The organism is bacterium (assembly GCA_021372515.1).
In the GTDB taxonomy this organism is placed as follows: Bacteria; Gemmatimonadota; Glassbacteria; order GWA2-58-10; family GWA2-58-10; genus JAJFUG01.
In genome coordinates this window covers 1-56724 of sequence record JAJFUG010000051.1, presented here as the reverse complement: position 1 = coordinate 56724, position 56724 = coordinate 1, and the positions used below count along the sequence as shown (strand labels likewise).

The window sequence follows — 56724 nt, the reverse complement described above, 5'->3', positions numbered from 1 at the left end:
AATCAAAGCAAATCCGAACTTATGGCAGACTGATTGATTGTACACCCCGCCACGGTTTTTGTCAAGTTCAATCCGGCCGGGGTTCCGCGGGCGGAGGCCACCCTGCAGGGTTCGGGAGCGCCGCGGACCGGGACACGAAAATCTGTTGGCGTGGGGTTGCGCAACAAGATATATTGATTGTGCGTTAATCTGGAAAGGCCAGTGGATGGAACAACATTGCTGTGTGCACTATCTCACGCCGGCGACCGGCGTGTGTGTCGATTGCGGACGGTCCTACTGCGGGCAATGCCTGGACTCGGCCGGGCGGTGCGACTATTGCGCCCGGGCGGCGGAGCGGTTTCTGGACGGGTTCGCCCTGAGCCTGAACCGCTGGGAGGCGGGGCTTCGCAGCTCGCGCCTGGACCAGGCCCCTGTTGTGCGGCCGCCGCTCAGGCGGCGGTTCACCCTGCGTCGGGTGATACTGGGCCTTCTGCTGGGGGCGGTGGTCTGGACCGGGGTGGATTTCCTGCTCAACTACCACCTGATGCTGGGCCAGCTGCTTTTGTCCCGCGGCAAGCTGGACCAGGCCCTGGAGCATTTGGAGAAAGCCGTCGAGAAAGACCCCGCCGACACGGAACTCAGTTTCATGCTCGGCAACCTGTATCTGGAGAAGGGCTATTACGACGACGCGATCCTGGCTTACAGCCAGGTGATCGCCCAGGACTCGACCAACGCCCCGGCCTACAACAACCTGGCCTGGACCTACGCCGAGCTGAACACGAACCTCAACCAGGCGGAGGCGCTCAGCCGCCGCTCCCTGGAACTGGACAAGGACAACCCGGAATACCTCGACACCCTGGCCGAGGTCTATTTCAAGCGCAAGGAATACCTGCGGGCGCTCACTTTCATCCGCAAGGCGGTGGAGCAGAACCCGCCCAACATAGAGTACTACAAGGAAAAGCTGGAAAAAATCCGGAAAATGGCTTATGGTGAGAGCCGGCTTCACGAAATCTGACCCCGCAACGGGGACGGAAAGCATGCAACGGCCGGGCCGCACGGCCCGGACTCCAGGGAGGCTTGAGCGATGAAAGACCAGATCGAGGCGGTAATCAATGGTCTGCGCGTGTACCTGCAGGCCGACGGCGGGGATATCGAGTTTGTGGACCTGACCGAGGACAATATTGTCAAGGTGCGTCTCAAGGGCGCCTGCTCCGGCTGCCCCGGCGCGGCCATGACCCTTCAGATGGGCGTCGAGCGGGTCCTGAAAGAGAAAATCCCGCAGATCAAGGGCGTGGAGGCGGTCTGAGCCCAAGCGCCGCTATGACGTTTCCCGGTGGCGGAATCGTATCACTCTGCGCCGGTATTTCGAATCCTCTTTGACCCGGATGGTGGGACTGCCCCGGATGAAAACGCAATTCGACGAATATACGACGATCAGGGACGCCGCGATGTCGAGCCCAGCCGCGCGCGTGGTGATCGAGAAACATTTCGGCAAGGACTGTTTCCAATGCCCCAGCTTTTCGGGCGAGCCGCTGTTCATGGGCGCCCGGATGCACGCGCTGGACCTGGAATTGCTCTTGAGCGAGCTCAATTCCGCCGCCTCCTGATTCCGCTGTCGCACAAGGGAGCCGCGCCCTGACACGCCTGTCCACATACGGCCGGGGGATTCCCCGGCCGTATGTGTCTGGAACCCGTTCCCGGCCGGTGGCAGAGGCTTACAGGCCGGGAGTTTGCAGGTGCATCGACTATGGCAGATGAGACCAAGGACATCCCCGAGGCCCGGCCGGCGGCCGACCGCAAGCTGGGCAACGAGTGGTCGGACTGGGACGGCGCGGTGGAGAGCCAGTGGGCCCTGAATGAGGACCAGCGGGTCTTCATCGGCTTCGCTTTCCTATCATTGCTGTTCGTGCTGCTCTGCGGCGGGCTGATCTACTACATGATCGCCCCGCGTCTGGAGGGTTGGCACCACCTGCTGGCGAGTGTCGTGCTGGTGGCTCTGCTGGCCGCGGGCGCGGCGGTGGTGCTCTGGTTCTGCGCCCTGGCCCTGCCGCTTCTGACCGGGCGCCGTCTGCACTGGCGCGTGGAGCCGGTGCAGCGCAGTTTCCACCTGCTGCTGCCGCTCGTGTTCCGCCTCGGGCGGCGTTTCGGGATCAGCCGCGACCGGATGGGCAACTCGTTTGTCAACCTGAGCAACGCCCTGGTGCGCGGGGCGCGGATCAACACCGGCTCCGGGCCGCTGCTGGTGCTTCTACCCCACTGTCTGACCGTGGACAGCCGCCGCGGCATCCAGGCCCTGGCCGAGCGCTACGGCGCCCTGGTGCACACCGTGCCCGGGGGCGAGAAAGCGCGCAAGCTGATCCACGACCACCGCCCGAGCCGCATCATCGCCGTGGCCTGCGAGCGCGACCTGGTGGCCGGGCTGCAGGATGTCGCCCCGGTGATCCCCACTTTCGCCGTGCCCAACTGCCGTCCCGAGGGACCCTGCAAGAACACCACCGTGGACCTGCGGCGGATCGAGGAAGCGCTGATCCTGCTCAGCCCGTCCCGTTAGCCTCTCAGGCGGGGCCGCAAACCGCCTCACTACGAACCGGCACGGACGGACAACTTGGACCGCATCACAGTCACGGGCGCACGCCAGAACAACCTGAAGAATATCGACCTGGAGCTGCCGCGCGGCAGCCTGGTCGTGGTGACCGGGGTCTCGGGCTCGGGCAAGAGCTCGCTCGTGTTCGACACCCTGTACCAGGAGAGCCGCCGCCGTTTCCTCGAAACCCTGCCCACCTATGTCCTGCAATTCATGGAACGCATTCCGCGGCCTGATTTCGACCGCATTGAGGGCCTCAGCCCGGCGGTGGCCGTGGAGCAGCGCAACCCGGTCAATACCTCCCGTTCCACGGTCGGCACTATCACCGAGATCCTGGATTATATGCGCCTGCTGTTCTCGCGCGCCGGGATAACTTACTGCCCCGGCTGCGGGAACGCGGTGGTCCCGGACACGCCGGATGCGGTCTCGGACCGCATTCTGGCCGGGCACCCGGGCGGGGCGGCCACGGTGGCGTTCGCCCCGCCGCGCTCGGCGCAGGTGAACCCCGCCGCTCTGCGCGAGAGCCTTCTGGCCCTGGGTTTCATCCACGCCTGGCGCGGGGACGGCCTGGAATATCTGCGCCTGGATGAGCAGTCGGCCCTGGAGGGCCTGGCCCCGGAGGAGCCGCTGCTCGTGGCGGTGGACCGTCTGCGCCTGGAGGCCGCCTCCCGCGGCCGTCTGGACGAGGCCCTGCGCCAGGCGTACCATCACGGCGAGGGACGGGCCGCGGTGATCGTTGAGGGGCAGGCCGAGCCGCTGCGGTTCAGCGCACACTACCACTGCGCCGCCTGCGACCGCAACTTCCCCGAGCCGACCCATAACCTGTTCTCGTTCAACAACCCCTATGGCGCCTGCCCGCTCTGCCGGGGTTTCGGCAACCTGCTGGACTACGACCTCGGCCTGATTGTGCCCGACCGCTCGCGCTCCCTAACCGAGGGCGCGCTCGACCCCTGGGCCAAGCCACGCTACGAGGGCCGCCGCGAGGCCCTGCGCACTTTCTGCCTGGAGAGCGTGATCGACATGCACGCGCGCTGGGACAGCCTGCCCGAGACGCAGAGAAAGGCGCTGCTGGAGGGCGAGGGCTGGTTCGAGGGCGTGCTGCCGTTCCTGCGCAAGCTGGAGGCCAAGAAATACAAGCAGTACATCCGCTTTTTCCTGCGCTCCTACCAGAGCGAGCGGCTCTGCCCCGCCTGCGGCGGCTCGCGGCTGCGCCCGGAGGCCGGCTGCGTGCGCGTGGAGGGCCGCACTTTCGGCGAGCTGCTGGCCGAGGATGTGGACTGCCTGGGACGATTTATCGCAAGCCTTCCCGCCCGGCTGCCGTCCAACCGGCTGGCCGCCGCGGGCGAGCTGGTGCGCGAGATCGTCCAGCGGCTGGATTTCATGCGCCGGGTCGGTCTGGGCTACCTGAGCCTGGGCCGCATGACCCGCACCCTCTCCGGGGGCGAGTACCAGCGGATCATGCTCACGCGCCTGCTGGGCAGCGGCCTGACCGACACCCTGTACGTGCTGGATGAGCCCACTATCGGGCTGCACCCGCGCGACACCGAGAGGCTCATCAGCGTGCTGCGCGAGCTGGTGGCCGCGGGCAACAGCCTTCTGGTGGTGGAGCACGACCGCAGCGTGATCGAGGCCGCCGCTCATTTGGTCGAGCTGGGGCCGGGCGCGGGTGAGCAGGGGGGGACTGTGCTGTACAACGGCCCCGCCGCGGGCCTGGCCGGGGCCGACACCCCCACCGGACGCTGGCTGGCCGCTCCGGAGGCGTCCGCCGTGCGACGGGCGCGGCCCACAAAACGCTTTATCACCCTGCGCGGGGCGCGGCTCAACAACCTGCGCGGCATCGATGTCTCGTTCCCGGTGGGCTGTTTCACCTGTGTGACCGGGGTGAGCGGCAGCGGGAAAAGCTCGCTCGTGACCGGGCTCCTCTACCCGGCCCTGGATGCCGCTCTGGACCGGAGCGCGCAGACTGCCGCCCCTCTGTTCCTGGATTGCCTGGAACAGCCGCACTACCTGTCGGGAGTGACCCTGGTGGACCAGAGTCCCATCGGGCGGACACCGCGCTCCAACCCGGTGACCTATGTGAAGGCCTATGACGAGATCCGCAAGCTGTTCGCCGGCACGAAGCAGGCGCAGAGCCTGGGCCTCACTGCGGGCGACTTTTCGTTCAACACCGCGGGTGGACGCTGCGAAACCTGCGGCGGCGCGGGCTACGAGCGGATCGAGATGCAGTTCATGGCCGACATTTTCGTGCCCTGCGAGACTTGCGGCGGTAAGCGGTTCAGCCCGCGGGTGCTGCGGGTCAAGTACAACGGGGCCACGCTCGACCGGGTGCTCGAAATGACAGTCAACGAGGCGATAGAGTTTTTCGGCGCGGAGACCGGGATAGGAAAGCCGCTCTGGGTGCTGCAATCGGTGGGGCTGGGCTACTTGCGCCTTGGCCAGAGCGCCACCACCCTCTCCGGCGGGGAGAGCCAGCGGCTCAAGATCGCCCGTCAGCTCTGCGAGCCGGCCTCGGCCTCGCGGGGCCGCGGAAGGATGTACATCCTGGATGAGCCCACCACCGGGCTGCACCACCAGGACACCCAGCGCCTTCTGCGCGTGCTCGACCGCCTGGTCGACTCCGGCCACAGCCTGGTGCTGATCGAGCACAACCCCGAGGTCATGCTCCGGGCCGACTGGATCGTCGACCTGGGTCCGGAGGGCGGCGGCGAGGGCGGAGAGCTGCTGGTCCAGGGGAATCCGCGTCAGGTGGCCGCCTGTGAAAGAAGTCGCACCGGCGCGGTGCTGCGGGGTATACTCGGCAGCCGGATTGCGCCGGCATTCGAGCCAGGAGATTAACCTTGACAGAAACAATCTTCCGGTGAACAATATCGAGTGCTTGCTTGGTGAATAAAGGCACTCTTCAAGCCGTCCAACTTACTTGGAATAAAAGTGAACTATACATTCCACGCCGGTCCGCAGCGAGGAGCCGCCATGAAACCCGGTAAACTGAGCACCAGCCTGATCGTCCTGAGTCTGTCTTTTTGCCTGAGCCTGTTTGCCCAGGGCTGGGAGGATGTGCCGGAGGATTATGACGGGGTATTGATCAAGACCGACATCACCACCACCACCCGCACGGATGATCTGGAAGTTTCGGTCACCGTGATGGATGAGAGCATAATCACCTACGCCACGCTCGAGCTGAAAGAATATTTTCGCAACCTGATCAAGGAAAATCCCGGCAACGGGCCGGCGATGGACCCGACCAACTCCAAGGGGCCTATCCCGTTCCTGGTGAATTTCCGCGCCATGGGCCAGGAGGTGCGTTACGAGCCGCACGAGTTGGTGATCTATTGCCACGGCATGGAATACAAGCCTTTGCAGATCATTCCGATCTCTCCCAAGTTCATGGACAAGGTGGCCTACATCCGTCAGCCGCCCGTGTCCGCGATCTACCTGTTCGACCGCAGCATCGATCTGCAGAGCCAGGACCTGATATTCTCCTATTTCGACAGCCTGCGTTTCGGCAACTGGATCAAGGTGATCGAGCGGCTCAACGCCGCCAAGGCGCAGTACCAGCTGGACAGTGGCAGGAAATAGGCAGCGCAATAGATTGATGCGGAATAGATTGACGGCCCGCCGGTGCACGTTGCCGGGGGGCCGTCGCCTTTACGGCTGTCTTGCGCGGCTGGGCCGCGGGGATTAGTTTCAAGCGTCCGAAAAACTTGCACCTTTCAACCCCGGATACCATGAGCGAGAGCCCTGCGCGCTTCGAGCGCGCTTTTATTCTGGAAAACCTGGCCGAGACTGTCCGGCTCGGGACAGTCCTGGCCGCAGCGATGGATTCCCCCGGCGCCCTGGCGCTGTTCGGCGGGCTGGGCAGCGGCAAGACCACGCTGATCCAGGCGGTGGGAAAGGCTCTGGGAGTGGGCGAGCCGATCACCAGCCCCACCTACACGCTGATCAACCGCTACGAGGACGGCTGCCGGCCACTGGTCCACGTGGACTGCTACCGTCTGGACAGCGCCGAGGATCTGGAGGGGATCGGCCTGCCGGAGGTGCTCTCAGGCTCCGAGATAGTCTGCATGGAGTGGTCCGAGCGGGCGCGCGGCATTCTGCCCCGGCGCCGCCTGGAACTGGAGCTCGGCTGGCTGGACCCGACGCGGCGCAGCGTTCGCCTGCGCTGTTTCGGCGAGCTTTGGCCCGGCCTGGAGCGCGGCCTGGATGCCTGGCTGGATGGGAAGGATAAGCAATGAGTGAATCCCCGTTGCTGCTCTGTCTCGACACCTCCACGCCGGTGGGCTCGCTGGCCCTGGCGGGCCCGCAGGGGCTTGTCGCCACCCGGACCAGCTCCAGCCCGGCCTCCCACACCGAACGGCTGTTCTCCCTGATCCAGAACCTGCTGGAGGGGGCGGGCCTGACTCTGCCGCAGGTGGAGGGCCTGGCCCTGGCCGCGGGGCCCGGCTCGTTCACGGGCCTCAGGATCGCGGCGGCCACGGCCAAGACCCTGGCCTGGTCGCTGGGCAAGCCCCTGTACGCCGTGGGGACCTTGGAGTGCCTGGCCTGGGGCGCGCACATGGAGGGCCTGCCGACTCTGGCGCTGCTGGATGCGGGCCAGGGCGAGTTCTACGCCGCGGTCTACCTCTGGGCGGACAGTCCGGCCGAGGGCCGGGATCTGCTCGCCCCCTGCGCCCTGAGCGGCGAGGCGCTGGCCGCGGCCCTGGAGGATCTGGATCTGCCCGGCGGGCGCCTGATCTGCGCCGGGGCCGGAGCGGAGGCGGCCTGGGAGGGCCTCCTGTGTGTCAAGGGCCTCAGCCTTTCCCGTCCCGCCGCCCGCCTGAACCTGCCCGAGGCCGCGTTCCTGGGCGAGCTGGTCCTGGCTGCGCCGCAGCGGCGACGGGTGCAGGACATTTTCACTTTCGAACCGACTTATCTGCGCAGCGGACAGGTTCAGCTCCGGCTCGGAAAATGAACGACACGCCCTCACCGCTCCAAGGCCCCTCGCCGTCACCGTTGCGCCTGGTCAAGATGGCCCGGCGCCACCTGAGCCAGATCCTGGAGATCGAGCAGCTTTGTTTCAGCGAGACCTGGCACGAGGTGGATTTCCTGCGCCTGATCGACCTGCCGGACGCCCTCTGCCTGGTGGCCCTGCAGGGCGGACGGGTGATCGGCTACAGTTGCCTCTGGGTGGTGATCGAGTCCTCCGAGCTGGGCAACCTGGCCGTGCATCCGGAGTTCCAGGGACAGGGCGTGGGGGCGCGCCTTCTTGAGCGTAACCTGGCAGTCTGCCGCAGGCGCGGCGTGATCGCGATGTTCCTGGAGGTGCGCGCCTCCAACGAGCGCGCGATCACCCTGTACGAGCACCACGGCTTCACGCGGATCGGCCTGCGCAAGCGCTACTACTCCAAGCCCACCGAGGACGCCGTGATCATGCGGCGTGACCTCTGATCCAGCCTTTTCCAGGCAGTCCCCGGACTGTGTCTCCGCCCTTGCCGTTTCCGGCCTTCCGGCATTGCACTTGACTAAATCTCTTATCCGGACTTAAATTATTTGTTCATACCTGTGCGCTCCGGCCTTACGTTTCACCGTGCCGGCCGCGCGCAGGGTCTGCACCGACAACAAACCGGAGGTGAGACTGTGGCCTGGTTCAGGAAGGAAAAGAGCGGTCTCAAAGCCCAGCCGAAAAAAGTCATACCCGATGACCTCTGGATCAAATGTGAAAGTTGCGGGGAGATTCTTTACAAGCAGGAACTGGACAAGAACCTGAATGTTTGCCCGCGCTGCGATTTCCATTACGGCCTCGCTCCCGAGGCCTATGTGGCCCTCCTGCTCGACCCCGGCACGTTCCGGGAGTACGACTCCGGGATGAAAAGCCAGGACCCGCTTGGGTTTGTCGACCGCTCCCGGTACAGTGACCGTCTGGAAAAGGCTGTCGCCTCCAGCGGCCACAACGAGGCGGTGCTGACCGGAGAGGGTGAGCTGGAGGGACGGCGTCTGCAGTTGGCCGTGATGGATTTCTCGTTCATCGGCGGGAGCATGGGCTCGGTGGTGGGGGAAAAGATCGCCCGCGCCACGCGCAGAGCGATCGAGCAGCACACGGCTCTGATCGTGGTCTCGCGCAGTGGCGGGGCGCGCATGATGGAGGGCATTTTCTCGCTGATGCAGATGGCCAAAACCAGCGCCTGGCTCGGCCGCCTGCACGAGGAGGGCCTACCGTTCGTCTCCATCCTGGCCAACCCGACCACGGGCGGAGTGACCGCCAGTTTCTCGATGCTCGGGGATGTCAACATCGGTGAGCCGGGAGCGCTGATCGGGTTCGCCGGGCCGCGGGTGATCAAGCAGACCATCCGCCAGGATCTGCCCGAGGGGTTCCAGCGCGCCGAGTTCATTCTCGAGCACGGCATGCTGGACATGGTGGTGCACCGGCGCGAGATGCGCTCCCGGGTGGCCGCCCTGCTGCGCCTGATGCAGAGCTGAAAGGTCCGGGCTCTTTGCCCGGGATACCCGTGACGCTTCGACTCTGTCCGGCCTTTTGCAGGCCGGACATGTTTTTTGACGGAAAAGGAGGGAGGCCCCGCAGTGCTGATCGGTCTGACCTCGCGCAACGCGGCGGGCAAGGATGAACTGGCCCGCTACCTGGTCGAGAGCAAGGGATTTGTCTATTTCAGCCTCTCCGACCTGCTGCGCGCCGAGCTGGCCAGGCGCGGCCTGGAGTTGACCCGTGAGAACCTGACCATGGTGGGCAACGAGCTGCGGCTCGAGCGCGGGCCGGGCGTGCTGGGTGAGCTGGCCCTGCGGGCGCTTGCGGCTGTGCCGGACGCGGTGGTGGTCTCGCTGCGCAACCCCTCCGAGATCGAGGCCCTGCGCAAGCGGCCCGATTTCCTGCTCGTGGGGGTGGACGCCCCGGTGGAGGTCCGCTGGCAGCGCGTGAAGAGCCGGGCGCGGCCGGATGACGCCAGGACCTACGAGCAGTTCCTGCGCCAGGAGCAGGCCGAACTGAGCGGCGACCCGCACCAGCAGCAGTTGGAGGCCTGTTTCAGGATGGCCGACCGGGTGGTGCTGAACGACGGCAGCCTGGAAGAGCTGCACCGCAAGATCGAGGAGCTGCTGGGATGAGCGAGCGCCCGAGCTGGGATGACTATTTCATGAAGATGGCGATGCTGGTGAGCGAGCGCTCCACCTGCCTGCGCCGTCACGTGGGCGCGGTCCTGGTCCGCGACCGCCGCGTGCTGTCCACCGGCTACAACGGGGCCGCGCGCGGCCTGCGTGACTGCCGCGAGCTGGGCTGCCTGCGCGATGAGCAGCAGATCGAGTCCGGCACCCGTCACGAGGTCTGCCGGGCGATCCACGCCGAGCAGAACGCGATCATCCAGGCCGGGCTGCACGGGGTCTCGATCGGGGACTCGACCATGTATTGCACGCATTCGCCCTGTTTTATCTGCGCCAAGATGATAATCAATGCCGGTATACGGCGGGTAGTCTCCTCCACCCAGTATTCGGACCGGAATTTCCCCGGGCTGTTCGAGGAGGCCGGGGTGGATTTTGAGGTGTTGCCTCTGCCTGACCCGCAGATAAATTTCAAGCCCTGACCCGAAGCGTGAGCGGCGCCGCCAAGAGCACCGCACTCCAGGTCGAAAAGCCCGGTCCGCGCAGTCTTGGCGGAGGGGGCATTTTTATTGTGTGGAGAGGATTTTCGAGAGAAAATGGTTAAGCGCATAATTTCGACCGTGTTCGCCGGGTTCAGGGATGAGGAGGACGACCCGTCCGCCGCGCCCTGGCGCCGTCTGCTGCGGATCAGCCTGCCGTTGATCTTCAACCAGGGCTCGGTTCTGGTGATGATGTTCGTGGACCGGATTTTCCTGTCCTGGTACGGGATCAACGAGATCGCGGCGGTCTGGCCGGCGGCCATCCTCTGCTGGACCACGACCACGTTTTTCTATTCCATCTCGACTTTCATCAACCTGTTCGTGGCGCATTACCACGGGGCGGGCAACAAGCGCATGTGCGCCAGCACGGTCTGGCAAGGTATCTATTACGCAATCGGGGCTTACGTTATCCTTATCTGTTGCCTGGCGCCGCTGGGACGGCACGCGTTCGAGTGGTTCGGCCACAACCCCGAGGTGGCGGCCCTGGAGCGGACCTACTACACGGTGCTGATCAGCGCCTCGCTGTTCACGATCCTGAACAACGTGACCGCCTCGTTCTTCACCGGACGGGGCATGAGCCGGATCACTATGACCGCCAACATTATCGGCAACATAGTCAACATCGTGCTCGACTGGGTAATGATCTTCGGCCATTTCGGCTTTCCGCGCCTGGGAATCCTGGGGGCGGCCCTGGCCACGGCCATCGCCTCGGTGATCCCGCCCGTGATCATGTTCTCCCTGTTCCTGGGCAAGCGCTACCAGGAGGGCTTCGAGACCCGCCGCACCTGGTCTTTCAAGCCCGGTTTCGTGCTGCACCTGGTCCGCACCGGTGCGCCCTGCGGGTTGCAGGACCTGGGGTTCCTGCTCTCGGTCAGCCTGTTTTTCATGCTGATGGGCCGCATGCCCACCGAGACCCTGGCCGCCAACAACATCGCCTGGTCGGTCAACGACCTGCTGAACCTCTACGTCCAGGGACTGGCCGCCGGGGCGGTGGTGCTGTTCGCTCAGGAGATCGGGCGGGGACGGTTCAAGGAGGCGGAGCATTTCATCTACCTGGGCCTGAAGATCCTGCTCACGATGGCGTTGGTCAGCGGTACGCTCTACCTGCTGATCCCCGACCAGATGCTGACCGTTTTCCGCCCGCGCCTGGGCCAGGGCCCCAGTGTGCCGTTCGAGACGATCCTGGTGCACGGGCGGGTGGTGCTGCGCTACCTGGCCGTCTGGAATCTATGCATCGCCATGTATTTCCTGTTTCGGCAGGCGCTGCGCGGGGCGGGAGATACGCGCTTTTTCTATTTTACCGCCGTGCTGATCGACGCCGGGGTGTTCATGGGCGGAGTGTTTCTGATCCTGAAAGCTTTCGGCGCCAACGTGACCGCGCTCTGGACTTACCTGTTGTTCTACATGCTCCTGGCCTGCGCTATCTACGTGACCCGTTTCCGCCTGGGCTACTGGCGCACCGCCGACCGCGCCCACCTGGACGAGGGGCACCTGTGGTGAGGGAGATCGGCAACCGAGTGAAATCGGAAACAGAAAGCCGAAGGGCCGCCCCCGTTTTCCTCGGGAGCGGCCCTTCGCTTTTTATTCAACTGTCAGAAAATCTCAGCAATACCCCTCGGCCTTCAGGAACTCGGCGTTGAGGATCGAGGCCCCGGCCGCGCCGCGCACCGTGTTGTGGCTCAGGACCAGGAACTTGAAGTCGAAGATGCTGCAGGGGCGGATGCGCCCCACCGTAACCGCCATGCCCTTGCCGTGGTCGCGGTCCATGCGTGGCTGCGGGCGGTCCTGCTCGGTGCGCACGATAATCAGCGGATCGGGCGCCGAGGGCAGCTTCAGTTCCTGCGGGCGGCCGCGGAAATTGGCCAGCGCCGCGGTGAACGCCTCCAGCGAGGGCTTCTCTTTCAGCTTCACGTTCACGCACTCCAGGTGGCCGTCCAGCACGAACACGCGGTTGCACTGGGCGCTCACCTTGAACGTGGCGTCCACGAACTGGTTTCCTTTCAGGCTGCCCAGCATCTTCAACGGCTCGGCCTCCATCTTGGGCTCCTCGCCCCCGATGTAAGGGACCACATTGTCGATGATGTCCAGGGCGCTCACCCCGGGATAGCCCGCCCCGGAGATCGCCTGCATGGTGACAACATTTACCGCCTCCAGCCCGAAATGCACATCCAGCGGCTTGAGCGGGATCACCAGACCCATGGTCGAGCAGTTGGAGTTGGTGACTATGAAACCCTTCCAGCCGCGGTTTTTGCGCTGGTGCTCCAGCACGCGGGCGTGGTCGTGGTTGATCTCGGGCAGCAGCAGGGGCACGTCCGGGTCCATCCGGTGGTTGCGGCTGTTGCTGAACACGTAGTAACCCGCAGCGGCGAAAGCCTCCTCGATCGGGCCGGCCACCGAGGCGTCCATCGCCGAGAACACTATCTTGCACTCCAGGCCGGGCTCGACAGCCTTGACTGTCATCTTTTTCACCCGCTCCGGGATGTCCGGGCCGACTTTCCAGCGCCCGGCAACCGCTTCCTCGTAAGTCTTGCCGGCGCTTCGGTCGCTGGCGGCGACCTCGCTCAGCTCGAACCAGGGGTGCCCCTCGAGCAGGGTGATAAACCGCTGGCCCACCGTCCCGGTGGCGCCCAGAACTCCGACCTTGATCTTTTCCATCATGACACCTCAACTGCTCCTGGTAAAGAATGGAACACCGAATAAACTCCGGCCCCCGTTACCGGGAGACACCGCACTGGGCGATTATCACCGGGGGTAAGAAAACCGGAGGAAACGAAGGGGGTCGATTAAAGGCGGAAAAATAAAACGATTGCGGGTTTATGTCAAGCTTTTGGGCTTTTCCGTCAGGCTGCCGGGGACAGCCGGACTCAGCTTTCGAGCCGCTCCAGGATGCGCCCGAGGAGCTTCTCCAGACGGGCCAGCAGGGCCTCGATCCGCTCCGGGCCACCCGGTGCTCCGCCGGTCTCCACCCGGTCGATCCCGTCCGGGGTGATCGAAACCAGGTCCTCGATCTTGTGCATGCGGACCAGGCCGCGCTCCAGAAGGTACTCCAGGTTGCGCTCCAGGGTCTGGTTTTCCAGGCGCAACTCGGTGGCCAGGGCCTTGCGCGAGAGCACCCCGCGATAGAGGCCCTCCGCCTGCCAGGCCGCGTAGAGCCGGGCCAGGATATCATTGCGCAGCGCGCGGTCATCCATGGGGGTCTCGCTCATCGAGACAGTCTCCCTCCGGATTATTGCCCTCGATCCTAAGGCGCAGGACCGGACGGGCCCCCTGGTGCACCTTGAGGTGGCAGCCGGGGCAGAGGACGAGCAGGTTGCGGCTTTCTGCTGTGCCGCCGCGTACCAGAGGGACCAGGAAATGGAACTCGGTCCCGCCCTCGGCGCCGCACGCCTCGCAGCGGCTGATAGAGCGCCCGGCGGCGTACAGCGTGCGCGTGAGGCTGCGTTGCGTGGGCCGCACTCTGCGGGCCAGACTGCGCAGGCAATCCAGGCAGAGCGGGTGGCAGTCGCCCGCGGTGCGTTCCGGCCGGACAGCGGTCTCCTCCAGCTCGGCCTGGCAGCCTGCGCAGCGCATCAGTTCTTGTCCAGCCTTTCCAGCCGGGTCCCGTCCAGCGGGCAATAGTAATCCGTCATGTCCCCCGCGGCCCGGAAACGCCGTCCGCAGGCGGGACAAGTGAGCAGGGCGCCCTTTTCCACGCCCCGCACCGAGTCCTTGCCCGCCGCGTCCCGCTCCCGGCCGTGATGCCCGTCCCCCGAGACGATCCGCGAGTAGACCCGCTCGAAAGCCTCACGCTCGGGGATATGGCCGGTCTTCTGCGCCCAGTGGCGCACCAGCCAGGTGCGCATGCTCCGCTCGGCGGCCACCGGGTCCTTGGCCGTCCGGCTCACGAGCGAGTCGGGGCTCAGGTGGGCCAGGCTCTGGCCGGCGTGGCAGTTCACGCAGTCCTCGGGCCACTCGGCGGTTCGTGAAAGGCTGCCGCTGGCCGAGGCGCGGTCGTGGCACATCCCGCAGGAGCGCAGGGCCAGTTGCCCCGGACGGAACGAGCGGCCGAGGTAGTCCACTCCGTGGGCGCGCTCGAAATCCAGCGCCTGGGGTGCGCCGCGGTGGCAGACCGTGCAGCCGAACTGTTGCGGCGGGTGGTGCAGCATCGACTCGGGGTACTTCGCGTTGTCGCGGCCCGGCATCAGCAGCACCCGCTCCGAGCCGTCCAGCTCCTGGTGGCAGCTCAAGCAGGCCTCGCGCACCCCGACCCGCTCCGGCTCGTTCCAGCGGATCTCGGCCGCCCGGCTGACCGAGGGCGCCTTGCGCTTACCCTCCAGCACCAGCAGGGTGCGGATCGAGTCCACCTCCACCAGGGCGCTGCCGGCGGCCTGCTCCAGCTGCTGCATGGCGCGGGCGGCCCGCCAGAAATCCTCATCGTACGATTCGGTCTCACGGATGCCGGCCAGGGAGCCAGCCTCCTCGACGGCGGCGCGGCGCTTCTCGAGATCGCCCATCACCGCGTGCAGCGAGTCGGCGATCCGCTCCAGACGGCTGGAAACCTCGGAATCGCGCAGCCAGTCGACATAGCCCTGCAAAGCCCCGGCCACTTTGGCGTAATCGCCGTCCGGGTGCAGCTCTTTCCCCACAGCCGCAGTGCTGTCCTGTGCCGTGCTGAACAGCCGCTCCCGCCAGGAGCGCCACTCGCCTCCCGGCAGGCGGAACAGCAGCAACAGCAGCCCCGCCAGAATCACAAACGCCCAGATTTCCCGTCGCATCAGCTTTCCCATGGCTTCGTTTTTAAGTTCATGCTCCGAATTTAGCAGGGTAATAGTCTAACTATTCTTCCTCCGGCGGGCAAGTGCGGCCCTTTCTGCCTCCCGGCCCGCAGCGTGGACCGCCTTGCGGCGCTGGTCACCCGCTGCATCGACCCACCACGGAGCGCAGGTGTTGCAGGCTGTCTTCCGGCATGACTCCGATTCCATTTCCGGCGCTCAGGTCCGGAGGATTCCTCCACGGCTCAGGAATAACTTGGAGCCGCGGGGATTTTTGCTTATTTTAATTGCAGATTGCCTGCCGAAGCATGTGTTGATCAGCGCGCTTCCTGTTCCAGGATGGTCACGGCCGACGATATTCACCGGGAGAAACCCTTGAAGAGGAACCCTTTCGGGCCCGCCGCAACCCTGCTCGTTCTGGGCTGGTCGCTGCTTGCCGCCCGTCCGGACCCGCTGAGCGAACAGACCCGCCAGGATTACAAGGGTTTCGACAGCTCGCTGGTGCGCGTCGAGGAGGCGAAGCGCCTGGTCGCGCAGGGTCTGGTGTTCTTTCAGGACCAAGAGCTTGACCACGCGCGCGCTCTGTTCGAGAAAGCCCTGACCCTGGACAAGAGCTGCATCGAGGCGCGTTACCGGCTCGGCTGCCTGGAAAGGGAGGCGGGGCGTTTCCACCTGGCGGTGGACCACCTGGAGCAGGTCTACACGGTCACCCCGGCGCGCGATAGCCTGTGTTTCCTTCTGGCGGAAAGCTACCTGAAGCTGGGCGAGTGCGAAACAGCGGGCGTATGGCTCGACCGTCAGAACAAGCGTGACAATTCCATTCCGGCTGCCGCCGCTTTGAAACGTAAAATATCGGATTGTAAGAAGAGAAATTCGGTGGACCATGGCAGGAAAAAGTAGACTGAGTCTGGAAAGCATCGGCTGGCTGTCATTCTACATCGGCGTGCTCAGCATCCCATTTTTCCCTCCCTATTCCCTGGTACTGCTTCTGTTCGGCGGCGTGGTGGCCACGATCTACCACAGCCGAAACCACTGAGGCGTCGGGGAATCATTCCCGTTTGTCATAGTTCCCGGATGGTTTGTCCGGATGGCCGGACTGGCCCGGGTCCTCGTTCTTTTCCTGGCGTTTCAGCAGGTAGGCGATCTCGCTCAGATGGTTGTCTATCCGGTCGAGAAAGAAAGACATACGGTCGAGCTTGCGGCTGAAGCTCTGGACGATGAAAAAAGTGAAGATCACGGCCACGGTCAGTACGACCGGCAGGGACTCGCTCAGGAAATCGATGTAGTACGAAAGCTGCATGATGTGGCTGTCCACCCAGTGCATCCGTTGAACGCTCCCCTTGATTCCAGAACGCTTGCCAGCCGGACTCGAAGCCCGGGAACAGAAATGCCTGCCGTTGCCGCCGGATCAGGGCGAGCTTGACGGCGGGGGGGCGGCGCTGGTGTCGGCGGCCGCGGGCAACGCTGCGGCAGGCCCCGCGACGGCTGGAGGCGGGGCCGAGGTGCTGTCCGCTTTCGGTTTCACGGCGCTCGTGTCCTTGTGCGCAGACTGCGCGGCTGGGGACGGTGGCGGCGCACCGGAGCGGACCGAATCTGCGGCCGGGTGATGGGCTGAATCGGGGTGCGCCACGGCCGGCTTGGCCGGGACCGGCTTGGCTGCGGCGCTGCTGTCGGCGCCGGCCTTGGCCTGCTGCGGGGTCGCGGCGGCCTTGCCGGCCGCGCCCAGACTGTCGCCTGCCACGGCGGGGACTTTTTTCGCTGCGGCCAGACTGTCACGGACCGCGGTGGCAGTGCTGTCCTTGACAAACTGCGCCCGCGCCAGTGAATCCTCCCGCGCCTTGATCCGGGTCAGCGAGTCGGTGTACGCCTTGGCGATGGAATCCAGCCGGGCGAGGCGTTCTTTCTCGCGGTCCTGCAGCACCTGGGCGAACAGCGGGACATCCGCCGGCGTCTGCATCGTCTCTGTCTCCCAGGCCACGGCCTGCCGGTAGCTGGGCTGGACCATCACGTCCAGGACATAGGCCGTGTTCTTGAATGTCGTATCCTGTTCCGTCTCGGCGCCGCCGGCGCCGCCCGGTCCGGAGGGCGCCGCGGTGGGGGTGCGACGGCCGCTACGCGCGGCCTGACGCTGCTGACGCCAGCGGACCAGGGCTTTCTGACGGCGGGCCTCCAGCATCGGGGTGTAGGTCTTGATCTGCTCCCCCTCCAGCGGGACCTCCACCCAAAGCCCGTCTGAAACGCCGTAATCGATCCGGTCACCCGTGTTCATCACGAACAGGATATCGGAATTGACATCCTTCTCCAGGTAGACATAGGTGTTGTTCGTGGTGACATACAGCGAGTCGTACTGGCTGAAAGTCTGGGTGTAGTCGCGCTTCATGCGGCGGCGGTAGCTCTCGACCAGGTCGGAGCGGCGCTGACGGCGGTCCAACTCCTCCAGGTAGTTTTCCTTGTCCTCGTACCACTCCGCCAGGTTCTGCTCGCTCATCCTGCCCCAGCGCTTTACATCCTGGAATTTCAACTCGGCCATGTCGATCGTGTCGGGCAGGAGATGGAACACTCCGGATTTCTCGAACAGGGCATCCAGCGGCTTCTGGTCGCGCACCTCGAGGTTGGTCTTGACCTTGGCCTTGAGCTTGCGCTTGCCGTACTTGAGTTCCAGACGGTGGAACCGACGCTCGATGGGGTAGTAGTTGATGCTGCGCAGGCCGCGGAAAATGTTGCGGACCTTGAAATTCTCGGTCGGGAACAGGCGGGTGGTGATCACGAGGCCGTCCTTGCTCACCTCCTGCTTGACCAGCCGCAGCTCCACGATCGGCTTGCCGTCCCCGTCATAACCGATAAACACGTTGTCGCGCGGGAACTCGCGCTCGGTAGGCTTTAAATCGTCGGACGGCCCGCCCTTGGTCAGGAACGGGATGCTCAGGCTGAAACAGCCCCCGCTCAGCAGCAGAACGCTAAGTCCGACAACGAGATAGTGCGCGACAGTGGGTTTGAAACGCATACGGTTCGGTCCGTCCTGAGATAAGTGTCAGGCTGCCCCGCGCAGCCGTTACGCTCAAATTAAACTCTCGGGCGCCAAAAGACAACTTTTCCCGATTACAATTCAGCCGGGCCGTGCGGCCCGGCTGACAATAAATACTGGCCGCGCACGCTCTTTGTTCCCCGTGCCGCGCTCAGCGGTGTATGTACAGCACGGCCGGGCCCTCGTAAGGCGCCCGCAGTTCCAGTTTCCCGCCGCCCCGGACTTGCCAGATGTCGGTGACCGCGCCTAAGGACGGGCTGAACCACTCCACAGTCAGCTCGCCGGGCATGGCGGACAGGTCGGCGCTCACCGCGCCGCCGCCGCCCACGTAGACCAGCCGCTCTCGCTCCGAGGCCAGGCAGAACCCGCTGGAGGCCAGCTCCGGGTGCGGGGCCATGGCGATCAGGTCCATCCTCTCCGCGAACATGCGGGTCTGGCCCAGGGCCACCCGCAGCGGCTCCCAGACCGAGTCGGGCGGGAACATGTCCAGCGGCGGGATGTGTGTCAGCGTCATCAGCGGGTCCATGAACATCGGGTTGCAGCCGCTAATGAACGCTTTCCAGGCCCAGTCGGCGTTGCCGCCGATGCCCCAGAGGTGGTCCGTGTCGAGGAACACTACCTTCCGTCCGTCCGCAGGGGGAAAAACTTCCTTGTAGAGTTTCTGTTCGCCCGCACAGTTGGGGGCCACCGCCTCGGCTGGGCTGCCGTACAGAGTGCGGTTGTCGCCGAAAGGCCAGGGCACGGTCGTCACCACCGGGTGCTGCTTGGGCTTGGCTTTCTCGTATTGATGGATGTAATCGATCATGGCGTAGTGCCAGGCCACGCCGGTAGTGTCGCTCTCGTTGCAGATTTCGTAGATGTAGTTGTCCAGGTCGTTCAGGGTGTCGATCACCCGCCGGATGTAGGCTTTCTGCAGCTCGTTGATCCCGGGCACGCGCAGGGTGTAGGCCTCCTGCCCCTGTCCGTCATGGTCCAGGTCGCCGTCAATGCCGTTGATATTGTTATTCCGGTTGAACGGGTGCCCCTTCCAGGGATTGCCCTGGCCGGGTTTGAGTGGTTGCTCGCTCTTGTGCTGGATGCTCCAGCCCTGGAACAGCATCACCTGTACGTAGAACCCGCGCCGCTGGGCCAGCTCGACCCGTTCGCGCAGCCGGCTGAAAAAGGCCTCGTTGAACCGGCTCACGTCGAACCTGGGCAGGCTGTCCAGGGCCAGGCCGGGACCGGTGCGCGGATAGAGGAGCGGCGGGCCGTAGCGGTCGCGGAGGGTGTCGCTTTCGGAACTCGACCAGGTGGCGTTCTCCCAGGTCCAGAGACGGAAGAAATTGTGGTTGTAGCGCTCCAGCCAGTCGAGGTAGGCCTCGTAATCGAACACCACCGGGGCGCCGTTCCATATCTCGCAGAAATTGCTCCAGGTGTGGCTGCCGGTCAGGTAGACCGCGCGCCCGCTGTTATCCGTGAAATAGCGCGGGTTCACCGGGCTGACCCGCAGGACTCCATCCACCGGCGGGTTGGCGGCGCGGCCAGCCGAGGCGGCCAGGGCCGCCAGCAGAAGGCCGAATGTGACGGTCCGGCTCAGGCTGAAGATTTTCATCGCTCACCTCCCGCTCCTCTCAATGGTGGATGTACAGCACAGCCGGGCCCTCGTAGGGCGCCCGCAGCTCAAGCTTCCCGCCGCCCTGGACCCGCCAGATGTCGGTGACCGCGCCAAAGGCCGGGCTGAACCATTCGGCGGTCAGCTCTCCGGGCATGGCGGACAGGTCGGTGCTCAGCGCGCCGCCCTCGCCCAGATAGATCAGGCGCTCGCGCTCCGAGGCCAGGCAGAACCCGCTGGAGGCCAGTTCCGGGTGCGGGGTCATGGCGACGAGGTCCATGCGCTCGGCGAACATCAGGGTTTGCCCCAGGGCCACGCGCAGCGGCTCCCAGTCGGGATAGTCCGGGTAATTGTTGTCGCGCGGGAACTGCGGCAGGGGCACGAACGGGTCCATGAACATCGGGTTGTAGCCGCTGGTGAAGGCTTTCCAGGCCCAGTCCGCGTTGCCGCCGTGGCCCCAGAGGTGGTCCGTGTCGGCGAAGATCACCTTTTTCCCCTCCGCCGGGGGATAGGTCCCGCGGTAGAGGTTCCTGCCACCGTCCGGGTTGGGTGCGATCGCCTCGGCCGGGCTGTCGAACAGGGTGCTGTTTTTCCCGCCGGGCCAGGGCACGGTCATCACCACCGGATGCTGCTTGGGCTTGGTTTTCTCGTACTGGTGGATCAGATCGATGATGGCGTACTGCCACTCGACCCCGGTGGAGTCGGTCTCGTTGCAGATTTCATAGATGTAGTTGTCCAGGTCGTTCAGGTTGTCGATCACCCGCCGGACATAGGCTTTCTGCAGTTCTGTGACCGCCGGGACATGCAGGGTGAAAATCTCCTCGCCTTCGCCGTCGCCGTTGGCGTCTCCGTCCACCGCGTTGATATTGTTCGCCTTGTTGAACGGGTGGCTGCCCCAGGGGTTGCCATAGCCCGGCTTGCGGAAACCCTCGCCCTTGCGCTGGTTGCTGAAACCCTCGAACAGCATCACCTGCACGTAGATGCCCCGGTTCTGTGCCATCTGGACGCGCTCGCGCTGGCGCTGGAAGAAAGCCTCGTTGAAACGGGATATGTCGAATTTGGGCAGGCTGTCCAGGGCCAGGCCCGGGCCCGTTCGCGGATAGAGCAGCGGCGGGCCGAAACGGGTGCGGGCGCTGTCCGGCCCCCAGGTGGTCCAGGTGGCGTGCTCCCAGACAAAGAGACGGAAGAAGTTGTGGTTGTGGCGGTCGAGCCAGTCCAGATAGCCGTTGTAATCGAAAATGACCGGCCGGCCCTCCCATATCTCGCAGAAATTGCTCCAGGTGTGGCTGCCGGTCAGGTAGACCGCCCGTCCGCTGTTATCCGTGAAATAGCGCGGGTTGACCGGGCTCACCCGCAGGACCCCGTCCACCGGGCGGCGAACCCCGGCCCGGGCTGCGCCGGAGCCGGCAAGCGGGGCCAGGAGAAGCAGGTTGAGAAAGATCACGGCGCCAAGACGCAAGGCACGGCTGTTCATAACTCAACGCCTCCCCGGGCTGGATTGAACGGATGTGGAGATAAAAAGGGGCCGGAATTATCCGGCCCCGGCTTTCTCGGCATTCCTCATTCCTGCAATCGGCGCGGGCCTGCCTGGACCCTCCGGCCTCAGCCCTGAATCACCGGCAGTTCCTTGAGCGCCTCTTCGATCTTGGAATCCGGATATTCGAAATCGTCCAACTGGTGATCGAAGTACTTGTCGTAGGAGGCCAGGTCCAGGTGTCCGTGGCCGCTGAAATTGAAAGCGATGCACTTCTCCTCGCCCGTTTCCTTGCAGAGCAGGGCCTCGATCACGGCGCCGCGGATGGCGTGCGTGGTCTCGGGGGCCGGGATGATGCCCTCGGTGCGGGCGAACAGGATGCCGGCCTCGAAGCACTCGATCTGGTGCAGGGCGCGGGCCTCGATCAGCCCCAGCTCCTTCAGATGGCTGACAATCGGGCTCATCCCGTGATAGCGCAGCCCGCCGGCATGGATTCCGGGCGGAACGAACACATGGCCCAGAGTGTGCATCTTGAGCAGCGGGGTCATCTTGCCCGTGTCGCCGAAATCGTAGCGGAACGGGCCCTTGGTCAGGGTGGGGCAGGCGGCCGGCTCGGCGGCCACGATCTTGATTTTCTTGCCCTTGAGCTTGTCCGGGATGAACGGCAGGGTGAAACCGGCGAAATTGCTGCCGCCGCCGGCGCAGGCCACCAGCACGTCCGGAAAATCGCCGGCCAGCTCGAACTGTTTCTTGGCCTCCAGGCCGATCACGGTCTGGTGCAGCATCACGTGGTTCAGCACACTGCCCAAGGAGTAGTTGGTGTCATCGTGGGTGGCGGCGTCCTCCACTGCCTCGCTGATCGCCATGCCCAGGCTGCCGGTGGTGCCGGGGAACCGCTTGCGGAACGCGCGGCCCGAGTTGGTCCGGTCGGTCGGGCTGGGGTAGACCTCGGCGTTCCACATATGCATCATGCTCTTGCGGAACGGTTTCTGCTCGTAGCTGACTTTCACCATGTAGACCGTGCACTCGAGGCCCATGTTGTTGCAGGCGAAAGCCAGGGCGCTGCCCCACTGGCCGGCGCCGGTCTCGGTGGAGATACGGCGGATGCCGGCCTCTTTGTTATAGTAAGCCTGGGCCACGGCGGTGTTGGGCTTGTGGCTGCCGGCCGGGCTGACGCTCTCGTTCTTGTAGTAAATACGGGCCGGGGTGCCGAGGGCCTTTTCCAGGTTGTAGGCGCGCACCAGGGGGGTGGGACGCCAGAGCTTGAGCACCTGGTTGACCGGGTCGGGGATGTCGATCCAGCGCTCGGTGGAGACCTCCTGCATGATCAGGGCCATCGGGAAGATGGGGGCGAGGTCTTCCGGCCCGGCGGGCTTGCCCGTGGCGGCGTTGAGAGGCGGCGCGACCGGTGTGGGCAGATCGGCTGCCACATTGTACCAGCTTTGCACCATTTCTTTTTCTGAAAGTGTGATGCTCCGATTTCCCATCTGTCCTTCCTGGTTCAGTTTGATGGTACAATTCATCTTTGTGAAAAATCGGGAGATATTTTATTAACACGCCTCCGGGCGCTTGTCAATTCTTTTACTCCGGTCTTTTTTCCATATTGGAGGCCGCTGTCTTAACATATCCGTAACAATACGCATAAGTTCATTGACAGAGGGCCAGTGGAGGTATAAAATTCCGGATTACCGAAACTTTGGTCGCGCCGGATTCAAACTCCGCCGCGCCGCAGACATCTGTAACTCTCTCCATGACCCGGCGTTTGCCGTGGGTACACGCTTGACGGCGTGCTACGCCCAGAAGGGGCGTAGTGTGCGCCGCAGTGTGACTCAATCTGCGCCCGCGCCGGGCGGAACCATCTCAATATCAGAACAGGCTGGTAAAAGGCATGGCGACAAAAGTGCGTGATGAATTGCTACCCCTGCGCGAAAAAGCGCTCCTCAGTGGCAACGAGGCGGTGGCCCAGGCCGCCTGGGAGGCCGGAGTGCTGTTCGCCACGGGGTATCCGGGCACACCCAGCACCGAGATTCTGGAGACCCTGGTCGGGTACCCCGAGGTGCGCTGCGAGTGGGCGCCCAACGAGAAAGTGGCTTTGGAGGTGGCAGCCGGGGCCTCCCTGGGCGGGGTGCGGACCCTGGTGACCATGAAACATGTCGGCCTGAACGTGGCCGCCGACCCGTTCATGACCCTGGCCTACACCGGAGTCAAGGGCGGCATGGTCATAATCACGGCCGATGACCCCTCGATGCATTCCTCGCAGAACGAGCAGGACAACCGCAACTACGCCCGTTTCGGCAAGGCGCCGATGTTCGAGCCGGCGGACAGCCGCGAGGTGACCGAGTTCCTGGCCGGGGCCTGGGACCTGAGCGAGCGCCTGGAGCTGCCGGTGCTGTTTCGCATGACCACCCGGGTCTGCCACAGCAAGTCGATCTCCTCCCGCGGCCCGCGGCGCGAGCCTGCCGCCCCGTCCTACACGAAGGATTTCGTCAAGAACGTGATGATCCCGGCCAATGCCCGCACCATGCGGGTGAAGCTGGAGGAGAAACTGAACCTCCTGCGCGCCGAGGTGGAGACCCACCCGGCCAACCGGATCGAGGGCCGCAGCGCCGAGCTGGGCGTGATCTGCGCGGGCAATGTGTACAATTACGTGCGCGAGACCCTGCCCGAGGCCAGCGTGCTCAAGCTGGGATTCACTTTCCCGCTGCCGGCCGCGCTGATCCGCAAGTTCGCCGCCTCGGTGGAGCGCTGCTACGTGGTCGAGGAGCTGGACCCGTACCTGGAGACAGAGGTCCGCGCCCTGGGCGTGGCTCTGGCCACAGTGCCCGCTCCGCGGCCGCCCATCGGCGAGTTGAGCCCCGAGACCGTGGCCGCCATGTTCGGCGTGGCCGCGCCGCAGCCGCAGGCCGCCGCCGCCGCACTGCCGGAGCTGGCCCCGCGGCCGCCGGTCCTCTGCCCGGGCTGCTCACACCGCGCGGTGTTCATGACCCTCAAGAAAATGCGCCTGACCGTGACCGGCGATATCGGCTGCTACACCCTGGGCGCGCTGCCGCCGCTGGCCTCGATGGACACCTGCCTGTGCATGGGAGCCTCGATCGGCATGGGCTACGGCCTGGAACGCGCCCTGGGCCCCGAGGCCAAGGAGCGCGTGGTGGCGGTGATCGGCGACAGCACGTTCCTGCACTCGGGGATCACCCCGCTGCTGAACGTGGTCTACAACGGCGGCCACACGGTGACAATCATCCTCGACAACCGCACCACGGCCATGACCGGGCACAACGAGAACCCCGGCAGCGGCCGCACTCTTGACGGTGGTCCGGCCCCGGCGGTGGACTACCGTGCCCTTGTCCGGGCCCTGGGAGTGGAGTTCGCGGTCACTGTGGACCCCTACGACGTGGACAAGTTCAAGCAGGCGGTGGAGATGGCTCTTCTGCACTCCGGGCCAGCCGTGGTGATCGCCCAGCGGCCCTGCGTGCTTCTGCCCGAGGTGCGCGGCAAGCACAGGCCCACGGTCAATTACGACAGCGACACCTGCACCGCCTGCGGGGCCTGTTTCCGTATCGGCTGCCCGGCCATCGAGAAGGACGCGGCGACCGGCAAACCCAGAATAAACTCGGCCTTTTGCACCGGCTGCGGCCTGTGCACCACGGCCTGTCCGTGTGGAGCGCTCTCGTTATGAACCGGAACAAGACAACCAACGTGCTGATAGTCGGAGTGGGCGGCCAGGGGATCCTGCTCGCCTCCGAGGTGGTCAGCCAGGCCGCCCTGCTGGCCGGGCTGGATGTGAAGAAGAGCGAAATCCACGGGATGAGCCAGCGTGGCGGGACGGTCAACAGCCACGTGCGCTACGGCGAGAAAGTCCTCTCGCCGATCATCCCCCAGGGACAGGTGGATGTCCTGGTGGCGCTGGAGAAGCTGGAAGCCCTGCGCTGGAGTGGCTACCTGGCTCCGGACGGGGCGATAGTGGTCAACGATTTCCGTCTCGACCCGGTCTCGGTGGCCACGGGCAAGATTCCCTACACCGAGAACGCGATCGACCTTCTGTATTCCAACGGCCGGCGGGTGCTGGTGGTGGATGGTGTGGCGCGGGCGCTCCAGGCCGGGGATCTTCGCAGCATGAACGTGGTGCTGCTCGGGGCCCTGAGCCGCCTGCTCGAGTTTCCCGCCGAGCTTTGGGAGAAAGCGCTCGAAGCGCAGGTCAAAGAGAAATTCATCGAGCTCAACCGTCGCGCCTTCGCGCTGGGCCGCGACGCCGCAGACAGCCTCCGTTGAATTCAGGGCGGCCGGAGCGCCGTGCTCCGGCCGCTTTTCGAGGTGCATCGCACCGTTATTCCGTGCATAGCAGGGGCGACCCTGCCCGTTTACTGACATTCCCTGTCGGGGACGCGCGCGCCCGGTAGTGAGTGCGCAACCCCGGCCTGCGCAGATAAACCGCAACCGATGGAGCCCCGCGTTGATCTGGAACGAGAAATACGAAACCATGCCTCTCGAGGAGCGCCGCCAGCTCCAGGGGGAGCGCCTGGCGGACTGCTGCCGCCGGGTCTACGAGCGCGTGCCTTTCTACCGCCGCGCCTTCGAGTCCAAGGGCATCAAGCCGGAGGACATCCGCTCGGTCGATGATCTGCGCCACCTGCCGTTCACCAACAAGCAGGACCTGCGGGACAACTATCCGTTCGGCCTGTTCAACGTGCCGTTGGATGACGTGGTGCGCATCCACTCCTCCAGCGGGACCACCGGCAAGCCCACCGTGGTCGGCTACACCAAGAACGACATCGACCTGTGGGCCGAGGTGATGGCCCGCAGTTTTACCTGCGCCGGCCTGGGCCGCGGCGACATCATCCAGAACGCCTACGGCTACGGGATGTTCACCGGCGGGTTGGGCGCGCACTACGGGGCCGAGCGGATCGGCGCGGCGGTGATCCCGATCTCGGGCGGCAACACCAAGCGCCAGATCATGATCCTGCAGGATTTCGGCTCCACCGGCCTGTGCTGCACGCCCTCCTACTCGCTCTACATCGCCGAGGTGGCGGCCGAGATGGGGATCGACATCCGCACGCTCCCGCTCAAGGTGGGGGTGTTCGGGGCCGAGCCCTGGAGCGATGAGATACGGGCCTCCATCGAGAAGAACCTCAGCATTGACGCCCTGGACATCTACGGCCTGAGCGAGATCATCGGCCCCGGCGTGTCGATGGAGTGCCTGCAGAAAAACGGCCTGCACGTGTTCGACGATCATTTCATCCCCGAGGTCATCGACCCGGTGAGCGGAGAGCCGCTGCCCTACGGACAGAAAGGTGAGCTGGTGTTCACCACGGTGACCAAGGAGGCTTTCCCGCTGATCCGCTACCGCACCCGCGACATCACCAGCCTGCACCCCGAGAAATGCGCCTGCGGGCGGACCCACGTGCGCATGGCCCGGATCAGCGGCCGCACGGACGACATGCTCATCATCCGCGGGGTGAATGTGTTCCCCTCGCAGGTCGAGAGCGTGCTGGTGGGCATCGAGGAGGCCCAGCCGCACTACCAGCTTATCGTGCGGCGCGAGGGCTCGCTCGACACGCTGGAAGTGCAGGTGGAGGTGGACGAGCGTTTCTTCTCGGACGAGATAAGGCAGCTCGAGGGCCTGAGCCGCAAGGTCAAGTCCGAACTCGAATCGGTTCTTGGAGTGTCGATCCGGGTCAAGCTGGTGGAGCCGCGCACTATCGCCCGCAGCGAGGGCAAGGCCAAGCGGGTGATCGACGAGCGGCCGAAGCCGTAAGGTAAGGAGGGAGGTTCAAGTGGCAGTGATAGATTCGCACGCCCATTTCTTTCCGGACAAGGTGGCGGCCGCGGCGGTCTCCAAGCTGGAGGGCACCAGCGGCCAGAGGGCCTTTCTGGACGGCACCCGTCAGGGGCTCCTCGACTCGATGGAACGGACAGGCATCGAGCTGGCCCTGGTGCTGCCCGTGGCCACCAACCCGGAGAAAGTCAGCTCGGTCAACCGCTTCTCCGCCGCGGTGAAGGACCCGCGCCTCGAGATGCTGGGCGGGCTGCACCCGGCCAGCCGCACCTGGCGCGAGGAGCTGGATGAGCTGGTCGCTCTGGGCCTGCCGGGGGTGAAACTGCACCCCGAGTACCAGGGGTTCGCGCCGGATGACCCGGCGCTGCTCCCGTTTTTCGCGGCCATGCGCGATGCGGGCCTCTTGGTGGCGTTCCACTGCGGCGAGGACATCTCGTTCGATCCGCCGGCGCGCTGCACCCCGCAGAGTATCGCGTTCCTGCTGGACAAGCTGCCCGGCATCCGCATTTTCGCCACCCACATGGGGGGGTTCCGGTTGTGGGACGCCTCCGAGCGCTGGCTGATCGGCCGGGAAGTCTGGATGGACACTTCTTTTTCCCTGGGCTGGATGCCGGATGACCAGTTCAGGCGGATGCTGGCCGCACACGGCCGGGAGTTCGTGATGTACGGCTCGGACAGCCCCTGGTGCGACCAGCCGGTGGAGCTGGAGCGCCTGCGCTCCCTGGGCCTGGCCCCGGAGGCGCTTGAGCGGATCGAGCACGGCAACGCCCGGCGCATGCTGGCCCTTCTCAAGGAAAAGCCCTGAAACCCAATTGTCGAAAGGACATTCCTATGCGTGTCAAACAGGTCAGTGTTTTTCTCGAAAACCGCACCGGCCGTCTGGATGAGGTGGCGGACATCCTCGGCTCGCGCAAGATCAACATCCGCGCTCTCTCGCTGGCCGACACCAGTGATTTCGGCATCCTGCGCCTGATCGTCAACCGTCCCGAGGAGGCCTACGAGGCCCTGCGCGAGGCCGGTTTCACCACCCGCTACACCGATGTGATCGCGGTCGAGGTGCCCGACAGCCCCGGCGGCCTGGCCGGGGTGCTAAAGATTTTCCGGGAGGCCAACCTGAACGTGGAGTACCTCTACGCCTTTGTGGAGAAACGCACCGAGGGCGCGGTGGTCATTTTCCGTTTCGAGGAGGTCGACCGGGCGATCGGCATCCTGCAGCAGAAAGGCGTGAGCCTTCTGACCGGCAACGAGGTCTACAAGCTCTAAGCAAGAACCCCCCGGGCCGGCAGCGGCCCATCACATAAACCCCCAACGCAGGGAGAGGTACGCATGCATCAGACCCGCTCGGTACTCGCAGTCGCAGTTCTTTCAGCTTTGGCCCTGGCACTGCCCGAGCTTCATGCCTGGAACATGAAGGATGAGGCCGGGCACATCCTGGAGGTCGGGGGCCACATGCAGTACCGTGGTCGCTACTACGATCTGGATTTCATCAGCGACGGGGATCAATCCGAAAAAGGCAGCCTGAACCGGCACAATTATTACGGCGACCTCTCTCTGACTTTCGGCATCACCCCCAACGAGAACGTCAAGGTGTTTTTCGAGCTCAACAAGCTGATCTTCCTGGGCCAGGAGTTCAAGTACAACACGATCCAGACCGGCGAGGAAGTGATGCAGACCGATTTCACCCTGCCGGACGGGACCAAGATACCGGTGCGCCTGAACACGGATGAGGCCTGGGAACCGCACCTGCGCCAGGCCTGGCTGGATGTGAAGATCCCCAACACCAAGATGAAGCTGAAATTCGGCCGCCAGGGCTTCATGCTGGGTAACGGCATCTACACCAACACCAACATCGCCAGCGTGTTCGGCTACCAGTTCTACACCGACCTGGGTCCGGACAAGCCCTCTTTCCGCGCCGGCTCGATGAAATTTTTCGAGGGCATCCGCGAGAATTACAACAGCGACCTGAAGGTGAACGACTGCGATGACGCCGACATGTTTTTCGGCGACGTAAGCCTGCCGGTCCAGAAATCGAAGCTGGGGGCGTTCCTGGCCTATTTCCGCGACAACAGCTACAACCTGGACCTGCTCAGCCACGTGAACCTGGGCCTGACCGCCGACCTGGCCCTGCCGGCCGGCTGGACCCTGAAAAGTGAGTTTGACTACCAGAACGGGGCGAAGAAATTCGGCGCCAACTCGACCCAGCCCGATATCGACTGGACCGGCTGGTGTTTCATGGTCAACGCCGCCGCGCCCCCGTTGCTGGACAAGAAGCTGCGCCTGTCGTTCGAGTACGGGATCGGCAGCGGGGATGACCCCTCGACGCCCAACAAGTTCGAGGGCTACGTGGGTGTCGGCCCGTTCTACCCCTACGCCTGGGCCTACGAATACCGCTTCATCCACATGAACCACAACGCCAGCCATTTCTACGGCCTCTATTCCAAGGGCATGGCCGAGAACCTGGCCCCGGGCCTGGAGAACACCACCTATGCCAAGGCCCAGGCCGTGTTCATGCTGCCGGGCAAGGCGACCTATGTGTTCAGCCCGATCTACCTGCGCATGACCGAGCCCGTACCGGGCAAGGACATGCAAGGCAACCCGGTCAATGTCAGCAGCAAGACTTTCGGCTGGGAGTATGACAACATCGTCACCGTGCCGGTCTACAAGAACTTCAGCTATCAGTTCATATTCGCCGCCATCTTTCCCGGCAAATGGATGAAGGCCCGCGGCTATGAAGATATGGGCTACGGCATCCGCTCCCAGCTCGAGGTTGTTTTCTAAAATCCCTGAGGCGGCGCCGGTGCGCGCCGCACAAGGAGGTATACCATGTTCGGACTGGCTGATCCCTGGATCGTGGCGGCATATCTTCTGTGCATCCTGAGCAGTCTTCTGTGCGTGTTGTACGGCTGGGCCAAGTGGAATTCGGACGGGGGAGCATCAAGCGATGAGACGGCCAAATGGGCCAAGGAAGAGGATAAGATAAGCGACACCCTTTGAGCATGAGCCAACTTGCCGGTTGATGCCGTCTGCCCGCGGGCGGGCGGCTCCGAGCTTTTCACCACCGACAAATGGGAGCGCAGGCAGATGTGGACAATCATCGCTGTCGTTTTCTATCTCATGCTCGTCGGTTACCTGGGATTCCTGGGCTATCGCAAGACCACGAACGCCAGTGATTACCTGGTCGCCGGCCGTCAGATCCATCCCTATGTCATGGCCATCTCCTACGGGGCCACGTTCATCTCCACCTCGGCCATAGTCGGTTTCGGCGGCGCGGCCGGAGTGTTCGGCATGGGGCTGCTGTGGCTCACGTTCTGCAACATCCTGGTGGGGATTTTCATCGCTTTCGTGGTGTTCGGCAACCGCACCCGGGTGATGGGCTACCATCTGGATGCCCACACGTTCCCCGAGTTCATGGGCAAGCGCTACGGCAGCCGGTTCATCCAGGTGTTCAGCGGCGCGGTCATTTTCATCGCCATGCCGCTGTACGCCGGAGTGGTGATGATCGGCGGGGTCAAGTTCATCGAGATCTACATGGGCGTCCCCTATGACGCCGCCCTGGCGATCTGCGCGGTGATAATCGCCGCCTACGTGATCGCCGGAGGGCTAAAGGGCGTGATGTACACGGATGCCGCCCAGGGCACGATCATGTTCGTGGGGATGAGCATCCTGTTCATCTTCACCTACATCTCCCTGGGCGGGTTCACCAGCGCGCACCAGGCCCTGACCGACCTGGCGGACAAAGTCCCCGAGAAACTGGCCGCCGCCGGGCACATGGGCTGGACCGCCATGCCCAGGTTCCTGTCCACCTGGTGGTGGAACCTGGTGAGCACGCTGGTCCTGGGTGTTGGGATCGGGGTGCTGGCCCAGCCGCAGCTTGTGGTGCGGTTCATGACAGTCAAGAGCAAGCGCGAGCTGAACCGGGCCGTGTTCGCCGGCGGGATTTTCATTTTCATGATGACCGGCGTGGCTTTCATCGTGGGCAGCCTGTCCAACGTGTTCTTTTTCCGCACCCAGGGGATGATTTCCATCGCCGCGGCGGGCGGCAACGCCGATGCGATAATCCCGCTGTTCATCTCGGAGGCCCTGCCCAAGTGGTTCGGGGTGCTGTTCCTGCTCACCTTGCTTTCCGCGGCCATGAGCACGCTCTCCAGCCAGTTCCACACCATGGGCACGGCGATCAGCCGCGACATTTTCCAGCAACTCACCCCGAAGACGAAAAAGGACAACACTCTGATAATCGCGCGTCTGGGGGTTCTGCTGGGGATAATCACCATAGTGATTCTGGGCGAGGTGCTCCCGGACAGCATCATCGCCCCGGGTACGGCGATTTTCTTCGGGCTCTGCGCCTCCAGTTTCCTGCCGATGTACGCCCTGGGGCTCTACTGGAAGAAAGCCACTCCGGCGGGAGCCAAGAGCGGTCTGGTGGTGGGTTTCCTGGGCAGCGTGTTCTACATCCTGTTCATCCACGCCAAGGAATCGGCGGCCCTGGGCGCCTGCCAGGCCCTGTTCGGCAAGCCGAACCTGGTGCCGTCCCTGGCCGTGGTGGACCCGATTGTAATCGTTCTGCCGATAAGCCTTCTGGTCACGGTGCTGGTGAGCCTGTTCACCCGTCAGATGGACCCGCAGCAGGTGGAGAGACTTTTCCGGCGGTAGGAAGCAGGATCGGTTGTCGCCCCTTCTTTTTTGGAAAGGGACAGAGAGTCTGAATAGTCCAACCGGCGGCCGGCCCGCCCGGCCGCCCACTGCTGAAGCACTGAACGAACGGTATTCCGGGAGTGCGGTCAAATGTCATTTTTCTTCCTCATCTTTGTGGTTATCGTATATCTGCTGGTAGTGGGCTACCTGGGTTTCCTGGGTTACCGCAAGACCAACAGCGCCACGGATTACCTTCTGGCCGGGCGCAGCACGCACCCGTTCATCATGTCGATGTCCTACGGGGCCACGTTCATCTCCACCTCGGCCATCGTGGGGTTCGGCGGCATGGCCGGGCGTTTCGGCATGGGCCTTCTGTGGCTGGTGTTCCTCAATATCTTCGTTGGAATCTTCATCGCATTTGTCTTTTTCGGCAACCGGACCCGTATGATGGGCTACCATCTGGATGCCCACACATTCCCGGAATTCATCGGCAAGCGCTACGGCAGCAAGTTCATCCAGGTCTACGGCGGAGTGCTTATTTTTCTGGCCATGCCGCTGTACGCCGGAGTGGTGTTGATCGGAGGGGCGCGCTACATCGAGATCTACATGGGGCTGCCCTACATGGTCGGGCTGTTCATTTTCACCCTGATCGTGGCGGCCTATGTGATCGCGGGCGGGTTAAAGGGCGTGCTGTACACGGATGCCCTGCAGGGGACGATCATGTTTTTCGGCATGGCGTTCCTGGGCATCTACACCTACAGCATCCTGGGTGGGTTCAGCGGGGCGCACCAGGCCCTGACCGACCTGGCGGGCAAGGTGCCGGAGAAACTGGCCGCCATGGGCCATGTGGGCTGGACCGCGATGCCCAAGGCGTTCTCGCAATGGTGGTATATTCTGGTCACCACGATCATCCTGGGCGTGGGGATCGGCGTACTGGCCCAGCCGCAGCTTGTCGTGCGGTTCATGACCGTCAAGAGCCAGCGCGAGCTGAACCGCGCCGTCCCGGTGGGTGGCCTGTTCATCCTGATGATCCCCGGTGTGGCCTATGTGGTCGGGGCGCTCTCCAATGTCTATTTCTTCCGCACTCAGGGAGTGCTGGCGGAGGAGGCGGCCGGCGGCAACGTGGACAAGATCATCCCGCTGTTCATCTCCAGCGCTCTTCCGCAGTGGTTCGGCGCGATTTTCATGCTGATTCTGCTGGCTGCGGCAATGAGCACCCTGTCCGGGCAGTTACACGCCATGGGCACGGCGATGAGCCGGGACATTTACCAGCAGCTAACTCGCAAGACGGTGAAGGACAACACGGTCAAGCTGACACGCATCTCGATCTCGATCGGGATTGTGATCGTGATGTGGCTGGGCAGCGTGCTGCCTGAAAGTATCATCGCGCGCGGCACGGCGATTTTCTTCGGGCTGTGCGCCGCGAGTTTCCTGCCGTTGTATGCGCTGGGATTGTACTGGCGGAGGGTGACTCCAGCGGCGGCCAAAGTCAGCCTGATTTTCGGTTCGCTGGGCAGCCTGCTTTACGCTCTGTTCATCCACGGCAGCGAGGCCAAGCCGCTGGGCGTGTGCCAGATGCTTTTCGGGCAGCCGGTGCTGGCCGATTTCCCGATGTCGGTGATCGACCCGATTATCGTGGTTTTCCCCTTGAACTTGCTGCTGATTGTTGTGGTCAGTCTGTTCACCACCCCGCAGGACCGTCCGTTCCTGGACAAGCTTTTCAGCCGGGACTGAGGACGCAAGCCCAAGCCAGACACGAAATAGCCGGCCCGGAAACTCTCCGGGCCGGCTATTTTTGCAGGCCAGTTCAGAGCCTCACCTCCGGGAATTTTTGCTTGAACGCCTCCAGGTCAGCCGCCAGGCGCTCTGAGGTGTTGAACAGGTACAACGGGTAGAGACGGGCGAAAGTGCGTTCCACTGTCTCCAGGATCGAATCTCCGGCAGAGGCCACCTCGGCGGCCGGCACAGTCAGACCCATGTAGTAGAACTTGCGCCGTGTCCACTGGTCGGCCAATGGGGGAAGGCCCTTGGCCCGCGACCGGGTGAAACTCTGGCCTTCGAGCCAGAACGCCTTGAAATTGTCCTGGCTTTGGGCGTAACGCTCGAAGATGTCTGGCAGGGCGGTGACATTCGCCAGAAACCGCGCGCGCCAATCCTCCATCTGCGCCCCGCGCCAGGTGCCGATATAGCAGAACTCGGAGGTGAGGCCCACGGCCAGCCCCGGCGCGGTAGTGCGTCGGTGCGCCGAGGGGAAGAACAGGATGTCGACATAGTCGCGGTAGGGGTGCTTGTCCGCACTGAAACGCGTGTCCCGGTTGATCCGTCCCAGGCAGCGCCCGCTCTTGGGCTCGGTTTCGAGCCCCGGGTCCAGGTGTGTGACAAAGGGAGTCAGCGCAACACAGACCGAGCAGAGCTGGTCCCGCACCGACTCCCAGCGCTCGCGGTTCTGCTCGAACCACTGACGGTTGTTGTTTGCTCCCAGCTCGGCCATGAACTCGAACGAGTCACGGCTTAAGCCTTGGAAGGGTGGAAAGTTCTTTTTGACCAATCCGCGTGCCTTTCATCGATATATGTGCTCGGTTTACTTTGACGTTTCCTCCGGGGCGCAGAGGCACTGTTCCGAGGCAGCTTGTGCGCCGCAGCGGCAGCACTGGTAAAGTGTGCCGGAGGGTGTTGTTTCGCTCTCAGGGACCGGGTCGCAGGGGTGCTCCCGGTGGCTGATGTTGACTATCTGCCGCATGATATGACTCCGTAAAAAGGTTGAGGCCACGGCCAGGGGGGGCCGGCGGGGGCGAAGCCCCCGGCGGCCGCGCGCGGGGAGGCTGGAGCCTGGGTGAAAGGCAGTCCATCCGCACTGACTCGACCTGCGCGATACGGCCCGTCTCCGTCCGCGCGCGGCCGCCGCCCCCGCGCCCTACGGCGCGGGGCGCCGGCCCCCTGTTTGCGCCTTTCAGTCCTCCAGCCCACGCCCACGGCTGTCGCCGCGCTCCGGGGCGCAAAGATTCGAGGCGTCGCGAGCGCCGGCCCCACAGACCGCGCAGATATAGGGGCTGGAGTAGGCCCCCGTGTCCTGGCCGGCGCCGGAGTTGTTCTCCAGGTCGTATTCGCACTGGTGCAGACGGTTCTGCTCTTCGTCACGGCTCTGACCGTTCATCGGCAACCTCCTCTATGTTTTGCGGCCGTGTCCCCGGCCGTTAACTGCAATTGAGTGTAATTATCATCCCACCCCCGTTCAACAGCCCCCCGCGGCGGATGTTGCCAAAGGTGGTATTGACCGTCGACAGTCCGGATTCTATATTACCTGAAACTACCTGACTGACGGCTCAAAATCAAGACGGAGGGGCAGCGCTTTGGACCACGACCTCAAGCCGGTGCACGAGACCGGCATCATGGCAACCTACCATCCCGACCGCTGGAGCAAGGACCTGGTGAACGCCTTCAGCGGGGCCACCGCCGGTTTCAGTATCGGAGTGGCGCTCTACACCAGCGACACTTTCGGCGAGATCCAGGTGCATGACGACCAGGAGGCCGTGTATGTGGTCTCCGGGGTGGGCGAGATTCGTATCGGCGACAAATTCTATCCGGTGGGCCCCGGCTCGGCGGCCTACATCCCCAAGGGCACACCGCACGCCACGCGGCGGACCTCGGATGAGCCGGTCAAAGTGATCTACGCCCACGGGCAGGTCTGAGGACAAAGAAAAGAGAGCCGATGAATTCAAGAGAGAGAGTGCGCACCGCGCTGGCCCACCGTGAGCCGGACCGTATGCCGATTGACCTTGGGGGCATGACCTCCACCGGGATCGCCGCCCTGGCCTATCACGAGCTGAAAAAGTATCTCGGGATCACCGGGGGCGCGGTCCGGGTGATCGATGTCGCCCAGATGCTGGCCGCGATCGAGGAGCCGGTGCTGCGCCGCCTGGGGGTGGATGTGGTCCCTCTGCCGCACCATGATGCCGGCTGGGGCTGGGATGTCTGGAACTACCGGGGAGTCAGGAGTTGGCGGCTCGAGGGCTGGCCCGAGTTCCAGGTGTCGAGTTGTCTGAATACCGAGACCGATGCGAGCGACAATATATACATTCTGAACGAGCGGGGACGGCGCGTGGCGGTCAAGCCGGCGGATGGCTTCTATTTCGACCCGCTGCCCGAGGCCCCCGGCGAGCTGCCCGCGCTGGAGGATTTCAGCCTACCGTCCTCGCTCAGCCAGGAGCAGCTCCGCTACTACGAGACCACCGCCCGCGGCCTGTACGAGAACACGGACTATGCGATCCTGGGGCCAGCCCTGGGCTATGGCCTGTTCGGGCTGAACCTGGGCGGCCTGGAGAACTGGCTCTGCGCCCTGGTCGAGCAGCCGGAGCGGGTGGGCGAGCTTCTGGACAAGGCGGTCGAGAGCAACATCGCTGTGATCAGCCAGTTCTGTGAGGTGGGCGCGCGGTATGTCGAGTCGATCATTTTCAGCGATGACCTGGGCACCCAGCACTCGCAGTGGATCAGCGAAGATCTGTTCCGCCGGGTGTTCGCCCCGCGCTACAAGCGGGTGTTCGACTGGATTCACCGGAATACGAATCTGCGTGTGTTCTTCCATTGCTGCGGCTCGATCCCGGGCCTGATCCAACCGCTCATCGAGTGCGGGGTGGATATCCTGAACCCGGTCCAGACCAGCGCGGATGGGATGGACCCGCAGTGGCTCAAGAGCACGTTCGGCGACCGCTTGACTTTCTGGGGCGGCGGCGTGGACACCCAGCACGGACTTCTTTTCAGCTCCCTGGAGGACTTGACCGCGGATGTTCGCCGTCGGGTCGGGATTTTCGCCCCCGGCGGTGGGTATGTGTTCAACCCGATCCACAACCTTCAGCCCGGCAGCGACCCGGCCAGAATAGTGGCCTGTTATGACACTGCCCGCGAGGCGGGGGTTTATCACTGAAAGCGCCGTGAGCCCTGACGGCGCCGGCTCAGCCTGGAGTGTGCCATGATGGTCAAATCGATCCGTTCTGCCCGTAAGGGAGTCAGCTGGATGCTGGAAAACCTGGAAGCCGATTTTGTGAGCCGGAAGAAAGTTTTCGGCTTGCCGCTGCTCCACATTTCGTCGAAGACCGCCCGCGGGGTGGTCGCGGTCGGGGAACGGGCCTACGGCGTGGTGGCGGTGGGCAAGCTGGCGGTGGGAGTGATTGCCACCGGAGCGGTCAGTTTGGGAGTCCTCGCCGCCGGGGCGATCTCGGTGGGCCTTGCCGCGGCCTCCGGTGCGGTGGCGCTCAGCCTGGGACGGGCCAGCGGGGCGATTGCCGCCGGCAGCCGGGCCAGCGGCGCCCTGGCCCTGGGCCGACGGGTCGAGGGGCCGATCACGTTCCGCCTGCCGGAATGTGAGCCCAAGGCCGTGATCGAGGAATACGAGGAAAAGATTTACGACTGAAAGCCGTGGCTTATTATCAATAAAATGCGGCCCTGTCCGAGCTGTTTCACCTCAGGCGGTGAACTCGAACAGGGCCGTGCTGTTTTCCAGGCAGGCGGCGGCTACGGTTTCGACAGTCTCCCCCCGTATCTGCGCGATTCGCTCCGCGGAAATGGGCAGCATCCAGGGCTCACAGCGGCTCCCCCGGTGCGGTATCGGCGCCAGGTAGGGGGCGTCGGTCTCCAAGAGCAGTCTGTCCAACGGTATACGCCGCACCACGGCCTGGTTGGAGTAGTTCCTGAAAGTAACCATCCCCCCCAGCGAGAACCAGCAGTCCAGCGCGATGAACCGCTCCAGCTCCTCCAGCGTGCCGGCGTAGCAGTGCACCATCCAGGGGGCGTGGTGGCCGCGCGCGGCGCGCTCCTCCAGGAGCGAGGCCATTTCGGGGTAGGCCTCGCGGCAGTGCAGCACCACGGGCAGGCTCAGGCTGTCGGCCAGGTCGAGCTGGGCCTCCAGGCTCTTGAGCTGGGCCTCGCGCGGGCTGTGCATGTAGTGGTAGTCGAGGCCGGTTTCGCCTATCGCCACCACGCGGCTGTCCGCGGCCAGGGAGTCGAAAAGACCAAGCATGCTGCCGGTGAAGCGCGAGGCCTCGTGCGGGTGCAGGCCCACGGTGACGCGGAGGCAGCCGTGCCGCGCCGCCTGCTCCAGGGACTTGACGCTTGTTTTGTCATCCGCGCCCACGTTGACTATGCGGGTCACCCCGGCGGCGCGGGCGCGCTCCAGCACGGCTTCCAGGTCGGGATCAAAGGCCGGGTCGTTCAGGTGGGCGTGCGTGTCGATGTATTCCAGGCTCATTCTCGCGGTGCTTTCCAAGTCCTCTCTCAAACCGGGAGTCGCAGTACACTCCAGAGGGCCAGTCAGGTTTTTCGTAGGGTCACGGCGCGCCGTGACCGAAAGACTTCAATGTTCTCTTGGTTACGGCCAAGAGAACCAGAAGCCATTGGGGGGCCGTAAACTCGCGCAGGCATCGGCTGTCTTAGCACCCACGGTGTGCACGGGACTCCTGCACGCTGCCCGCGCTGCGGGGCGACGCTGGCGCTGATTGCCCACCGGGCCTGGGTAGCCGGAGCAAGCCTCGGTGTGCCCGGTGCCGCTACTTCGCTTCCCAGGCGAGGCTCAAACATACGGCCCCCGGGCGCCCCGGCGGTCGCCCTACGGTAAAAATCCCGCTCTCACTTCACCAATTTCGACACCGCCCGGAACTGCTCCGTGCCGGCGCGCTCCAGCAGCTCGAACAGGGCCGCCTCGGTGCTCGTGATCGTGGCCCCGGCGCGGGCCATGCGCTCCAGGGCCAGCCTCCGGTTCTCCGGGTCGCGCGAGGAGACGGCATCCGCGGCCACGTGAACCCGGAAGCCGGCGGCCAGAAGGTCGTGCACGGTCTGGCTCACGCACACGTGCGCCTCCGCCCCGCAGACCAGCACTGTGCCGCGTGCCGCTGTTTTCAGGAAACCCAGGATCGCCGGCTCGCCCAGGCAGGAGAATGTGAGCTTCTCGCGCAGACAGGAATTATCCAGCAGCTCGCGCACTGACGCCACAGTGAGGCCGAGGCCCTTGGGGTACTGCTCGGTGGCCAGCACAGGAAGGCCCAGCACGCCGGCGCCCTGGACCAGGCGGCGGATATTGAGCGTCACCCGCTCGGTGTTGTCGATCACCGGCATAAGTCGCTCCTGAACGTCCACCACCAGCAGAAGGGTCCGGCGGCTGTCGAGCAGGCCGGAATGACGGGTATACTCATGTTCTGGCATGCTGAACCTCCTTCTGCCAGCCTGACAAGAGTGCGTTTCAGTCAATCTGAAAGGCCGAATATCCGGAGGATAGACCCTCCCTGGAGCAGCCGGTCAGCCGGACCGGTCCGCGCTCAGATTTCCCGTCCCGGCTGCACCACCCCGCCGCGCGGGATTATGACCACCCCCGAGCGCACGTAGAACCCGTCCCCGTCCTCATCCGGCCGTCCCTCCCACGAGCGTATCTTCGCCCCGTCGCCGATGTGGGTGTTCTTGTCGATGATCGCCCGCTCAATGGTCACCTTGCGGCCGATACCCAGCGGGATATCGCAGGGCGCGCCTTTCTCGGCTTCCAGTGAGTCTTCACGGTCGTAGTAGTCGGCCCCCAGGATCAGGCTGTCGCGGATATGCGTGCCCTCGTTGATCATCTGGCGGATGCCCACGATGCTGTGATGAATCTCGGCGCGGTCGACCACGCTGCCCTCGCACAGGATCGCCCGCTCGACCTGCCCGCCGTTGATTTTCACTCCGGGCAGGTAGCGCGGATGGGTGTAGATCGGCCATTCCTCGCGGTAGAAATCGAACGGCGGCAGCGGGTCAGTCAGCCTCAGGTTAGTGTGGTAATAGGCCTCGATGGTCCCGATGTCCTCCCAGTACCCGTCGTACACGTAGGCGAACGTGCGCTTGGAACGGACCGCCTCGGGGATCACCTCGCGCCCGAAATCGGTGTGCGAGTAGTTGTTCAGCATCTCGAGCAGGGTGCTCTTGTTGAACACGTAGATGCCCATCGAGCCCAGGTGGCGGCGCCCCGACGGGTCGATGCCGAAACTGGCGATGGTCTGCTCGCTGGATTGCATCTGGCGCTGCACGGCCGGGTCCTTGGGCTTTTCCACGAAATTGACGATCCGGGCGTTCTCATCCAGTTGCATGATCCCCATCCGGCTGACATCCTGCTCGGGCAGCGGGATCGTGCTCACCGTGACCTCGGCGTTCCGGTCGGCGTGGAACTGCAGGATGCGGCGGTAGTCCATGGAGTACAGGTGGTCCCCGGACAGGATCAGCACGTACTTGATGTTCCACTCGACTATATAATGCAGGCTCTGGCGGATCGCATCCGCGGTGCCCTGGAACCACTGGGCATTGGTCGGGGTCTGCTCGGCCGAGAGCGGCTCGACGAAACCCTCGGAGAAACGGTCGAAACGGTAGGTGGAGAAAAGGTGCCGGTGCAGGCCGGTGGAGAGAAACTGCGTGGCGACGAATATTTTCATCACATTGGAATTGATGCAGTTGGAAACCGGGATGTCGATCAGGCGGAATTTGCCTGCCAGGTTGATCGCCGGCTTGGCGCGGGCCAGGGTCAGCGGGGCGAGCCTCGTGCCGCGTCCTCCTCCGAGTATAACCGCCAGGGTGTCACGGTTCCAGACCATACAGCGGCTCCCTTCGTTTTTGATCCATCCATGCGGCGAGCAGACTGCGGTGGGTGTTATTGTTTAAATTTACTCGACGCCTCTGTCCAGTCAAGGACAGCGCGCGGCCCGCAGGCGGCCTTCCCGCGGGCTTGCTTTATCCGGCCCGCGCGGCTATTATTCGCTCCGACCCGACACGTTAGTGTGCATCTGTGACCGTTTGGCAACCCGGATGGAGCGATGGACAAGGATATTCCGCAGTGGAAAGAATTCGCCTGCGGCAGCCTCGATGCGGCCGGGGAGGTAACGTTCCGCCTTCTGGCCGGTGACGGTTCCACGCGGAGGTTTTACCGTGTGGGCGGGCTCGATCGGCCCGCGGTGCTGATGGTGAACCCCGGTCCGCCGCGGCACGACGAGCGCGGGGTGGATGAGAACGAGACCTGGGTCTACCTGGCCGGGCTGTTCCGCAGTCTGGGGGCGGGTGCGCCGGAGGTCTACAGGTTCGCGCGCGAGGCCGGTCTCATCCTGATCGAGGATCTGGGCGACCGCCTCCTTCAGCAGTCGGTGGAGGAACATGGGGCCGGCTCGGCCTGGACCGCCGCGCTCTACCGCCGCCTGCTGGACACGCTGCTCGTGCTGCAGGTCGACGGTTTCCGCCGCCTGGAGCCGGAGCGTCTTTTCAACCGCGACTACGACCCGGAGTTCATGTTCCGCTGGGAGGGGATGTACTTCGCGACCCAGTTCGCCGGACGCCTTTGCGGGCACAGCGACCCGGCCCTGGAAGGCGAACTGGCCCGCCTGGCCGCGGCGGCAGGGGAGTGGATGAATGGACAGGTCCTCATCTACCGCGATTTCCAGAGCCGCAACGTGATGCTTGGGCCCCGGGAGAGCCTGCGGCTGGTCGATTTCCAGGGGGCGCGCCCCGGGCCGCCCTCCTACGATGTGTCGAGCCTTCTGTTCGACCCCTACGTTCAGCTTGGCGACAGCCTGCGCCTGGAGCTTATCGAATACTACCACGCGGCCCTGGAGCGCCGTGACCCGGACCTGGCAGCCGAGTTCAGCGCGCAGTTCCAGTTTGTCGCCGCCCACCGCATAATGCAGGCCCTGGGGGCCTACGCCAAGCTGGCCCTGACCGACGGCAAGACCGAGTTCCTGCGCTACGCCCCGCACGGTCTGGCGGACCTGCGGCACCTGCTGGAGGGACAGGAGTTCGCCCCGTTCACCGTCCTGAGAAGGGTAGTGGCGCGCCTGGAGCCGCCGGAAATGGTTTGATTCCTAAGGGGAATTCAAACCGAGACAAAGAAGATATGACACTTGTAGGGGCGGCCCCCCGTGGCCGCCCCGCAAAGCACCATCCAGGTTTTGTTTGTCGCCGCCGAACCTAAGGAGCCTCCGCCCATGCCGAATAAGCTTGCCGCACTTTGCGCGATTTTGCTCCTGGCAGTGTCCTGCGGCCAGCCCGCGGGCCGGAGTGCAGTCCCGGCGCAGTCTGAGGCCGCCCCGGCCGGTCTACACCCGACAGTGGCCTGGGTCCTGGCCTGCCGTGCGGGCACGGGTGGGTTCGGCTGCTACCCCGGCGACAGCGCGTTCACCAGCCGCACCGGTATGGCCCTGGAAGCGCTGCAGGCGCTGGGCGCGCTGGAGGGCCTGGAGGGAAAGGACGAGCTTATCGCCTGGCTGAGGGCGCGCCAGCAGCCGGACGGCGGGTTCATCGAGGCGGCGGACTACTACCTGGGCAAGAAATTTCCCTGGGGCACGATCAGTGCCCTGGAGCCGACTTTCTGGGCCGTGCGTGCGCTGAGCCTGCTGGGTGCGATCCCCTCTGACCCCGCGGCCGCGGCTCGTTTTATCCGGGCGCGCCTGAAGCCCAACGGCGGCTACGACGCCTACGAGTATGCCTGGGGCGGCGCGCCGGAGGCCCTCTACACTACATACTGGGCTGTCGGGGCGCTCAAGGAGCTGGGGCAGGCCGTGCCCGACTCCGCCCGCACTGTGGAATGGGTGCGCGCCCAGCAGCGCACCCGCGACGGCCGCGGCGGGTTCGCCCTGAGCGATGACTTTTTCAACTTTTCCTCGGTGGCGGGCACGTATTACGGCGTGGCTGCTCTTGGCCTTCTGGGGGCCGCGCCGGAGCGCCAGTCGGCGGTGCGCGCGTTCCTGCTCAGCCGCTACGGCCAGGAGCCGGACGGTGGGTTCGAGCTGGGCCACGGGGACAACTGGAACAACTACGACCACTACTCGCGCATGCACGACACCTGGTGCGCGGTGGAGGCCCTGGCCCGGCTGGGGACGCCGCTTTCCGACAGCGACAGCTCCCGCGCCGGCCGTCCGGCCACCGACTGTGCGGCCTGGATCGCGGGTTGCCAGAACCCGGATGGTGGCTTTGGGCGTTTCGGGGTGACCGATCAGACCCCGCTGCTGCCGGCCTCCGAGATGCTTCCCACCTGGGCTGCGGTGCTGGCCCTGCGGTGTCTGGGCGCGGCGGTCCCCGCTCCGGCGCACCCGGCCGCCCCAAGCCGCGAATTCACCGTCCACACCCCGGCCAACCGTCACCCGGTGGTGAACTGCGGCGACCCCTGCGAGGTGGAAGCCTACCGTCGCCTGGCCCTGCCCGTGTACGAGCATTTCCTGGCCGCCACCGGCAACCGTCTCGAGGCCCTCGGGATGCTCAACCGCTGGGCGCGGGCCGCGGTGGGCCCCGAGAACGGGGCCTGGCTCACCGGCGGGCGCGGCATCCTGATGCACGGCTGGGGCCAGTGCGGAGCGATGAGCTGGCTGCTCCAGGGCTTGCTCACCAGCATCGACTACCCAGCCCGGGCCAGTTTCGTGATCGGGGATGTCAACCTGGAGGTGCTGGTGCCGCAGGGGGCGGACAGCAGCGCGCACTGGTGCCTTCTGATCCCGTTCACCAACGAGATGCCCGACCCGGGCGTGGCTGCATCCGACGGCAGCCGCAACGGCTGGAGCGCCCTGGACCTGGCCGTGGACTACCGCCTGCGCCACGACAACCTCAACTATCCCTCGCGCATGCGCCTGGGCGACCACCTGTTCAACACGGTCCGGATCGAGACCATCGACGTGACAACGGGAAGTTGGGGAACGGAATACGTCCTGGACAGCCTGACCACCTACAGCAGTCCGGTGGTTGAAAAACTGTACCCGAATGGAAGCTACTGAGTCCCACCGGGCGGGCTTTTGCCACCCACTGACTTGACAATCGCGTCATGCACGGGAATATTGAAGGTATACTTTTCGTCCGGCAGATAATTTCCATGTTTTGAAAAGGACATTCGCTGGATGTTCAGGAGCATAATCAGGGATTTCAAGTCGATCAAGATGAACGACCCGGCGGCCAAGAACTGGGTCGAAACGATACTGTGCCACACCCCGTTCCACGCCATCCTGCTCTACCGTTTCGCGCACTGCCTGCTGCGCTGCCACATCCCGGTGCTGCCGCGTTTCATCACCGTGCTGGGGCGGTTCTGGGCCGGGGTGGAGATCCATCCCGGAGCGAAGATCGGCGACTGGTTCTTCATCGACCACGGCACCGGGGTGGTGATCGGCGAGACCGCCGAGATCGGGGAGCACTGCGTACTTTTTCATGGAGTGACCCTGGGTGGCACCGGGCATTTCACCGGTAAGCGCCACCCCACGGTGGGCAACCACGTGCTGATCGGCACCTCGGCCACGCTGCTGGGGCCGATCCGGGTGGGGGACAACGTGAAGGTGGGGGCCGAGACCGTGATAATAAACCGCGACGTGCCCTCGGACTGCACGGTGGTGGGCGCGCCGGGCGTGATTGTCAAGCGCGGCGGCTGGAAAGTGCACGAAACGCTGCCCCTGGCCCACTACCGCGAGGGCGAGGAGTGAGACGAGAAAAGTTGCGGAAAGCCACAAAAGCGAAGAGGCCGTCCTTGCCGGGCGGCCTCTTCGCTCATTATGTCAATCGCTCTACAGCAGCTTCTTGATCTGCTCCTCGAAATACTCCTTCGACTGCAAGCCCATCACCATATCCACGATATTGCCCTGACGGTCGATCACGAACGTGGTCGGGATGCCGTTGAACACCCCGTAAGCGTTGACCGCCTCCATGGTGGCCATGACCACCGGGTAGTTCACACCGTTTTTGGCCATGAAATCCTTAACCACCTGCGGGCCGCCGCGGTCCACCGAAATGCCGATCATCTGGAACCCCTTGTCCTTGTAGGCGTCGTACAGAGCGATGAAATCCGGTATCTCGCGCACACAGGGCGGGCACCAGGTGGCCCAGAAATCGACTATCACCACCTTGCCCTTGTAGTCGGCCAGGGCCAGCGGCCCGCTGCCGTCCACCTTGTCCAGGCTGAAAGCCGGGGCGGGTTTGAGGTCTGCGGCGGCGGTCTGACCGGCGGCCTGGGCCGCAGCGGGCTGCTCCTGCTTGCTGCCCGAGGCGCCGCAGGCCAGGGCCAGGGACGCCAGCAGCGCCGCAACGGCCAGTTTTCTGGCGAATGTCATCCGGATCTCCTTTGCTTATGGGAGCGTTATCTGAAAGTAATTGTTCGTCCTCTGTCAACCGAGCCTAATCAGCCCGGGGAACCACTGTATTAAGTATTGACTGAGGATGGCGAACATGTCAAGTGCGATCAGGACGCCGATGGCGATGAGGAACAGCCCCGCGGCCAGTTCCACGGTGCGCATGTGGCGGCGCAGGCGGCGGTAGAAACCGAAGAAGCCGTTGATCGCCAGGCCGGTGGCGATAAAGGGCAGGCCCAGGCCCAGCGAGTAGACCGCCAGCAGGGTCATCCCCTGGCCCACTCCGCCCTGCTGCGCGGCCAGGGCCAGGATTGCGCCCAGGATCGGGCCGATGCAGGGGGTCCAGCCGAAAGCGAACGCCGCTCCCACCAGGAACACGCTCAGCGCGCCCAGCGGGTTTTCCCGCACCTGGATGCGTTTCTCGTACTCCAGGAACCCGAGCCGGAACACGCCGGTCATGTGCAGGCCCAGGATGATGATCAGGCCGCCGGCCACCCGGTTGAACCAGACCCGGTTGGTGAACAGGATACGGCTGATGAACGAGGCCCCGGCCCCCAGAAGAATGAACACGGTGGAGAAACCGAGCACGAAGACCAGGGTCTGGAGGAACACCCGCAGGAGCCTTTTCCGGCGGGCCACGCTGTCCTGCAGCTCCTCCACGCTCAGGCCGGTGATGAACGAGATGTAGGCTGGGATGAGCGGCAGCACGCAGGGGCTGATGAACGAGAACAATCCGGCGGAGAAGGCGGTCAGGATGGAGACGCTTTCCATGTGGCTGGCTCCCGTCTTCAGGGTTGGCTGCCGGCGGCGAGCCGGACAGCGCGGTGTCAGACCGGGTGCTTGCGGCTGAAAACTCTTTCAGCGATCGATTTGCCGCCCTGCGCCAGGTCGTCGATCAACGAATAAAGGGTCGGGGTGATGACCAGGGTGAGGAAAGTGGAGGTGGTCATGCCGCCCAGGATCGCCAGGCCCACCGGACCCCACATGGCGGCGCGGCCCTCGGCCGGCCCGAAGATGCCGGGCGCCAGCAGAGGGGCGCACATCGGCAGCAGCGACAGCACCGTGGTCATGGCGGTCATAAGTATCGGGCGCAGGCGTTTCTGCACGGCCAGGATGATCGCGTCCCGCCGCGCCAGGCCCTGGCTGCGCAACTGGTTGATGTAGTCGACCAGGATGATGCCGTTGTTGACCACCAGGCCGCAGACGATGATGATCCCGATGTAGGAGATGCCTCCCAGGTTGGTTTTGGTGGCGACAAAGATCAGCGCCACCCCGATCATGGCGAACGGCACCGAGAGCAGGATCGTGAACGGATGGATGAAGGACTCGAACAGCGCGGCCAGCAGGATGTAGATCATCACCAGCGAGAGGATGATCGCAAAGCGCGAGTCCTGCTCGGTCTCCACCATGCTCTGGTAGTTGCGGCCCAGGCTCCAGTAGTAGCCGGGGGCCATTTTCAGGCCGGCCATGCGTTTCATGACTTCGTTGCTCAGGCTGTAGAGCCCGCCGCCGCCACGTATCGGCACATAGACCTCGACCGTGTACAGGCGGTCGTTCTTTTCGATGTTCCGCGGTCCGCGCCCCAGCTCGACGGTGGCCAGGTTTTTCAGGTCGCGCATCTGGCCGCCGGGGCCGTAAAGCTCCAGAGTCTCCAGGCGCTCCAGGTTGAGACGGTCTTTCTCGTCCAGGCGCATGTTGATGTTGATCTCGCGCTCGGCCGCCTTGTACCGTCCGGCCGGGCGGTTGCCGAGCTGGGAGCTCAGGGTCATCGCCACCTGCTGGGTGCTGATGCCGCTGGTGGCGGCACGGTCGCGGTCCACCATCACCCGCACCTCCTGCTCGCCGCGCTCGGTGCTCAGGTCGATGTTGTCCACTCCCGGGATGTCGCTCAGCAGGCGGCGCACGTTCTCGGCGTAAGTCTGCAGCAGTTCCATGCGCTCGCCGCTCAGGTCTATCTCGAGCACGTCGCCGTCGCTGCCGCCACGGTGGCCGTAGCGGTAGGTGAACCCGGGGCGCTCTGGCAGCAGCGACTGGACCGCTTTTTCCAGCTCGGCGGTGGTGCGGCTGCCCTTTGTCGCATCCTTGAAATAAATCTGGAAACTGCCGTCGTTGCGCCGTCCCATGCTCAGGTTGTTGCTCACCGAGGCGATCTCCAGCTGGTCCTTGCGTGCCAGAAGGTCGGCCTCGATGCCTTTCATCACCTTGGAGGCCTGTTCCATCGTGTAGTTGTGGCTCACCTCGACATCGATGAACATGCGCCGCTCCGGGCTGTACTGCTGGCCCTCCTTATCGATCATCCCATAGAGCTTGACAATGCCCGCCAGAATGCCCACCACCACCAGGATGGTAAGCATACGGTGATGCAGGGCGCGGGTGACCAGCCAGGAGAAAAACCCGTTCAGCCTGGGGAACGTGCGCTCTTTGCCCGGGTCCAGCTTTTTCACCACCCGGGCCGACAGCAGCGGCACCACGGTGAAAGCCACGAACAGGCTGGCCAGCGAGACCACGCAGAACACAACCCCGAAATCGCGCATGAACCGCATCATCCCGCGCCCGCCGGCCAGGAAGATGAGCGGCAGAAACACGATGATGTTGGTCAGGATCGAGGCCATCACAGCCAGGCCCATCTCGCTCGATCCCTGGATGGCCGCCTCGATCGGACCGATGTCCTTTTTTTCGCTTCGGATGCGGAAAATGTTCTCCAGCACCACGATAGCCGGGTCGACCACGATGCCGATCGCGTAGATCAGCCCCATCATCGAGATGATGTTCAGGGTCAGCTCGCTGTTGAACGGCGCCATGCGCGAAAGGTACATGAAGAAAAACGTGCAGATGATCGAGACCGGGATGGAGATGGAAATGACCATCGTGTTGCGCACGTTGCCCAGGAAAAACAGCAGCACGGCGATGGCCAGGGCCGCCCCCATCAGGCCCGCGCTTTTCAGGCTGTCGATGCTGCTGACAATGGCCTCGGACTGATCCCAGTAGATCTGGTAGTCCAGTGCGGCGTAGCGCGGGTCGGTCTTGATCTGGTCGAGGGTGGCGATCACCCGCTTGTTTACGTCGATGATGTTGGCGTTGGAGGTCTTGCGGATCGCCATCGACACGGCGTCCTGGGCGTTCAGGCGCGAGAACCAGCGCATCTCCGGGAAATCGTAGCGCACGTTGGCCACCTGCTCCAGGCGCAGGCCGCGCGAGTTGAGCGGCAGCTGTGCGATCTCGTCGATGGAGCGGAACTGCCCGATGGCGCGCAGGTTGTAGCGCCGTCCCCCGCTGACCACGTTGCCGGCCGGAACGTTGGTGTTGCCGTCGCGCACCGCTCCGGTGAGCTCGCGGGCGTCGATCCGGGCCGCACGCATCATGTCCATGTCCAGATCGATCCAGATGCCTTTCTGCTTGAGGCCGTTGACCTCCACGTTGGCCACACCCTCCACCGCGAGCAGGCGCTTTTCTACCACCTCGGTGATCACCTGCTCCAGCAGGTTGGGGTCGCCTTTCCAGACCAGGCCGAAATTGAGGATCGGCCAGTCGGTGGTCTGCCAGCGGTAAATACGGGGCGGGTCGAGCAGGTCATTCGGCAGGTCGGGCATCACGCGGTCGATCCGGTCGCGCACCTCCATGGAGACCATGTCCATGTCGTGGCCCTCCTCGAACTCCAGCCGGACCGAGGAGTTGCTGGCCGAGCTGTTCGACATCATCGACTTGAGGCCCGGGACCGTGCCCATGATCTCCTCGATCGGACGGGTGATCAGGCGCTCGATCTCCTCGGGGTTGGAACCCTGGTAGGAGGTGTAGATACGCAGGTTGGGACGGTTGACATCCGGCAGGAAAACGAGCGGGATGCGGTTTACGCTGAGCAGCCCGAGCACCACGATGCTCAGGATCATCATGCTGGTGGTGACCGGCCGGTTGACGGCGAATTCGGACAGTTTCATATTGTTAACCGGCCTTTACCGGTTGGAACAGGCTGAATAATCCATTAACGCGCCCGGCTCACTGCCCCGCGGCAGGCTCGGAGGGGCGGAAGTCACGGCTGCGCTGCTCGGCCCCGCTGGACAGCTTGACCGGCGTGCCCTCGCTCAGGTTCTCCTGGCCGATCAGCACCACTTTTTCCCCCGGAGTCAGGCCGGAGAGCACCTCGAGGGTGTCGCCCTGCTGGATGCCGATTTCGACCGGACGGCGGTGCACGTGCAGCGAGTCATCCACTACGAACACCTCGGGCGTGTCGCTGTCCGGCAGCAGGGCCTTGCGGCTGATCACCATCACGTCCGGGTGGGTCTCGGTGAGGATGAACACCGAGCAGAACATCCCCGGCTTGAGCTCGTCATAGCCCTCGGTCAGGTGGACTGTCACCTTGATCGTCCCGGTGGTCGGGTCGACCACGGGCGAGATCATCTCCACCTCGCCGGCGAACCGTCGGCCCGGGATCATCTCGCTCTCCACCTCCACGTGGTCGCCCACGTTGATCCGGGCCATCTCTTTTTCCGGCACGTAGACCCGGGCCAGCAGCTTGCTCATGTCGGCCATGTTGAACAGGATCATGTTGGTGCGGATCATACTGCCCACTTCGATAAAACGCTTGGTGACCATGCCGTTGAAAGGAGCGGTGATCGTGGCGTAGCGCAGGTTGAGTTCGGCGCGCTCGTAGCGTGTGCTGGCGGTCTCGTACTGGTAGCGGCTGTTGTCGACCACCTCACGGCTGGTCAGCTCCTTCTGCATCATCAGGGTGTCGCGGGCGTAGGTGCTGCGCGCGTTGTCCAGCTGGGCGCGGGCCTCGTCCAGGGCCAGCTTGAGCTGGTCGCGGTCCAGGCTGGCCAGCACCTGGTCACGCCGCACGATGTCACCCTCCTCCACGTTCAGGCTGACCAGTTGCGCCTCGACCCGGGCCACGATATCGACCACGCGCAGGGCCTCCAGATGGGCATTGCCGAACACGTAGCTCGCCAACTCGGTGCGCCAGGGAGTGGCCGCTTCCACGGGTACGGCCTCCTGGACCCCGGCTGCATCCCCGAGGGTCTGACGGCCGAACTGTCCGGCGCGCGGAGCTTTGTCGGCCGGACCGGTCTCCCCCTCCGCTTTCTTGGAGCAGGCGGCGAAAACGCTCAGGGCGGCCAGCACCGCCAGAAGGATCAACGCTGTTTTTCGGTTTGTTCTCGTTCTCAAGACCATCGCCTCTGTTTATCCGTTGTCTGCCGTCCACGGGGACCGGCCCGTGCGCCGTCATTCTCAGTGTAATAACACCGCCGACAGCGACACGGTTACAACTAAGGGGCCCCCGCATTTGTCCTGCCTCAGAAATGCTCCTCTATGTAAGCCACCGCGGTGTCCAGGTCTTTCAGTATCTTGGTGCAGAAACGCACCATCCAGGGATTGCAGTCCTGGAAGGAGAAAGGGCTGAAAGCGATGACGAAGCGGCCCAGATCATGCGAGGCGTAGAACACCTCCATCGCCGTGCCCATCGAGGGCTTGCAGTAGTTTACCAGTACGATGTCGCTGTCGGCTATGTCCTGCAGGTCGAAACTGACTATCTCGTTGGCGCTGTCCACCTCGCGGTCCTTGAAATTGCGCCGCAGCGGGTCGAGCAGGGTGAAACGCGGGCTGAACAGCTCCTTGGACCGCTCGCGCCAGGTGACGCTCTCCTCGGGGGAAGCATCCATGATCGGGCCGCACAGGTAGACCGTGCGCTTTTTTTTCTGCTGGGTGGCCATCGTTCGCGCCAAGACCTTCCCTCGATGATTGTTCTCTGACTGTAGAAAAAAATGTAGACAATTAATTTACATGAAAAACGATTGCCCGTGCAACCAAAACCGGGTTGCCCGCCCCGGGTTGGAATGACCATAATTCATTCCAAAAAAAGCAAAAAGGGGCACGGACCACCATGCCCCTTTTCGGAATCTGTTTCAGCGCAGGCCTGCAATCACATCTTCACGGTCACCGCCAGGATCAGCACACCGTCACCCTGGCTCGGGCCCCCGAGCAGGAACATCCCGCCGTCGGCCACCCGGGTCACCATCTCGATGGATTTCTCCTTCGAGTCGCGCGGGGACAGTTTCACCTTCAGCCGGATCTTGCCGTTGTCCTCCACACCCTCGGCCGTGAGGGTGAGCTTGTTCTCGCCCAGAAGGGTCAGGTCGCTCGGCTGGGAGAAGACCGTGCTGAGCTGGTAGGAGTTGCTCAGGCGGTAGGTGGTGTAGTTCAGCTTGTCGAGGTCCTTTTTCAGGGCTTTCAGCTCGTTGTCCAGGCCTTGGCCCGACTTGTCGGCCAGGATTTCGAGGACCGTGATCCGGCAGCGGTTCGGCTCCTGGGCGGTCAGGGGAGCGGCGGGGGCCAGAATGAGCATGAGCAGGACAGCAATCGTCAAGAGCGGGCGCAGCAGACCGTTGGGCATGGTTTTCAACATTTAGGACCGCTCCTGGAGTAGGTGAGGGGAGGCTCAATTGCCGGAATCGTTGACCCAGACAATGGTATGGGTGTCATCGGAATCCGGGCTCAAGACCATGAAACTGGAATAGGTGCAATCGATCGATTCGACCTCTGCCTCGGCGCTGACCGCCTGGCGCGAGGGCATGAGCAACATGGCCGCCACCGCGGCGGCCACCGCCGCGGCCGAGAGCCAGGGCAGGCGGCGGCGGTAGAAAGGCCTCGCGGGCGTGGCAATCCCGCGGCTGACCGCCTCCCAGTTGCGCCGCACTGTAAGCTCATCCGGACGGCCCTGCGCGGCGTAATCCCGCAGCAGGCCCCCCAGGCGGAGGTAGCGCTCCAGATTCGCGGCCTGCTCGGGCTGTTCGGCCAGGGCGGCCTCCACCCGGGCACGCAGGCCCTCTTCCAGCTCCCCGTCACAGTAGCGCTGGATCAGCTCATCGGTCAGTTCAAAACGCGGCTCGTTCACGGCTTTTACCCCTCACAATCGTATTACAGACACCGCCGGAGTGCAACTGCTGCCTGAAACCGGACCCCGGGGCCCCGGCTTTCAGTCCAGCGCCCCGGAACGCTGGAGTACTTCGGCCAGGCGACGGCGGGCGTAGAACAGACGGCTCATCACCGTGCCCAGCTCTATTCCCACCGTGTCGGCTATCTCCTGGTAATTGAGGCCCTGCATCTCGCGCAGCACGAGCACCTGACGGTGTTCCTCGCTAAGTGACTGCATGGCCTGGCTGATTATCCCGGCCAGCTCCTTGCGGTAGAGGCTTTCCTCGGGCCCCTCCTCGGCCGGGGTCGGCACCTGGAGGGCCGGACGGTCCGGGTTGTCGTCATCCAACTCCAGCGATTCCCGCTTGCGCAGACGGACTTTCTTGCGGCGGAAATCGGTGGTGGTGTTGAGCGCCACCCGGTAGAGCCAGGTGTAGAACGAACTGCGGCCGCCGAAACCGGACAGCGAACGGAACGCCCGGATGAACACCTGCTGCACGATATCGTCGGCCTCCTCCGGACGTCCGACCAGCGAGAGGATCAGGCTGCGCACCTTGGCCTGGTAACGGTCGTACAGCCGCCGGAACGCCTCCTGCGAGCCGTCCAGGGCCTCGGCCACCAAGGCGCCGTCCTCACTTTCCTGCCTCCGGATACTGATATCCTTCACCGTACACCTATCGATCAGTTAGACGCCGGTCGGCGCGGTCTATTCAAGCCGGGCGGAGAAAAATTCGTTGCTCCGTCCGGGATTAAGCTCGGGTCGACTGCACGGCCTGCCCCGGTGTCACTCGTCGATTTTCTTGCGGGCCTTTTTCCCGAAATCGGTGCTCGGGAAACTGGCAGCCACTTTCTTGTACAGCTCGGCGGCCAGACCTTCGTCTTTCAGCTTGCCCTGGCTCAGCTCCGCGGCGCGGAACAGGTACTCGGCGGTCACCGGCGAGTCGGGGAAAAGCTCGTCCAGGCGACGGTAGGCATCCACCGCGTCCCGGTAGTTCTTCCGGGTTTCCTGGATGTCGCCGATCCGGATCAGCGCCTCGGCCGCGCGCGGGTCGGCCGGGTACTCATCCACGGTGCGGTTGTACGAGGCGATGGCCTTGTCCGGGTTGGCCAGGTACTGCACGTAGATTTTCCCGACCCGGGCGTAGCACTCGGCCTTGATCTCGGCGAACGGATATTTGAGGACCGTCTCCTCCAGGCGGGTGATCGCCTGGCCGTAGTTCTTTTCCGACTCCTCCACCTCGGCCAGGTAGATCGAGGCCCGTCCGGCCTCCAGGCTGGCCGGGTACTTGTCCAGCAGGTCGCCCCAACAGTTCCGGGCCATGCCGTTGTCTTTCAGGTCGCGGAAATAGACCTCGCCGGTGCGCAGCAGCGCCAGGGGGAGGTTGGCGCCGAGCGGGGCGACCAGCGCCGCCGTGGCGTAGGACAGGATAGCGCTGTTGAAATCGTCCTGGAGGCGGAACATGTCGCCGCGGAATATCAACACCCGGTCGGCCTCGTAGTTGTAGCCGGCGTGGTAGAGGTACTGCACGCACTCGTCGATCGTGTAGCGGGTCAGCGAGCCCACCTTTGAATCGGCCAGGAGCTGGAGGAAGTCGAAATAGCCGCGCTCGCCGCCGCCGGTGCGCGCCGGCTCCTCGGTCAGGCGCAGGGCCTGTGTTTTAAGCAGCTTGAGGTTCTCGTCCGAGAACAGGGCGGTGATCCCGCGTTTCTGCTCCGTGCTCAGCCGCCGGATATGGGCGATCACCTCCGGCGTGCGCGGGCTGGCCGGGTAGAGGTAGAGTATTTTCAGGAAAGAGACCAGGGCCTTGTCGGGCTGGTTGTTCTGGTCGAACAGCACGCCCAGCATGTAGACTGCACTGTCGCCTTTGGCCGACTGCGGGAACAGGCGCTCGAACAGCAGCAGCTCCTCGGGCAGGGCCTTGGCGTAGTTGTCGCGGGCCAGGTCGAACTTGGTGCGCAACAGGTTGAAATAACCCGTTTCATCGGGTGTGGCTGCCGCGAGTGTACCGAACGACTGGACGAACAGGAACAGGAGGGCGAAAACGGTGAAGCCGTGTGTGTTGAATTTTCCCCAGCGGGGAGCCATCAGTCCTCCTTTGGCAGCGGTATGTTCCGGCGGGAGCCGCCGGGAGAGAGTTCCTCGCTGACAGCGGCCGGGGGCGCTCCGTAGGGCAGGTGGATCGTGAAAGCCGAGCCCTGGCCCGGAGTGCTTTGTACAGTGATATCCCCGTGCAGAAAAGTGGTCAGTTTGCGCGCGATTGTCAAGCCCAGGCCGGTGCCGCCGTAACGTCGGCTCAGCGACCCGTCCCCCTGGCGGAAAGCCTCGAAGATGAAGGGCAGGTCTTTTTCCGCGATGCCGATCCCGGTGTCGCTGACCCGTATCCACCACCCGTCCACCTTCTGCCCGGTCTCCAGGCGCACCGCGCCCTGGTCGGTGAACTTGACCGCGTTGTCCAGGATGCCCAGCAGCAACTGCTTGAGCACTGTCGGGTCGGTGACCTGGCGCACCGGGCCGGCCGAGTTGTCACATTCGAGCGCCAGGCCCTTGTGGCGGGCCAACGGCTCCATTACCGCCAGTGACTCTTGCAGTAATGCATTGACCGACACCTCTTTCAGGTCCAGCCGCACGGTCTCGAACTCGATGCGCGAAAAGTCGAGCAGCTTGTTGATCTGGTCCAGCAGGTTGCGGCCGTTGTTGTCGATGATCTGGATGCTCTTGGCCTGGCGCGGGTTCAACTCGCCCTGGCGGCCCTCGCTCAGAAGGCGGCAGAAACCGAGGATCGAGTTGAGCGGGGTTTTGAGTTCGTGGCTGACCGAGGCCAGGAACTCGTCCTTGTGACGGCCGGCCTCCTCCAGCTCGATCTTGTTGCGGAAAAGCTGCTCGTTGATCGCCTGGAGCGAACGGGTGCGCACGCGCACTTTCTCCTCCAGCTCGGAGGCGGTGCGCTCCACCCGCCGCCGGGCCTCGATGATCGAGGGTATCCAGAGGAAAAAGCCGTAGGCCAGGCAGAAATAGCCTAACAGGTCGAAGAACATGTTCTGCATGAAATTGAGCGCCGAGGGGCTGAGACGGGCGAAATAGCTGGCCGTTGAGGGCAGGAGCGACATTAGCTCGACCAGAGAGCCGAGGAACACGAGCAGGAACCCGCTGAGCAGAGACACCCAGCCCCGGCCGCGTATCTCGGGGTGGCGCAGGCCGTTGGCGCTCAGGAACCCCAGCACGATCAGCATCAGGGCCACCCGGATGAAAATCAGGGTGGTGGGTGACTGCAGGATCGACAGGAACAGGTCGGTGATGATCAGGATGTTGAGGATGATCATCAGCAGGAACAGGAAATTGATCGCCCCGTCCTCGCCCTCGCTCGGCCGCTGCCGCTGGTTCATCCGCACCCCTCGAGTCACCGGTTAACGGCCCACGGCTGGAAAAACAGCGCCGTAGCCTCAAATAATAATAAGACCCCTCGGGGCTATAAGCCAGTGTTTGAGGCTCCGGCTGAGGGGCGGACGTTGATTTTCAGGCGTGGGATGAGTATGATGAAGAGGCGTGGCCCTCAAATTTATATACCCTGAAGACCAGGAAAGCGGGAAAGATGAAAAACTCCAGCCGCATGACCCGCGCCATCATCCTCGGCCTTCTGGCCGAGGGCCAGATGCACGGCTACGAGATCCGCAAGCGCCTGACCGATGAGCTGGGCGAGCGCGCCGACCTGAATTTCGGCTCGATCTACTACGGCCTGAAAAAGTTTGTCGCCCAGGGCTGGCTGGAGCACATCCGGGACGAGGCGGTGGACGGCAACCCGGAGCGCTCGATCTACCGTCTGACCCGCGCCGGCCGCGCCGAGCTGGCGCGCCAGGTGGAGGCCCTTCTGACCGACACCTCCAACAGCCTCCAGCCGCTGGAAACCGGGCTCAATTTCATCTCCAGCCTTCCTGCGGGACGGGCCGCGCAGGTGCTGTCGGCGCGCTACGCCGCGCTCAAGGCGGGCTACGAGGCCGAGCTGGCCGCCGAGCCGCCCGCGGGCGAACCGCTTCTGGACCGTCTCATCCGCGAGTACCGTCTTTACCAACTGGGAGCCGAGGTGCTCTGGCTGAAAAACAGCCTGCCGGATATTCAGTCCGCCGCGCCGGAGGCGTTCTCGCGGACGAAAAGCTCCAGACGCTCGTAGTAGGCGCGTCCCAGCACGTAGTGGGCATCCAGGTGCCCGCCCCCGTGCACCCTCCAGAGCCGCCCCTGCCGTGCCGCGCGCGCGAGTCTTTCCCCAAGAGCGAACGGCACAACCGTATCCTCTGTCCCGTGGATCAGCAGCACCGGAATGTCGAGGCCGGCCAGGGGACGCTCCACCTCCCAGCGGTATTTCATCAGCCACCCCACCGGCAGGAACCCGAAGATCATTTTCGCCATGTCCGCCCCGCGGGTGAAAGCCCCCTCCAGGACCAGCGCCCGCACCGGGCGGCAGGACGCCAGGTGCACGGCGGGCGCTCCGCCCAGCGAGCGTCCGAACGGCACGATCCGCCCCGGGTCGAGGCCTTTTTCAGCAGTCAGCCATGTCCACACGGTCAGGGCGTCCTCTTGGAAACCTTTCTCCGAGGGCTGTCCCCCCGAGCGCCCGTAGCCCCGGTAATCGAAAAGCAGAACGCCCATGCCGTCCCGGACGAACGGGGCGGCCCACTCCAGGCGGTGCGCGATGTTGCCCGCGTTGCCGTGGAACACCAGCAGCACCGGCGCGGCACTGTCAGCCGGCGGGAAATACCAGCCGTGCAGGCTGTCGCCCTGGCCGCCCGAGGGAATGAGCATCTCCTCGGCGCTCAGGCCGAAATCCCCGGGCACGGCCTCCGTCTCGCGCGAGGGGTGGAAAGTCAGACTGTCCTCGGCCAGGCGCAACAGGAGCGCGAACAGGGCGAGCGCGGCCGCGAGCGAGGCGGCGAATAGGGGCAGGTGCTTTAGAAAGCTCAAATTTTTCCTCCACGAATCACGACTGCGGGAAGCGGCTATCCCCCGGCTTCTCTTGACAACTCCCGCTGTAATGTAATATGATTACGCCGCTGTGTCCAACCTTGGAGGCTGGCCTTGCCCGGACGGTTGATTGCTTTTCTGCTCGTTCTCTCTCTTCTCTGCGCCTGCTCCGTCGGCCCGAAGCCCGCGCAGCCGCAGGCCGCGGCGCCGAATACCGCCGCGCCGGCCCAGGCCGCAGCGCAAGACAACGCAGCCACCACAGCCGAAGACACCGCTGCGGTTCATACGGCATATCCTCATGCCGACCCTGAAAAACAAGCCAGAGAGAGTTACCTGTCCAGA

At 64.2% G+C, this 56724-nt stretch carries 57 protein-coding genes; 32 read left to right on the top strand and 25 right to left on the bottom strand.

What is annotated here, in order from left to right; translation table 11 throughout:
• Window positions 1-205 precede the first annotated feature (205 nt).
• From LLH00_05190 to LLH00_05130, 13 genes are all read left to right on the top strand, one after another.
• Window positions 206-994 (top strand): tetratricopeptide repeat protein, encoded by a 789-nt coding sequence (locus LLH00_05190; protein MCE5270660.1) that lies wholly within the window; start codon window positions 206-208, stop codon window positions 992-994.
• A gap of 69 nt (window positions 995-1063) precedes the next feature.
• The gene (locus LLH00_05185) at window positions 1064-1285 is read left to right on the top strand and encodes a NifU family protein (protein ID MCE5270659.1); all 222 of its coding nucleotides are present in this window, start codon (window positions 1064-1066) and stop codon (window positions 1283-1285) included.
• Between the two features lie 97 nt (window positions 1286-1382).
• The gene (locus LLH00_05180; GenBank protein MCE5270658.1) at window positions 1383-1586 is read left to right on the top strand and encodes a hypothetical protein; all 204 of its coding nucleotides are present in this window, start codon (window positions 1383-1385) and stop codon (window positions 1584-1586) included.
• Window positions 1587-1726: 140 nt separating this feature from the next.
• Window positions 1727-2530 carry a DUF116 domain-containing protein gene (locus LLH00_05175; protein ID MCE5270657.1) on the top strand — a complete coding sequence of 268 codons (804 nt, stop codon included), beginning with the start codon at window positions 1727-1729 and terminating at the stop codon, window positions 2528-2530.
• Window positions 2531-2584: 54 nt separating this feature from the next.
• A complete protein-coding gene (uvrA, locus tag LLH00_05170) occupies window positions 2585-5398 on the top strand; it encodes an excinuclease ABC subunit UvrA (GenBank protein MCE5270656.1) in 2814 nt (937 codons plus the stop codon).
• A 135-nt stretch (window positions 5399-5533) separates the two neighbouring features.
• Entirely contained in the window at window positions 5534-6139 is a 606-nt protein-coding gene (locus tag LLH00_05165) for a hypothetical protein (GenBank protein ID MCE5270655.1), read from the top strand.
• Between the two features lie 149 nt (window positions 6140-6288).
• Entirely contained in the window at window positions 6289-6795 is a 507-nt protein-coding gene (gene tsaE, locus LLH00_05160) for a tRNA (adenosine(37)-N6)-threonylcarbamoyltransferase complex ATPase subunit type 1 TsaE (GenBank protein ID MCE5270654.1), read from the top strand.
• A complete protein-coding gene (tsaB, locus tag LLH00_05155; GenBank protein ID MCE5270653.1) occupies window positions 6792-7511 on the top strand; it encodes a tRNA (adenosine(37)-N6)-threonylcarbamoyltransferase complex dimerization subunit type 1 TsaB in 720 nt (239 codons plus the stop codon). Before tsaE ends, tsaB begins: the two co-directional genes overlap by 4 nt.
• The gene (rimI, locus tag LLH00_05150) at window positions 7508-7987 is read left to right on the top strand and encodes a ribosomal protein S18-alanine N-acetyltransferase (GenBank protein MCE5270652.1); all 480 of its coding nucleotides are present in this window, start codon (window positions 7508-7510) and stop codon (window positions 7985-7987) included. Before tsaB ends, rimI begins: the two co-directional genes overlap by 4 nt.
• A 189-nt stretch (window positions 7988-8176) precedes the next feature.
• Complete coding sequence (gene accD, locus LLH00_05145) at window positions 8177-9016, top strand: acetyl-CoA carboxylase, carboxyltransferase subunit beta (protein ID MCE5270651.1); 840 nt, start codon at window positions 8177-8179, stop codon at window positions 9014-9016.
• 102 nt (window positions 9017-9118) lie between these two features.
• Window positions 9119-9655, top strand: coding sequence for an AAA family ATPase (locus LLH00_05140; GenBank protein MCE5270650.1), 537 nt, complete (start codon window positions 9119-9121; stop codon window positions 9653-9655).
• Window positions 9652-10128: a cytidine/deoxycytidylate deaminase family protein gene (locus LLH00_05135; protein MCE5270649.1), complete on the top strand. Its 477-nt coding sequence runs from the start codon at window positions 9652-9654 to the stop codon at window positions 10126-10128. Before LLH00_05140 ends, LLH00_05135 begins: the two co-directional genes overlap by 4 nt.
• A 114-nt stretch (window positions 10129-10242) precedes the next feature.
• Complete coding sequence (locus LLH00_05130) at window positions 10243-11685, top strand: MATE family efflux transporter (protein MCE5270648.1); 1443 nt, start codon at window positions 10243-10245, stop codon at window positions 11683-11685.
• A gap of 102 nt (window positions 11686-11787) precedes the next feature.
• Here the strand turns inward: LLH00_05130 and asd are convergent, their stop codons facing one another.
• The 4 genes from asd to LLH00_05110 all read right to left on the bottom strand — a co-directional run bounded on the left by asd (window position 11788) and on the right by LLH00_05110 (window position 14939).
• A complete protein-coding gene (asd, locus tag LLH00_05125; protein ID MCE5270647.1) occupies window positions 11788-12840 on the bottom strand; it encodes an aspartate-semialdehyde dehydrogenase in 1053 nt (350 codons plus the stop codon).
• Between the two features lie 209 nt (window positions 12841-13049).
• Window positions 13050-13391 carry a hypothetical protein gene (locus tag LLH00_05120; protein ID MCE5270646.1) on the bottom strand — a complete coding sequence of 114 codons (342 nt, stop codon included), beginning with the start codon at window positions 13389-13391 and terminating at the stop codon, window positions 13050-13052.
• The gene (locus LLH00_05115) at window positions 13369-13755 is read right to left on the bottom strand and encodes an HNH endonuclease (protein ID MCE5270645.1); all 387 of its coding nucleotides are present in this window, start codon (window positions 13753-13755) and stop codon (window positions 13369-13371) included. Before LLH00_05115 ends, LLH00_05120 begins: the two co-directional genes overlap by 23 nt.
• Window positions 13755-14939, bottom strand: a complete 1185-nt coding sequence (locus tag LLH00_05110; protein MCE5270644.1) for a hypothetical protein — start codon at window positions 14937-14939, stop codon at window positions 13755-13757. The genes LLH00_05115 and LLH00_05110 overlap by 1 nt, the downstream gene beginning before the upstream one ends.
• A gap of 372 nt (window positions 14940-15311) precedes the next feature.
• Between LLH00_05110 and LLH00_05105 the strand changes: the two genes are divergently transcribed.
• Both LLH00_05105 and LLH00_05100 read left to right on the top strand, forming a co-directional pair.
• Entirely contained in the window at window positions 15312-15836 is a 525-nt protein-coding gene (locus LLH00_05105; protein MCE5270643.1) for a tetratricopeptide repeat protein, read from the top strand.
• The gene (locus tag LLH00_05100; GenBank protein ID MCE5270642.1) at window positions 15820-15972 is read left to right on the top strand and encodes a hypothetical protein; all 153 of its coding nucleotides are present in this window, start codon (window positions 15820-15822) and stop codon (window positions 15970-15972) included. The genes LLH00_05105 and LLH00_05100 overlap by 17 nt, the downstream gene beginning before the upstream one ends.
• Window positions 15973-15984: 12 nt before the next feature.
• On the opposite strand, the gene LLH00_05095 is transcribed toward LLH00_05100, so the two are convergent.
• The 5 genes from LLH00_05095 to LLH00_05075 form a co-directional block, all read right to left on the bottom strand.
• A complete protein-coding gene (locus LLH00_05095; GenBank protein MCE5270641.1) occupies window positions 15985-16260 on the bottom strand; it encodes a hypothetical protein in 276 nt (91 codons plus the stop codon).
• Window positions 16261-16344: 84 nt separating this feature from the next.
• The gene (locus LLH00_05090) at window positions 16345-17940 is read right to left on the bottom strand and encodes a hypothetical protein (protein MCE5270640.1); all 1596 of its coding nucleotides are present in this window, start codon (window positions 17938-17940) and stop codon (window positions 16345-16347) included.
• A 172-nt stretch (window positions 17941-18112) separates the two neighbouring features.
• Window positions 18113-19552 carry a DUF6298 domain-containing protein gene (locus LLH00_05085; protein MCE5270639.1) on the bottom strand — a complete coding sequence of 480 codons (1440 nt, stop codon included), beginning with the start codon at window positions 19550-19552 and terminating at the stop codon, window positions 18113-18115.
• Between the two features lie 19 nt (window positions 19553-19571).
• Complete coding sequence (locus LLH00_05080) at window positions 19572-21026, bottom strand: DUF6298 domain-containing protein (GenBank protein ID MCE5270638.1); 1455 nt, start codon at window positions 21024-21026, stop codon at window positions 19572-19574.
• 128 nt (window positions 21027-21154) lie between these two features.
• The gene (locus tag LLH00_05075; GenBank protein ID MCE5270637.1) at window positions 21155-22513 is read right to left on the bottom strand and encodes a TrpB-like pyridoxal phosphate-dependent enzyme; all 1359 of its coding nucleotides are present in this window, start codon (window positions 22511-22513) and stop codon (window positions 21155-21157) included.
• 413 nt (window positions 22514-22926) lie between these two features.
• On the opposite strand from LLH00_05075, the gene iorA reads away from it, so the two are divergent.
• From iorA to LLH00_05030, 9 genes are all read left to right on the top strand, one after another.
• Entirely contained in the window at window positions 22927-24702 is a 1776-nt protein-coding gene (gene iorA / locus LLH00_05070; GenBank protein ID MCE5270636.1) for an indolepyruvate ferredoxin oxidoreductase subunit alpha, read from the top strand.
• Window positions 24699-25295, top strand: a complete 597-nt coding sequence (locus tag LLH00_05065) for an indolepyruvate oxidoreductase subunit beta (protein ID MCE5270635.1) — start codon at window positions 24699-24701, stop codon at window positions 25293-25295. The genes iorA and LLH00_05065 overlap by 4 nt, the downstream gene beginning before the upstream one ends.
• 181 nt (window positions 25296-25476) lie before the next feature.
• Window positions 25477-26778: a phenylacetate--CoA ligase gene (locus LLH00_05060; protein MCE5270634.1), complete on the top strand. Its 1302-nt coding sequence runs from the start codon at window positions 25477-25479 to the stop codon at window positions 26776-26778.
• A 19-nt stretch (window positions 26779-26797) separates the two neighbouring features.
• Window positions 26798-27604, top strand: coding sequence for an amidohydrolase family protein (locus LLH00_05055; GenBank protein MCE5270633.1), 807 nt, complete (start codon window positions 26798-26800; stop codon window positions 27602-27604).
• Between the two features lie 26 nt (window positions 27605-27630).
• A complete protein-coding gene (locus LLH00_05050) occupies window positions 27631-28062 on the top strand; it encodes an ACT domain-containing protein (GenBank protein MCE5270632.1) in 432 nt (143 codons plus the stop codon).
• A 63-nt stretch (window positions 28063-28125) separates the two neighbouring features.
• Window positions 28126-29577 (top strand): hypothetical protein, encoded by a 1452-nt coding sequence (locus LLH00_05045; protein MCE5270631.1) that lies wholly within the window; start codon window positions 28126-28128, stop codon window positions 29575-29577.
• Between the two features lie 45 nt (window positions 29578-29622).
• Window positions 29623-29793, top strand: a complete 171-nt coding sequence (locus LLH00_05040; GenBank protein ID MCE5270630.1) for a hypothetical protein — start codon at window positions 29623-29625, stop codon at window positions 29791-29793.
• An 87-nt stretch (window positions 29794-29880) separates the two neighbouring features.
• Window positions 29881-31449: a sodium:solute symporter family protein gene (locus LLH00_05035; protein ID MCE5270629.1), complete on the top strand. Its 1569-nt coding sequence runs from the start codon at window positions 29881-29883 to the stop codon at window positions 31447-31449.
• Between the two features lie 132 nt (window positions 31450-31581).
• Complete coding sequence (locus tag LLH00_05030) at window positions 31582-33165, top strand: sodium:solute symporter family protein (protein MCE5270628.1); 1584 nt, start codon at window positions 31582-31584, stop codon at window positions 33163-33165.
• A gap of 73 nt (window positions 33166-33238) precedes the next feature.
• Here LLH00_05030 and LLH00_05025 read toward each other — a convergent pair whose 3' ends face one another.
• Both LLH00_05025 and LLH00_05020 read right to left on the bottom strand, forming a co-directional pair.
• A complete protein-coding gene (locus tag LLH00_05025) occupies window positions 33239-33979 on the bottom strand; it encodes a DUF2461 domain-containing protein (GenBank protein ID MCE5270627.1) in 741 nt (246 codons plus the stop codon).
• Between the two features lie 402 nt (window positions 33980-34381).
• Window positions 34382-34585 carry a hypothetical protein gene (locus LLH00_05020; protein ID MCE5270626.1) on the bottom strand — a complete coding sequence of 68 codons (204 nt, stop codon included), beginning with the start codon at window positions 34583-34585 and terminating at the stop codon, window positions 34382-34384.
• Between the two features lie 196 nt (window positions 34586-34781).
• Here LLH00_05020 and LLH00_05015 point away from each other — a divergent pair, with 196 nt between their 5' ends.
• The 3 genes from LLH00_05015 (at window position 34782) to LLH00_05005 (ending at window position 36838) form a co-directional block, all read left to right on the top strand.
• Window positions 34782-35120, top strand: coding sequence for a cupin domain-containing protein (locus tag LLH00_05015; protein ID MCE5270625.1), 339 nt, complete (start codon window positions 34782-34784; stop codon window positions 35118-35120).
• A gap of 20 nt (window positions 35121-35140) precedes the next feature.
• Window positions 35141-36352 carry a methyltransferase gene (locus tag LLH00_05010; GenBank protein ID MCE5270624.1) on the top strand — a complete coding sequence of 404 codons (1212 nt, stop codon included), beginning with the start codon at window positions 35141-35143 and terminating at the stop codon, window positions 36350-36352.
• A 90-nt stretch (window positions 36353-36442) separates the two neighbouring features.
• A complete protein-coding gene (locus LLH00_05005; GenBank protein ID MCE5270623.1) occupies window positions 36443-36838 on the top strand; it encodes a hypothetical protein in 396 nt (131 codons plus the stop codon).
• Between the two features lie 51 nt (window positions 36839-36889).
• Here LLH00_05005 and LLH00_05000 read toward each other — a convergent pair whose 3' ends face one another.
• From LLH00_05000 to LLH00_04990, 3 genes are all read right to left on the bottom strand, one after another.
• Window positions 36890-37672, bottom strand: coding sequence for a TatD family hydrolase (locus LLH00_05000; protein MCE5270622.1), 783 nt, complete (start codon window positions 37670-37672; stop codon window positions 36890-36892).
• A 377-nt stretch (window positions 37673-38049) separates the two neighbouring features.
• Entirely contained in the window at window positions 38050-38622 is a 573-nt protein-coding gene (locus LLH00_04995; GenBank protein ID MCE5270621.1) for a hydrolase, read from the bottom strand.
• Between the two features lie 113 nt (window positions 38623-38735).
• Complete coding sequence (locus tag LLH00_04990) at window positions 38736-40028, bottom strand: glucose-1-phosphate adenylyltransferase (GenBank protein MCE5270620.1); 1293 nt, start codon at window positions 40026-40028, stop codon at window positions 38736-38738.
• Between the two features lie 219 nt (window positions 40029-40247).
• Between LLH00_04990 and LLH00_04985 the strand changes: the two genes are divergently transcribed.
• The 3 genes from LLH00_04985 (at window position 40248) to LLH00_04975 (ending at window position 43877) form a co-directional block, all read left to right on the top strand.
• Window positions 40248-41279, top strand: coding sequence for a phosphotransferase (locus tag LLH00_04985; GenBank protein MCE5270619.1), 1032 nt, complete (start codon window positions 40248-40250; stop codon window positions 41277-41279).
• A gap of 126 nt (window positions 41280-41405) precedes the next feature.
• Entirely contained in the window at window positions 41406-43184 is a 1779-nt protein-coding gene (locus tag LLH00_04980; GenBank protein MCE5270618.1) for a terpene cyclase/mutase family protein, read from the top strand.
• Window positions 43185-43304: 120 nt separating this feature from the next.
• Complete coding sequence (locus tag LLH00_04975) at window positions 43305-43877, top strand: serine O-acetyltransferase (GenBank protein ID MCE5270617.1); 573 nt, start codon at window positions 43305-43307, stop codon at window positions 43875-43877.
• Between the two features lie 81 nt (window positions 43878-43958).
• On the opposite strand, the gene LLH00_04970 is transcribed toward LLH00_04975, so the two are convergent.
• The 10 genes from LLH00_04970 to LLH00_04925 form a co-directional block, all read right to left on the bottom strand.
• The gene (locus LLH00_04970; GenBank protein MCE5270616.1) at window positions 43959-44501 is read right to left on the bottom strand and encodes a TlpA family protein disulfide reductase; all 543 of its coding nucleotides are present in this window, start codon (window positions 44499-44501) and stop codon (window positions 43959-43961) included.
• A gap of 54 nt (window positions 44502-44555) precedes the next feature.
• Window positions 44556-45290 (bottom strand): cytochrome c biogenesis protein CcdA, encoded by a 735-nt coding sequence (locus LLH00_04965; GenBank protein MCE5270615.1) that lies wholly within the window; start codon window positions 45288-45290, stop codon window positions 44556-44558.
• 56 nt (window positions 45291-45346) lie between these two features.
• The gene (locus LLH00_04960; protein ID MCE5270614.1) at window positions 45347-48454 is read right to left on the bottom strand and encodes an efflux RND transporter permease subunit; all 3108 of its coding nucleotides are present in this window, start codon (window positions 48452-48454) and stop codon (window positions 45347-45349) included.
• 58 nt (window positions 48455-48512) lie between these two features.
• Window positions 48513-49682: an efflux RND transporter periplasmic adaptor subunit gene (locus LLH00_04955; protein MCE5270613.1), complete on the bottom strand. Its 1170-nt coding sequence runs from the start codon at window positions 49680-49682 to the stop codon at window positions 48513-48515.
• Between the two features lie 128 nt (window positions 49683-49810).
• Entirely contained in the window at window positions 49811-50239 is a 429-nt protein-coding gene (locus LLH00_04950; protein ID MCE5270612.1) for a hypothetical protein, read from the bottom strand.
• Between the two features lie 197 nt (window positions 50240-50436).
• Window positions 50437-50919 (bottom strand): hypothetical protein, encoded by a 483-nt coding sequence (locus LLH00_04945; GenBank protein ID MCE5270611.1) that lies wholly within the window; start codon window positions 50917-50919, stop codon window positions 50437-50439.
• A 33-nt stretch (window positions 50920-50952) separates the two neighbouring features.
• On the bottom strand, window positions 50953-51408 hold the full coding sequence (locus LLH00_04940) for a hypothetical protein (GenBank protein ID MCE5270610.1): 456 nt from the start codon (window positions 51406-51408) through the stop codon (window positions 50953-50955).
• Window positions 51409-51489: 81 nt separating this feature from the next.
• Window positions 51490-52095 carry a sigma-70 family RNA polymerase sigma factor gene (locus tag LLH00_04935; GenBank protein MCE5270609.1) on the bottom strand — a complete coding sequence of 202 codons (606 nt, stop codon included), beginning with the start codon at window positions 52093-52095 and terminating at the stop codon, window positions 51490-51492.
• Window positions 52096-52212: 117 nt separating this feature from the next.
• A complete protein-coding gene (locus LLH00_04930; GenBank protein MCE5270608.1) occupies window positions 52213-53514 on the bottom strand; it encodes a tetratricopeptide repeat protein in 1302 nt (433 codons plus the stop codon).
• On the bottom strand, window positions 53514-54812 hold the full coding sequence (locus LLH00_04925) for a HAMP domain-containing histidine kinase (GenBank protein MCE5270607.1): 1299 nt from the start codon (window positions 54810-54812) through the stop codon (window positions 53514-53516). Before LLH00_04925 ends, LLH00_04930 begins: the two co-directional genes overlap by 1 nt.
• A 206-nt stretch (window positions 54813-55018) precedes the next feature.
• Between LLH00_04925 and LLH00_04920 the strand changes: the two genes are divergently transcribed.
• Window positions 55019-55594 (top strand): PadR family transcriptional regulator, encoded by a 576-nt coding sequence (locus LLH00_04920; protein ID MCE5270606.1) that lies wholly within the window; start codon window positions 55019-55021, stop codon window positions 55592-55594.
• Here the strand turns inward: LLH00_04920 and LLH00_04915 are convergent.
• On the bottom strand, window positions 55540-56382 hold the full coding sequence (locus tag LLH00_04915) for an alpha/beta hydrolase (protein MCE5270605.1): 843 nt from the start codon (window positions 56380-56382) through the stop codon (window positions 55540-55542). The two genes, LLH00_04920 and LLH00_04915, sit on opposite strands and share 55 nt — an antisense overlap.
• A gap of 114 nt (window positions 56383-56496) precedes the next feature.
• Here LLH00_04915 and LLH00_04910 point away from each other — a divergent pair.
• On the top strand, window positions 56497-56724 hold a 228-nt coding region (locus LLH00_04910), incomplete at its 3' end, for a hypothetical protein (protein MCE5270604.1).

Coding starts and splice junctions, on each gene's coding strand:
- LLH00_05165 (MCE5270655.1), top strand. CDS start 5,534: ATGAAACCCGGTAAACTGAGCACCAGCCTGATCGTCCTGAGTCTGTCT.
- LLH00_05175 (MCE5270657.1), top strand. CDS start 1,727: ATGGCAGATGAGACCAAGGACATCCCCGAGGCCCGGCCGGCGGCCGAC.
- LLH00_04995 (MCE5270621.1), bottom strand. CDS start 38,622: ATGCCAGAACATGAGTATACCCGTCATTCCGGCCTGCTCGACAGCCGC.
- asd (MCE5270647.1), bottom strand. CDS start 12,840: ATGGAAAAGATCAAGGTCGGAGTTCTGGGCGCCACCGGGACGGTGGGC.
- LLH00_05050 (MCE5270632.1), top strand. CDS start 27,631: ATGCGTGTCAAACAGGTCAGTGTTTTTCTCGAAAACCGCACCGGCCGT.
- LLH00_05120 (MCE5270646.1), bottom strand. CDS start 13,391: ATGAGCGAGACCCCCATGGATGACCGCGCGCTGCGCAATGATATCCTG.
- LLH00_04990 (MCE5270620.1), bottom strand. CDS start 40,028: ATGGTCTGGAACCGTGACACCCTGGCGGTTATACTCGGAGGAGGACGC.
- LLH00_04920 (MCE5270606.1), top strand. CDS start 55,019: ATGAAAAACTCCAGCCGCATGACCCGCGCCATCATCCTCGGCCTTCTG.
- LLH00_05045 (MCE5270631.1), top strand. CDS start 28,126: ATGCATCAGACCCGCTCGGTACTCGCAGTCGCAGTTCTTTCAGCTTTG.
- LLH00_05000 (MCE5270622.1), bottom strand. CDS start 37,672: ATGAGCCTGGAATACATCGACACGCACGCCCACCTGAACGACCCGGCC.
- LLH00_04970 (MCE5270616.1), bottom strand. CDS start 44,501: ATGACATTCGCCAGAAAACTGGCCGTTGCGGCGCTGCTGGCGTCCCTG.
- LLH00_04945 (MCE5270611.1), bottom strand. CDS start 50,919: ATGTTGAAAACCATGCCCAACGGTCTGCTGCGCCCGCTCTTGACGATT.
- rimI (MCE5270652.1), top strand. CDS start 7,508: ATGAACGACACGCCCTCACCGCTCCAAGGCCCCTCGCCGTCACCGTTG.
- LLH00_05115 (MCE5270645.1), bottom strand. CDS start 13,755: ATGCGCTGCGCAGGCTGCCAGGCCGAGCTGGAGGAGACCGCTGTCCGG.
- LLH00_04975 (MCE5270617.1), top strand. CDS start 43,305: ATGTTCAGGAGCATAATCAGGGATTTCAAGTCGATCAAGATGAACGAC.
- LLH00_05085 (MCE5270639.1), bottom strand. CDS start 19,552: ATGAAAATCTTCAGCCTGAGCCGGACCGTCACATTCGGCCTTCTGCTG.
- tsaB (MCE5270653.1), top strand. CDS start 6,792: ATGAGTGAATCCCCGTTGCTGCTCTGTCTCGACACCTCCACGCCGGTG.
- LLH00_05190 (MCE5270660.1), top strand. CDS start 206: ATGGAACAACATTGCTGTGTGCACTATCTCACGCCGGCGACCGGCGTG.
- LLH00_05110 (MCE5270644.1), bottom strand. CDS start 14,939: ATGCGACGGGAAATCTGGGCGTTTGTGATTCTGGCGGGGCTGCTGTTG.
- LLH00_04980 (MCE5270618.1), top strand. CDS start 41,406: ATGCCGAATAAGCTTGCCGCACTTTGCGCGATTTTGCTCCTGGCAGTG.
- LLH00_04960 (MCE5270614.1), bottom strand. CDS start 48,454: ATGAAACTGTCCGAATTCGCCGTCAACCGGCCGGTCACCACCAGCATG.
- LLH00_05020 (MCE5270626.1), bottom strand. CDS start 34,585: ATGAACGGTCAGAGCCGTGACGAAGAGCAGAACCGTCTGCACCAGTGC.
- LLH00_05185 (MCE5270659.1), top strand. CDS start 1,064: ATGAAAGACCAGATCGAGGCGGTAATCAATGGTCTGCGCGTGTACCTG.
- LLH00_05090 (MCE5270640.1), bottom strand. CDS start 17,940: ATGCGTTTCAAACCCACTGTCGCGCACTATCTCGTTGTCGGACTTAGC.
- LLH00_05010 (MCE5270624.1), top strand. CDS start 35,141: ATGAATTCAAGAGAGAGAGTGCGCACCGCGCTGGCCCACCGTGAGCCG.
- LLH00_05040 (MCE5270630.1), top strand. CDS start 29,623: ATGTTCGGACTGGCTGATCCCTGGATCGTGGCGGCATATCTTCTGTGC.
- LLH00_05005 (MCE5270623.1), top strand. CDS start 36,443: ATGCTGGAAAACCTGGAAGCCGATTTTGTGAGCCGGAAGAAAGTTTTC.
- LLH00_05075 (MCE5270637.1), bottom strand. CDS start 22,513: ATGGGAAATCGGAGCATCACACTTTCAGAAAAAGAAATGGTGCAAAGC.
- LLH00_04985 (MCE5270619.1), top strand. CDS start 40,248: ATGGACAAGGATATTCCGCAGTGGAAAGAATTCGCCTGCGGCAGCCTC.
- LLH00_05130 (MCE5270648.1), top strand. CDS start 10,243: ATGGTTAAGCGCATAATTTCGACCGTGTTCGCCGGGTTCAGGGATGAG.
- LLH00_05030 (MCE5270628.1), top strand. CDS start 31,582: ATGTCATTTTTCTTCCTCATCTTTGTGGTTATCGTATATCTGCTGGTA.
- tsaE (MCE5270654.1), top strand. CDS start 6,289: ATGAGCGAGAGCCCTGCGCGCTTCGAGCGCGCTTTTATTCTGGAAAAC.
- LLH00_05135 (MCE5270649.1), top strand. CDS start 9,652: ATGAGCGAGCGCCCGAGCTGGGATGACTATTTCATGAAGATGGCGATG.
- LLH00_05065 (MCE5270635.1), top strand. CDS start 24,699: ATGAACCGGAACAAGACAACCAACGTGCTGATAGTCGGAGTGGGCGGC.
- LLH00_05080 (MCE5270638.1), bottom strand. CDS start 21,026: ATGAACAGCCGTGCCTTGCGTCTTGGCGCCGTGATCTTTCTCAACCTG.
- LLH00_04925 (MCE5270607.1), bottom strand. CDS start 54,812: ATGAACCAGCGGCAGCGGCCGAGCGAGGGCGAGGACGGGGCGATCAAT.
- LLH00_05100 (MCE5270642.1), top strand. CDS start 15,820: ATGGCAGGAAAAAGTAGACTGAGTCTGGAAAGCATCGGCTGGCTGTCA.
- LLH00_05035 (MCE5270629.1), top strand. CDS start 29,881: ATGTGGACAATCATCGCTGTCGTTTTCTATCTCATGCTCGTCGGTTAC.
- LLH00_04930 (MCE5270608.1), bottom strand. CDS start 53,514: ATGGCTCCCCGCTGGGGAAAATTCAACACACACGGCTTCACCGTTTTC.
- LLH00_05180 (MCE5270658.1), top strand. CDS start 1,383: ATGAAAACGCAATTCGACGAATATACGACGATCAGGGACGCCGCGATG.
- LLH00_05095 (MCE5270641.1), bottom strand. CDS start 16,260: ATGCACTGGGTGGACAGCCACATCATGCAGCTTTCGTACTACATCGAT.
- LLH00_04965 (MCE5270615.1), bottom strand. CDS start 45,290: ATGGAAAGCGTCTCCATCCTGACCGCCTTCTCCGCCGGATTGTTCTCG.